Origin of the sequence: Candidimonas humi (assembly GCF_019166065.1) — a bacterium.
GTDB classification, from domain to species: domain Bacteria; phylum Pseudomonadota; class Gammaproteobacteria; order Burkholderiales; family Burkholderiaceae_B; genus Candidimonas; species Candidimonas humi.
In genome coordinates this window covers 112,208-167,445 of sequence record NZ_JAHTBN010000004.1, presented here as the reverse complement: position 1 = coordinate 167,445, position 55,238 = coordinate 112,208, and the positions used below count along the sequence as shown (strand labels likewise).

60 protein-coding genes and 2 tRNA genes (2 of these 62 running past the window's edge) are annotated in these 55,238 nt (G+C 65.2%); 42 read left to right on the top strand and 20 right to left on the bottom strand.

Features of this window, described 5'->3' with window-relative positions; translation table 11 throughout:
* Positions 1 to 792: the 5' portion of an S-(hydroxymethyl)glutathione dehydrogenase/class III alcohol dehydrogenase gene (locus KVP10_RS11345; RefSeq protein WP_217964708.1), read on the bottom strand. Its footprint begins 315 nt before the window's first position; only the first 792 of its 1,107 coding nucleotides appear in the window; its start codon is at positions 790 to 792; its stop codon lies off the left edge, out of view.
* A gap of 269 nt (positions 793 to 1,061) precedes the next feature.
* Between KVP10_RS11345 and KVP10_RS11340 the strand changes: the two genes are divergently transcribed.
* From KVP10_RS11340 to tatC, 24 genes are all read left to right on the top strand, one after another.
* On the top strand, positions 1,062 to 1,781 hold the full coding sequence (locus KVP10_RS11340; RefSeq protein WP_217964707.1) for a hypothetical protein: 720 nt from the start codon (positions 1,062 to 1,064) through the stop codon (positions 1,779 to 1,781).
* 253 nt (positions 1,782 to 2,034) lie between these two features.
* A complete protein-coding gene (locus KVP10_RS11335; protein WP_217964706.1) occupies positions 2,035 to 6,762 on the top strand; it encodes a glutamate synthase-related protein in 4,728 nt (1,575 codons plus the stop codon).
* Positions 6,763 to 6,774: 12 nt separating this feature from the next.
* Entirely contained in the window at positions 6,775 to 8,238 is a 1,464-nt protein-coding gene (locus KVP10_RS11330; protein WP_217964705.1) for a glutamate synthase subunit beta, read from the top strand.
* A 321-nt stretch (positions 8,239 to 8,559) separates the two neighbouring features.
* Positions 8,560 to 9,393, top strand: coding sequence for an ABC transporter ATP-binding protein (locus tag KVP10_RS11325; RefSeq protein ID WP_217964704.1), 834 nt, complete (start codon positions 8,560 to 8,562; stop codon positions 9,391 to 9,393).
* A gap of 82 nt (positions 9,394 to 9,475) precedes the next feature.
* Positions 9,476 to 10,264, top strand: coding sequence for a lipid asymmetry maintenance ABC transporter permease subunit MlaE (gene mlaE, locus KVP10_RS11320; protein ID WP_217964703.1), 789 nt, complete (start codon positions 9,476 to 9,478; stop codon positions 10,262 to 10,264).
* A gap of 169 nt (positions 10,265 to 10,433) precedes the next feature.
* Positions 10,434 to 10,955: an outer membrane lipid asymmetry maintenance protein MlaD gene (gene mlaD, locus KVP10_RS11315; protein ID WP_217964702.1), complete on the top strand. Its 522-nt coding sequence runs from the start codon at positions 10,434 to 10,436 to the stop codon at positions 10,953 to 10,955.
* Between the two features lie 49 nt (positions 10,956 to 11,004).
* A complete protein-coding gene (locus KVP10_RS11310; RefSeq protein WP_246600587.1) occupies positions 11,005 to 11,853 on the top strand; it encodes an MlaA family lipoprotein in 849 nt (282 codons plus the stop codon).
* Positions 11,854 to 11,940: 87 nt separating this feature from the next.
* Positions 11,941 to 12,534, top strand: coding sequence for an MlaC/ttg2D family ABC transporter substrate-binding protein (locus tag KVP10_RS11305; protein WP_246600616.1), 594 nt, complete (start codon positions 11,941 to 11,943; stop codon positions 12,532 to 12,534).
* Positions 12,535 to 12,678: 144 nt separating this feature from the next.
* Positions 12,679 to 13,476 carry an ABC transporter ATP-binding protein gene (locus KVP10_RS11300; protein WP_217964699.1) on the top strand — a complete coding sequence of 266 codons (798 nt, stop codon included), beginning with the start codon at positions 12,679 to 12,681 and terminating at the stop codon, positions 13,474 to 13,476.
* Positions 13,477 to 13,568: 92 nt separating this feature from the next.
* Entirely contained in the window at positions 13,569 to 14,327 is a 759-nt protein-coding gene (locus KVP10_RS11295; protein ID WP_246600614.1) for an ABC transporter permease, read from the top strand.
* A gap of 5 nt (positions 14,328 to 14,332) precedes the next feature.
* Positions 14,333 to 14,581, top strand: a complete 249-nt coding sequence (locus tag KVP10_RS11290) for a BolA family protein (RefSeq protein ID WP_217964697.1) — start codon at positions 14,333 to 14,335, stop codon at positions 14,579 to 14,581.
* Entirely contained in the window at positions 14,574 to 15,842 is a 1,269-nt protein-coding gene (gene murA, locus KVP10_RS11285) for a UDP-N-acetylglucosamine 1-carboxyvinyltransferase (RefSeq protein ID WP_217964696.1), read from the top strand. The genes KVP10_RS11290 and murA overlap by 8 nt, the downstream gene beginning before the upstream one ends.
* Positions 15,839 to 16,504, top strand: a complete 666-nt coding sequence (hisG, locus tag KVP10_RS11280) for an ATP phosphoribosyltransferase (protein WP_217964695.1) — start codon at positions 15,839 to 15,841, stop codon at positions 16,502 to 16,504. Before murA ends, hisG begins: the two co-directional genes overlap by 4 nt.
* Before the next feature lie 38 nt (positions 16,505 to 16,542).
* Complete coding sequence (hisD, locus tag KVP10_RS11275; protein ID WP_217964694.1) at positions 16,543 to 17,850, top strand: histidinol dehydrogenase; 1,308 nt, start codon at positions 16,543 to 16,545, stop codon at positions 17,848 to 17,850.
* 15 nt (positions 17,851 to 17,865) lie between these two features.
* On the top strand, positions 17,866 to 18,453 hold the full coding sequence (hisB, locus tag KVP10_RS11270; protein WP_217964693.1) for an imidazoleglycerol-phosphate dehydratase HisB: 588 nt from the start codon (positions 17,866 to 17,868) through the stop codon (positions 18,451 to 18,453).
* 132 nt (positions 18,454 to 18,585) lie between these two features.
* Entirely contained in the window at positions 18,586 to 19,236 is a 651-nt protein-coding gene (gene hisH, locus KVP10_RS11265) for an imidazole glycerol phosphate synthase subunit HisH (protein WP_217964692.1), read from the top strand.
* An 80-nt stretch (positions 19,237 to 19,316) separates the two neighbouring features.
* Positions 19,317 to 20,060 (top strand): 1-(5-phosphoribosyl)-5-[(5-phosphoribosylamino)methylideneamino]imidazole-4-carboxamide isomerase, encoded by a 744-nt coding sequence (gene hisA / locus KVP10_RS11260; RefSeq protein WP_217964691.1) that lies wholly within the window; start codon positions 19,317 to 19,319, stop codon positions 20,058 to 20,060.
* A gap of 53 nt (positions 20,061 to 20,113) precedes the next feature.
* Entirely contained in the window at positions 20,114 to 20,926 is an 813-nt protein-coding gene (hisF, locus tag KVP10_RS11255) for an imidazole glycerol phosphate synthase subunit HisF (RefSeq protein WP_343218722.1), read from the top strand.
* Positions 20,923 to 21,327, top strand: a complete 405-nt coding sequence (gene hisI, locus KVP10_RS11250; RefSeq protein ID WP_217964689.1) for a phosphoribosyl-AMP cyclohydrolase — start codon at positions 20,923 to 20,925, stop codon at positions 21,325 to 21,327. Before hisF ends, hisI begins: the two co-directional genes overlap by 4 nt.
* Positions 21,324 to 21,680 carry a phosphoribosyl-ATP diphosphatase gene (locus tag KVP10_RS11245; RefSeq protein WP_217964688.1) on the top strand — a complete coding sequence of 119 codons (357 nt, stop codon included), beginning with the start codon at positions 21,324 to 21,326 and terminating at the stop codon, positions 21,678 to 21,680. Before hisI ends, KVP10_RS11245 begins: the two co-directional genes overlap by 4 nt.
* Complete coding sequence (locus tag KVP10_RS21595; RefSeq protein ID WP_217964687.1) at positions 21,677 to 22,045, top strand: HIT domain-containing protein; 369 nt, start codon at positions 21,677 to 21,679, stop codon at positions 22,043 to 22,045. Before KVP10_RS11245 ends, KVP10_RS21595 begins: the two co-directional genes overlap by 4 nt.
* Before the next feature lie 15 nt (positions 22,046 to 22,060).
* Positions 22,061 to 22,294, top strand: a complete 234-nt coding sequence (tatA, locus tag KVP10_RS11235) for a Sec-independent protein translocase subunit TatA (protein ID WP_217964686.1) — start codon at positions 22,061 to 22,063, stop codon at positions 22,292 to 22,294.
* 55 nt (positions 22,295 to 22,349) lie between these two features.
* Positions 22,350 to 22,898, top strand: a complete 549-nt coding sequence (gene tatB / locus KVP10_RS11230) for a Sec-independent protein translocase protein TatB (RefSeq protein ID WP_217964685.1) — start codon at positions 22,350 to 22,352, stop codon at positions 22,896 to 22,898.
* Positions 22,895 to 23,713, top strand: coding sequence for a twin-arginine translocase subunit TatC (tatC, locus tag KVP10_RS11225; protein WP_217964684.1), 819 nt, complete (start codon positions 22,895 to 22,897; stop codon positions 23,711 to 23,713). Before tatB ends, tatC begins: the two co-directional genes overlap by 4 nt.
* Positions 23,714 to 24,112: 399 nt before the next feature.
* On the opposite strand, the gene KVP10_RS11220 is transcribed toward tatC, so the two are convergent.
* Positions 24,113 to 25,276, bottom strand: a complete 1,164-nt coding sequence (locus KVP10_RS11220) for a trypsin-like peptidase domain-containing protein (RefSeq protein WP_217964683.1) — start codon at positions 25,274 to 25,276, stop codon at positions 24,113 to 24,115.
* A gap of 16 nt (positions 25,277 to 25,292) precedes the next feature.
* On the opposite strand from KVP10_RS11220, the gene KVP10_RS11215 reads away from it, so the two are divergent.
* Complete coding sequence (locus tag KVP10_RS11215) at positions 25,293 to 26,069, top strand: Nif3-like dinuclear metal center hexameric protein (protein WP_217964682.1); 777 nt, start codon at positions 25,293 to 25,295, stop codon at positions 26,067 to 26,069.
* A 182-nt stretch (positions 26,070 to 26,251) separates the two neighbouring features.
* On the opposite strand, the gene mscL is transcribed toward KVP10_RS11215, so the two are convergent.
* Positions 26,252 to 26,710 (bottom strand): large conductance mechanosensitive channel protein MscL, encoded by a 459-nt coding sequence (gene mscL / locus KVP10_RS11210; protein WP_217964681.1) that lies wholly within the window; start codon positions 26,708 to 26,710, stop codon positions 26,252 to 26,254.
* A gap of 123 nt (positions 26,711 to 26,833) precedes the next feature.
* On the opposite strand from mscL, the gene petA reads away from it, so the two are divergent.
* From petA to KVP10_RS11180, 6 genes are all read left to right on the top strand, one after another.
* Entirely contained in the window at positions 26,834 to 27,478 is a 645-nt protein-coding gene (petA, locus tag KVP10_RS11205; RefSeq protein WP_217964680.1) for a ubiquinol-cytochrome c reductase iron-sulfur subunit, read from the top strand.
* A gap of 66 nt (positions 27,479 to 27,544) precedes the next feature.
* The gene (locus KVP10_RS11200; RefSeq protein ID WP_217964679.1) at positions 27,545 to 28,933 is read left to right on the top strand and encodes a cytochrome b; all 1,389 of its coding nucleotides are present in this window, start codon (positions 27,545 to 27,547) and stop codon (positions 28,931 to 28,933) included.
* Between the two features lie 23 nt (positions 28,934 to 28,956).
* Entirely contained in the window at positions 28,957 to 29,805 is an 849-nt protein-coding gene (locus KVP10_RS11195; RefSeq protein WP_217964678.1) for a cytochrome c1, read from the top strand.
* A 145-nt stretch (positions 29,806 to 29,950) separates the two neighbouring features.
* Entirely contained in the window at positions 29,951 to 30,559 is a 609-nt protein-coding gene (locus KVP10_RS11190; RefSeq protein WP_217964677.1) for a glutathione S-transferase N-terminal domain-containing protein, read from the top strand.
* Between the two features lie 8 nt (positions 30,560 to 30,567).
* Complete coding sequence (locus KVP10_RS11185; protein ID WP_217964676.1) at positions 30,568 to 31,014, top strand: ClpXP protease specificity-enhancing factor; 447 nt, start codon at positions 30,568 to 30,570, stop codon at positions 31,012 to 31,014.
* A gap of 166 nt (positions 31,015 to 31,180) precedes the next feature.
* Positions 31,181 to 31,256: transfer RNA gene (locus tag KVP10_RS11180), tRNA-Thr, on the top strand.
* A gap of 94 nt (positions 31,257 to 31,350) precedes the next feature.
* Here KVP10_RS11180 and KVP10_RS11175 read toward each other — a convergent pair.
* The 4 genes from KVP10_RS11175 to KVP10_RS11160 form a co-directional block, all read right to left on the bottom strand.
* On the bottom strand, positions 31,351 to 32,541 hold the full coding sequence (locus KVP10_RS11175) for an ISL3 family transposase (RefSeq protein WP_217964675.1): 1,191 nt from the start codon (positions 32,539 to 32,541) through the stop codon (positions 31,351 to 31,353).
* 182 nt (positions 32,542 to 32,723) lie between these two features.
* The gene (gene dnaQ / locus KVP10_RS11170) at positions 32,724 to 33,437 is read right to left on the bottom strand and encodes a DNA polymerase III subunit epsilon (RefSeq protein ID WP_217964674.1); all 714 of its coding nucleotides are present in this window, start codon (positions 33,435 to 33,437) and stop codon (positions 32,724 to 32,726) included.
* Between the two features lie 156 nt (positions 33,438 to 33,593).
* Complete coding sequence (gene rnhA / locus KVP10_RS11165) at positions 33,594 to 34,049, bottom strand: ribonuclease HI (protein ID WP_217964673.1); 456 nt, start codon at positions 34,047 to 34,049, stop codon at positions 33,594 to 33,596.
* 291 nt (positions 34,050 to 34,340) lie between these two features.
* Positions 34,341 to 35,090 carry a class I SAM-dependent methyltransferase gene (locus KVP10_RS11160; RefSeq protein WP_246600586.1) on the bottom strand — a complete coding sequence of 250 codons (750 nt, stop codon included), beginning with the start codon at positions 35,088 to 35,090 and terminating at the stop codon, positions 34,341 to 34,343.
* A gap of 20 nt (positions 35,091 to 35,110) precedes the next feature.
* Between KVP10_RS11160 and gloB the strand changes: the two genes are divergently transcribed.
* The 3 genes from gloB to fabI all read left to right on the top strand — a co-directional run bounded on the left by gloB (position 35,111) and on the right by fabI (position 38,288).
* Positions 35,111 to 35,926: a hydroxyacylglutathione hydrolase gene (gene gloB, locus KVP10_RS11155; protein WP_217964672.1), complete on the top strand. Its 816-nt coding sequence runs from the start codon at positions 35,111 to 35,113 to the stop codon at positions 35,924 to 35,926.
* Between the two features lie 7 nt (positions 35,927 to 35,933).
* Positions 35,934 to 37,319 carry a transglycosylase SLT domain-containing protein gene (locus tag KVP10_RS11150; RefSeq protein WP_217964671.1) on the top strand — a complete coding sequence of 462 codons (1,386 nt, stop codon included), beginning with the start codon at positions 35,934 to 35,936 and terminating at the stop codon, positions 37,317 to 37,319.
* Between the two features lie 186 nt (positions 37,320 to 37,505).
* The gene (gene fabI / locus KVP10_RS11145) at positions 37,506 to 38,288 is read left to right on the top strand and encodes an enoyl-ACP reductase FabI (protein WP_217964670.1); all 783 of its coding nucleotides are present in this window, start codon (positions 37,506 to 37,508) and stop codon (positions 38,286 to 38,288) included.
* Between the two features lie 80 nt (positions 38,289 to 38,368).
* On the opposite strand, the gene trhO is transcribed toward fabI, so the two are convergent.
* The gene (gene trhO / locus KVP10_RS11140) at positions 38,369 to 39,361 is read right to left on the bottom strand and encodes an oxygen-dependent tRNA uridine(34) hydroxylase TrhO (protein WP_217964669.1); all 993 of its coding nucleotides are present in this window, start codon (positions 39,359 to 39,361) and stop codon (positions 38,369 to 38,371) included.
* A 226-nt stretch (positions 39,362 to 39,587) separates the two neighbouring features.
* Positions 39,588 to 39,914, bottom strand: coding sequence for a pentapeptide MXKDX repeat protein (locus tag KVP10_RS11135; RefSeq protein WP_217964668.1), 327 nt, complete (start codon positions 39,912 to 39,914; stop codon positions 39,588 to 39,590).
* A 343-nt stretch (positions 39,915 to 40,257) separates the two neighbouring features.
* Between KVP10_RS11135 and KVP10_RS11130 the strand changes: the two genes are divergently transcribed.
* From KVP10_RS11130 to KVP10_RS11110, 5 genes are all read left to right on the top strand, one after another.
* Positions 40,258 to 41,001 (top strand): response regulator transcription factor, encoded by a 744-nt coding sequence (locus tag KVP10_RS11130; RefSeq protein WP_217964667.1) that lies wholly within the window; start codon positions 40,258 to 40,260, stop codon positions 40,999 to 41,001.
* Complete coding sequence (locus KVP10_RS11125; protein ID WP_217964666.1) at positions 40,998 to 42,467, top strand: sensor histidine kinase; 1,470 nt, start codon at positions 40,998 to 41,000, stop codon at positions 42,465 to 42,467. Before KVP10_RS11130 ends, KVP10_RS11125 begins: the two co-directional genes overlap by 4 nt.
* A 36-nt stretch (positions 42,468 to 42,503) precedes the next feature.
* Positions 42,504 to 43,214, top strand: a complete 711-nt coding sequence (gene queC, locus KVP10_RS11120) for a 7-cyano-7-deazaguanine synthase QueC (RefSeq protein ID WP_217964665.1) — start codon at positions 42,504 to 42,506, stop codon at positions 43,212 to 43,214.
* A gap of 53 nt (positions 43,215 to 43,267) precedes the next feature.
* Positions 43,268 to 43,771, top strand: coding sequence for a surface-adhesin E family protein (locus KVP10_RS11115; RefSeq protein WP_217964664.1), 504 nt, complete (start codon positions 43,268 to 43,270; stop codon positions 43,769 to 43,771).
* Positions 43,772 to 43,986: 215 nt separating this feature from the next.
* Positions 43,987 to 44,166: a hypothetical protein gene (locus tag KVP10_RS11110; protein ID WP_217964663.1), complete on the top strand. Its 180-nt coding sequence runs from the start codon at positions 43,987 to 43,989 to the stop codon at positions 44,164 to 44,166.
* A 25-nt stretch (positions 44,167 to 44,191) separates the two neighbouring features.
* Here KVP10_RS11110 and KVP10_RS11105 read toward each other — a convergent pair whose 3' ends face one another.
* The 4 genes from KVP10_RS11105 to KVP10_RS11090 form a co-directional block, all read right to left on the bottom strand.
* Entirely contained in the window at positions 44,192 to 45,190 is a 999-nt protein-coding gene (locus KVP10_RS11105) for a LacI family DNA-binding transcriptional regulator (RefSeq protein ID WP_217964662.1), read from the bottom strand.
* Between the two features lie 36 nt (positions 45,191 to 45,226).
* Positions 45,227 to 46,780, bottom strand: coding sequence for a choline-sulfatase (gene betC / locus KVP10_RS11100; RefSeq protein ID WP_217964661.1), 1,554 nt, complete (start codon positions 46,778 to 46,780; stop codon positions 45,227 to 45,229).
* 93 nt (positions 46,781 to 46,873) lie between these two features.
* A complete protein-coding gene (locus KVP10_RS11095) occupies positions 46,874 to 47,848 on the bottom strand; it encodes a Bug family tripartite tricarboxylate transporter substrate binding protein (protein ID WP_217964660.1) in 975 nt (324 codons plus the stop codon).
* A gap of 242 nt (positions 47,849 to 48,090) precedes the next feature.
* Positions 48,091 to 48,321, bottom strand: a complete 231-nt coding sequence (locus tag KVP10_RS11090) for a hypothetical protein (RefSeq protein ID WP_217964659.1) — start codon at positions 48,319 to 48,321, stop codon at positions 48,091 to 48,093.
* A gap of 246 nt (positions 48,322 to 48,567) precedes the next feature.
* Between KVP10_RS11090 and KVP10_RS11085 the strand changes: the two genes are divergently transcribed.
* The 3 genes from KVP10_RS11085 (at position 48,568) to KVP10_RS11075 (ending at position 50,853) form a co-directional block, all read left to right on the top strand.
* Positions 48,568 to 50,082: a helix-turn-helix transcriptional regulator gene (locus KVP10_RS11085; protein WP_217964658.1), complete on the top strand. Its 1,515-nt coding sequence runs from the start codon at positions 48,568 to 48,570 to the stop codon at positions 50,080 to 50,082.
* A 323-nt stretch (positions 50,083 to 50,405) separates the two neighbouring features.
* A complete protein-coding gene (locus KVP10_RS11080) occupies positions 50,406 to 50,591 on the top strand; it encodes a CsbD family protein (protein WP_217964657.1) in 186 nt (61 codons plus the stop codon).
* Between the two features lie 121 nt (positions 50,592 to 50,712).
* Positions 50,713 to 50,853 carry a hypothetical protein gene (locus KVP10_RS11075; RefSeq protein WP_217964656.1) on the top strand — a complete coding sequence of 47 codons (141 nt, stop codon included), beginning with the start codon at positions 50,713 to 50,715 and terminating at the stop codon, positions 50,851 to 50,853.
* A 55-nt stretch (positions 50,854 to 50,908) separates the two neighbouring features.
* Here the strand turns inward: KVP10_RS11075 and KVP10_RS11070 are convergent, their stop codons facing one another.
* From KVP10_RS11070 to glyA, 7 genes are all read right to left on the bottom strand, one after another.
* The gene (locus KVP10_RS11070; RefSeq protein WP_217964655.1) at positions 50,909 to 51,697 is read right to left on the bottom strand and encodes a lipoate--protein ligase family protein; all 789 of its coding nucleotides are present in this window, start codon (positions 51,695 to 51,697) and stop codon (positions 50,909 to 50,911) included.
* Positions 51,694 to 52,005: a lipoate-protein ligase small subunit gene (lplB, locus tag KVP10_RS11065; protein ID WP_246600584.1), complete on the bottom strand. Its 312-nt coding sequence runs from the start codon at positions 52,003 to 52,005 to the stop codon at positions 51,694 to 51,696. The genes KVP10_RS11070 and lplB overlap by 4 nt, the downstream gene beginning before the upstream one ends.
* A 233-nt stretch (positions 52,006 to 52,238) precedes the next feature.
* Positions 52,239 to 52,329 (bottom strand) — tRNA-Ser (locus tag KVP10_RS11060).
* 203 nt (positions 52,330 to 52,532) lie between these two features.
* Positions 52,533 to 53,159 (bottom strand): riboflavin synthase, encoded by a 627-nt coding sequence (locus KVP10_RS11055; RefSeq protein WP_217964654.1) that lies wholly within the window; start codon positions 53,157 to 53,159, stop codon positions 52,533 to 52,535.
* A gap of 260 nt (positions 53,160 to 53,419) precedes the next feature.
* Complete coding sequence (gene ribD, locus KVP10_RS11050) at positions 53,420 to 54,613, bottom strand: bifunctional diaminohydroxyphosphoribosylaminopyrimidine deaminase/5-amino-6-(5-phosphoribosylamino)uracil reductase RibD (protein ID WP_217964653.1); 1,194 nt, start codon at positions 54,611 to 54,613, stop codon at positions 53,420 to 53,422.
* Positions 54,610 to 55,071 (bottom strand): transcriptional regulator NrdR, encoded by a 462-nt coding sequence (gene nrdR / locus KVP10_RS11045; RefSeq protein WP_217964980.1) that lies wholly within the window; start codon positions 55,069 to 55,071, stop codon positions 54,610 to 54,612. Before nrdR ends, ribD begins: the two co-directional genes overlap by 4 nt.
* 76 nt (positions 55,072 to 55,147) lie before the next feature.
* Positions 55,148 to 55,238, bottom strand: the 3' end of a protein-coding gene (gene glyA / locus KVP10_RS11040) for a serine hydroxymethyltransferase (protein ID WP_217964652.1). It continues 1,154 nt past the right edge of the window; 91 of the gene's 1,245 nt are visible here — the last part of the coding sequence; the start codon falls outside the window, past its right edge — the gene reads right to left on this strand; it ends in the stop codon at positions 55,148 to 55,150.

Below are 55,238 nucleotides of genomic sequence, written 5' to 3'. Positions count from 1 at the left end.
GCCTATGCACTCGAAGGAATAATCGGCGCCGCCGTCGGTCAGGGCGATGATGTGGTCGACCACATTCTCGACATCATTGGGATTGACGAAGTCGGTCATGCCGAACTGGCGCGCCAGCGCCTCGCGCGCAGGGTTGAGATCCACGCCTATGATCTTGCCGGCGCCCACCATCTTGGCGCCCTGGATGACATTGAGCCCGATGCCGCCCAGGCCGAACACCACGACATTCGCGCCCGCTTCGACCTTGGCGGTGAACACCACCGCGCCCACGCCCGTGGTCACGCCGCAGCCTATGTAGCAGACCTTGTCGAAGGGCGCGTCCTCGCGGATGCGGGCCAGCGCGATTTCCGGCACCACGATATGGTTGGAGAAGGTCGAGGTGCCCATGTAGTGATGCACGGGCTTGCCGCCCACCGTGAAGCGCGAGGTGCCGTCCGGCATCAGGCCCTTGCCCTGCGTGGCGCGGATGGCCTGGCACAGGTTGGTCTTGCGCGACAGGCAGAACTTGCACTGGCGGCATTCGGGCGTGTACAGGGGAATGACGTGGTCGCCGGCCTTCACGGAAGTCACGCCCGGCCCGGTTTCCAGCACCACGCCGGCGCCCTCGTGGCCCAGTATGGACGGGAAGATGCCCTCGGGGTCGGCGCCCGACAGCGTGTAGTAGTCGGTATGGCAGATGCCGGTGGCCTTGACTTCCACCAGCACTTCGCCCGCTTTCGGGCCCTGCAATTCCACGTCTTCGATCGTCAGGGGAGCCCCCGACTTCCATGCTATGGCCGCTCTGGTTTTCATACGTACTCCTGCTTGCGGGTTCGGTGGTCCGCGGCCGCGGGGCGAACCGCGGCCGCTCGATCTGCCCCATAGTATATAGAAGGGCGAAAGCCCGGGGCCGCGCAACAGGCCCCGGCGGCGCGAGTAGAATTGGAGCTTTCCCGAACGCCGCGGGGCGCGCTCGCCCGGACCCTACGCAGCCGCCGGTGTCCTAGCCTGGCCAGCCCACAGACTGGCCAAACGAAGCGCCGGACGGCGCCCGAAGCCGGGCAGCCCCGCCCCCACCCATCATGGCCAGACTTCCGCGCCTTTATGCCCCGCAAATACCGCAGCTCGTGCAGGCGCGGTTTGCCCAGGCGCTGGGCAGCGTCCCGCAAGGCGAGAGCGCCACGACCCTGATGGACCGGCTCTGCACCTGGCTGGGCGACAGCGCGCGCGAGCACCGGGTAGAGGTGCACGGCTGGTCCCTGGTCCATGACCGCCTCACCCTGCTGGCCACGCCGCCGGGCCCGCAAGCCCTGCCCAAGCTGGTGCAGGCGCTGGGCCGCCGCTATGCCGCCCAGCAGCGCCAGGGCCGGGTGTTCGCCGAGCGCTACCGCAGCGCCCTGGTCGAGCCCGGACGCTGGGTGCTGCCGGCCCTGATATGGCTGGAATCGCTGCCGGCGCAGTTGTCCTATGTAGATCTGCCCGAAAACTGGCCCTGGTCCTCCGCCGCGGGCCATACCGGCGCGGTCGCCGCCGCGGCGGCCTGGATGGTCGACCATCCCGACTACTGGAAAGACGGCAATACCCCCTTCGACCGCCAGGCGCGCTACAAGGAACGGCTGCACTCCGGCCTGCCCGCCGGCCAGCGCCAGCAGATCGAACGCGCCCTGTTCGGCCAGTGGGCGCTAGGCGATGCCGCATTCCTGCAACAGCTCGAGACCCAGGCCTCGCGCCGCGCCCGCCCCGCCCCCAGGGGCCGGCCGCGCAAGCGCCCGGCGCCGCAAAGCGGCCCCGAAGAAGCCTGAAGCACCCGCCACACTCCCCCGCAGAGCTTCCTGCCGCGCCCCGTGCAACGCCGTCCAACTTCCCCAGCACGGCACGCCTGCGCCCAGGCCATTCCGTTTTGGTACGTCCCCTTTTAAAAACAATAAGAATATGGAAATTAATATATAGGGACGTACCAAGCAGAAATTTCTTGCCAAGCCTAGTCGCCAGGCGTATCTTACGAATCTTGCACTGCACAATCCTTCTGTACGCAGGTCCCTGCGGAGTACTCTCATGTCCAACGTTTCCGTTCCATCCAGCCCCCGTGAATCCGCCGCCGGCGCCAGCCGTGCCGGGTTGCCGCGCGCCCAGGGCCTGTACGACCCCAGCAACGAACACGACGCCTGTGGCGTGGGCTTCGTGGCCCACATCAAGGGGCGCAAAAGCCATTCCATCATCCAGCAGGGCCTGAAGATCCTGGAAAACCTCGACCACCGCGGCGCGGTGGGGGCCGACAAGCTCATGGGCGACGGCGCCGGTATCCTGATCCAGTTGCCCGACGCCTTGTACCGCGAAGAAATGGCCGCGCAAGGCGTGGAACTGCCGCCGCCCGACGAATACGGCGTGGCCATGGTGTTCCTGCCCAAGGAAATGGCATCGCGCCTGGCCTGTCAGCACGAACTCGAGCGCGCCGTGCGCGACGAGGGCCAAGTAGTGCTGGGCTGGCGCGACGTGCCCGTGGATACTGAAATGCCCATGTCGCCCACCGTGCGCGCCTGTGAGCCGGTGATCCGCCAGCTCTTCATCGGCCGCGGCGCGGACATCATGGTGCCCGACGCGCTCGAGCGCAAGCTGTACGTCATCCGCAAGACCGCCAGCCACGCCATCCAGCACATGCAGTTGGCGCACGGCCAGGAATACTTCGTGCCGTCGATCTCGGTGCGCACCGTGGTCTACAAGGGCCTGCTGCTGGCCGACCAGGTGGGCCGCTACTACCGCGACCTGGCCGACACGCGCGCGGTTTCCGCCCTGGCCATGGTGCACCAGCGCTTCTCGACCAACACGTTCCCGGCATGGCCGCTGGCCCACCCGTACCGCATGATCGCCCACAACGGCGAAATCAACACGGTCAAGGGTAACTTCAACTGGCTGCGCGCGCGCGAAGGCGTGATGCAGTCTGCCGTGCTGGGCGAAGACCTGCCCAAGCTCTACCCCATCGTCTACGAAGGCCAGTCGGACACCGCCACGTTCGACAACTGCCTCGAACTGCTGGTGATGTCGGGCTACTCGCTGGCCCATGCCATGATGATGATGATCCCCGAGGCCTGGGAACAGCACGCCGACATGGACGAACAGCGCCGCGCGTTCTACGAATACCATGCGGCCATGATGGAACCCTGGGACGGCCCGGCGGCCGTGGCCTTCACCGACGGGCGCCAGATCGGCGCCACGCTCGACCGCAACGGCCTGCGCCCGGCGCGCTACCTGATCACCGACGACGACATGGTCATCATGGCCTCGGAAGCCGGCACCCTGCCCGTGCCCGAGCACCGCATCGTCAAGAAGTGGCGCCTGCAGCCGGGCAAGATGTTCCTGATCGACCTGCAGCAAGGCCGCATCATCGACGACGCCGAGATCAAGTCGCAGCTCGCCAACGCCCGCCCCTACCAGCAATGGATCGCGCGCCTGCGCCTGAAGCTCGAATCGCTGCCCGCTCCGCGCAGCGAAGAGCCCGCCGCCGCGCCGGTGCCGCTGCTGGATCGCCAGCAGGCCTTCGGCTGGACGCAAGAAGACTTCAAGTTCATCCTCGAGCCCATGTCGCGCAACGGCGAGGAAGTCACCGGCTCGATGGGCAACGATGCCCCCCTGGCCGTGCTGTCGAACCGCTCCAAGCCTTTCTACAACTACTTCCGGCAGTTGTTCGCGCAGGTGACCAACCCGCCCATCGACCCGATACGCGAGCAACTGGTCATGTCGCTGGTGTCGTTCATCGGCCCCAAGCCCAACCTGCTCGACATCAACAACGTCAATCCGCCGCTGCGCCTCGAAGTCACGCAGCCGGTGCTGGACTTCGCCGCCATGGCGCAGATCCGCAGCATCGAACAGCTCAGCTCGCACAAGTTCCGCAGCTTCGAGCTGGACATCACCTACCCGGCGGCCTGGGGCCGCGAAGGCATCGAAGCCTGGATCGCCGGCCTGTGTTCCAGCGCCGCCGACGCCGTGCGCAGCGGCTACAACATCCTGGTGATTTCCGACCGCAAGGTCGACAGCGAACGCGTGGCCATCCCCGCGCTGCTGGCCACCTCGGCGGTACACCAGCACCTGATCCGCGCCGGGCTGCGCACCAAGGCCGGCCTGGTGGTCGAAACCGGCTCGGCGCGCGAAGTGCACCATTTCGCGCTGCTGGGCGGCTACGGGGCCGAAGCCATACACCCGTACCTGGCCCTGGAATCGCTGGCGGTCATGGAAAACCCGGCCCAGGCCACCAAGAACTACATCAAGGCCATCGGCAAGGGGCTGAACAAGGTCATGTCCAAGATGGGCATCTCGACCTATATGTCCTATACCGGCGCGCAGATCTTCGAAGCGGTCGGACTGCAGTCCTCGCTGGTCGACAAATACTTCACCGGCACCCCCAGCAACATCCAGGGCATAGGCATCTTCGAGGTCGCCGAAGAAGCGCTGCGCGTGCACAAGGCGGCGTTCAGCGACGACCCGGTGCTCAGCAACGCGCTCGATGCCGGCGGCGACTACGCCTTCCGCATCCGCGGCGAAGAACACATGTGGACGCCGGACTCCATCGCCAAGCTGCAGCACGCCACCAAGTCCAACAGCTACGGCACCTACAAGGAATACGCCCAGCTCATCAACGACCAGTCGCGCCGCCACATGACGCTGCGCGGCCTGTTCGAGTTCAAGGTCGACCCGGCGCGCGCGATTCCGCTCAGCGAAGTCGAGCCGGCCAAGGAAATCGTCAAGCGCTTCGCCACCGGCGCGATGTCGCTGGGCTCCATTTCCACCGAGGCGCACTCGGTGCTGGCCGTGGCCATGAACCGCATCGGCGGCAAGTCCAATACCGGCGAAGGCGGCGAGGACGAACTGCGCTACCGCGCCGAAATGCGCGCCGGCCAGAGCACGATCAAGCAGGGCGACACGCTGGCATCCGTGCTGGGCCAGGAACGCATCGCCGCCGAGGTGGATCTCGCCGCCGGCGACTCGCTGCGCTCGCGCATCAAGCAGGTGGCCTCGGGACGCTTCGGCGTGTCGGCCGAATACCTGTCCAGCGCCGACCAGATCCAGATCAAGATGGCCCAGGGCGCCAAGCCCGGCGAAGGCGGCCAGTTGCCCGGCCACAAGGTGTCGGACTACATCGCCAAGCTGCGCTATTCCGTGCCGGGCGTCGGCCTGATCTCGCCACCGCCGCACCACGACATCTATTCCATCGAAGACCTGGCGCAACTGATCCACGACCTGAAGAACGTCAATTCGGCAGCTTCGATCTCGGTCAAGCTGGTCTCCGAGGTGGGCGTGGGCACCGTGGCCACCGGCGTGGCCAAGGCCAAGGCCGACCACGTGGTGATCGCCGGCCACGACGGCGGCACCGGCGCTTCGCCGGTCTCGTCCATCAAGCATGCCGGCACGCCCTGGGAACTCGGCCTGGCCGAAACCCAGCAGACGCTGGTGCTCAACAACCTGCGCAGCCGCATCCGCGTGCAGGCCGACGGCCAGATGAAGACCGGCCGCGACGTGGCCATCGGCGCCCTGCTGGGAGCCGACGAATTCGGCTTCGCCACCGCGCCGCTGGTCGTGGAAGGCTGCATCATGATGCGCAAGTGCCACCTGAACACCTGCCCGGTGGGCGTGGCCACGCAAGATCCGGTGCTGCGCAAAAAATTCAAGGGCCGCCCCGAGCACGTGGTCAACTACTTCTTCTTCGTCGCCGAAGAACTGCGCGAAATCATGGCGCAACTCGGCATCCGCACGCTCGACGAAATGATCGGCCGGGTCGACCTGCTGGACATGCGCAAGGGCATCGAACACTGGAAGGCCCAGGGGCTGGACTTCACCAAGGTCTTCCACCGGGTCGAAACCGCGCTGCCGCGCCACCAGACCGAAGAGCAAGACCACGGCCTGGCGCATGCGCTGGATCACCAGCTGATCGAACGCAGCAAGGCCGCCATCGAACGCAGCGAGAAGGTGTCCTTCATCACGCCGGTGCGCAACCGCAACCGCACCATAGGCGCCATGCTCTCGGGGGCGGTGGCTCGCCGCCACGGCCATGAAGGCCTGCCCGACGACACCATCCACATCCAGTGCAACGGCACCGCCGGCCAGAGCTTCGGCGCCTTCCTGGCGCACGGCATCACGCTCGACCTGGTGGGCGAGGCCAACGACTACGTGGGCAAGGGGCTGTCGGGCGGCCGCATCATCGTGCGCTCGCCCAACGACTTCCGCGGCTTCGGCCCGGACCACATCATCGCCGGCAACACCGTGCTGTACGGCGCCCTGGCCGGCGAGGCCTATTTCAACGGCGTGGCCGGCGAACGCTTCGCGGTGCGCAATTCGGGGGCCGCTGCGGTCGTCGAAGGCACCGGCGACCATGGCTGCGAATACATGACCGGCGGCACCGTGGTGGTGCTGGGCTCGACCGGGCGCAACTTCGCCGCGGGCATGTCCGGCGGCGTGGCCTACGTCTGGGACCCGCAGAACACGTTCCGCCAGCGCTGCAACATGGCCATGGTCGAACTCGAACCCGTAGTCGCCCATGCCCAGCAGCTCGAGGCCAACAAGGTCGAGGCCTGGCACAGCGCCACTCGCGGCGGCGAGCGCGAAACCGACGAAACCATACTGCGCCGCCTCATCGAAGACCACTACCGCTACACCGGCAGCTTCCGCTCGCGCGACATCCTGGGCGACTGGGAAAAGGCGCGCGGCGCCTTCGTCAAGGTCATGCCCGTGGACTACCGCCGTGCGCTGGTCGAGATGTGGCGCGCCAGCAACCCGCAACAAATTGCCGCCTGAGGACAGAACAACATGGGCAAGATTACCGGCTTTATGGAATTCCGGCGCATCAAGGAAGCTACCGAGGCGCCGCAGAAGCGCCTCAAGAACTGGCGCGAATTCGTACACACTCTTACCGACGACGAGGCCAAGGTCCAGGGCGCGCGCTGCATGGACTGCGGCATCCCGTTCTGCAGCAACGGCTGTCCGGTCAACAACGTCATTCCCGACTGGAACGACCTGGTCTACAAGGGGCAATGGCGCCAGGCGCTGGACACCCTGCACTCGACCAACAACTTCCCGGAATTCACCGGGCGCATCTGCCCCGCGCCCTGCGAGGCGGCCTGTACGCTCAATATCAATGACGACGCGGTGGGCATCAAGTCCATCGAGCACTTCATCATCGACAAGGGCTGGGCCGAAGGCTGGGTAGTCCCGCAGCCGCCCAAGAAAAAGACCGGCAAGAAGGTCGCCGTGGTGGGCTCCGGCCCCGCGGGGCTGGCCTGCGCCCAGCAACTGGCGCGCGCCGGCCATTCCGTGACGCTGTTCGAGAAGAGCAACCGCATCGGCGGCCTGCTGCGCTACGGCATCCCCGACTTCAAGCTGGAAAAATCCCACATAGACCGGCGCCTGACCCAGATGGAAGCCGAAGGGGTGGAATTCTGCCCCTCGACCTACGTGGGCGATCCGGCCCACGCCGAGGATGGGCTGACGGTGCGCACGCCCGAATCCCTGCAAGCCGAATTCGACGCCATCGCGCTGACCGGCGGGGCCGAGAACCCGCGCGACCTGCCCGTGCCGGGACGCGAGCTCAAGGGCGTGCATTTCGCCATGGACTTCCTGCGCCAGCAAAACAAGGTGGACGCGGGCGACCAGGTGGCCCGCCAGACCCTGGCCAAGGGCAAGCACGTCATCGTGATCGGCGGCGGCGATACCGGCTCGGACTGCGTAGGCACCAGCAACCGCCAGGGCGCCGCGTCGGTCACCCAGTTCGAACTCATGCCCCGGCTGCCCGACCAGGAAAACAAGGACCTGACCTGGCCGTACTGGCCGGCCAAGCTGCGCACCTCGTCCTCGCACGAGGAAGGCTGCGAGCGCGACTGGTCGGTGACCACCAAGTCTTTCGAAGGCAAGGGCGGCAAGGTCGAAAAGCTGATTGCCGCGCGGCTCGAGTGGTACAAGGACGAGACCACCGGCCAGACCCGCATGCGCGAGGTCGAAGGCTCGCAGTTCGAACTGCCCGCCGACCTGGTGCTGCTGGCCATGGGCTTCGTGTCGCCGGTCAAGAACGTGCTGGACGCCTTCGGCATCGAGCTCGACGCCCGCGGCAATGCGCGCGCCAACACCCTGGACTACCGCAGCAGCGTCGACAAGGTCTTCGCCGCCGGCGACATGCGGCGCGGCCAGTCGCTGGTGGTGTGGGCCATCCGCGAAGGGCGCCAGTGCGCCAGGGCGATCGACGAATACCTGATGGGCTCGACCACCCTGCCCAGGTAAGCCCGCCCACGCTCCAACTCGCCGGCCGGCTGCCCCAGGGCAGCCGGTTTGCGTTTATGCAGGGCCCGGGCCCACGGCCGCCGCGCGGGCCGATTCGGGAAAATTGCGGCTCCGAAAAATCGGGCGCCTACATTTTGAAACGATCTCCGAACGCCGCCGGGTTACCATGAGAGTCGAATTTGCTGCCGCGGCAGCGACCCGCGATACAATGCCATACTTTCGACCCGCCGCGGCCCGTCCCGACGACGTTTCCACGGGCATTCAGACGGCTTCGGCTTCCGCAATGACACGCACCCCCATATACCTATACAGGCGCATTCTTTGACTGCAGGCAAGAACGACCCCTCCCAGGCCGTTCTGCGCTTCATCGGCGTGACCCTGGGCTACAAAGGTTTCACTGTGTTGCGCGACCTCGACATCGAGGTGCGGCGCGGCCAGGTCGTGGCTGTCATGGGCGGCTCCGGCTCGGGCAAGACCACCATGCTGCGCGCGGCCACGGGCCAGATCGCGCCGCTGGCCGGCCGTATCGAGGCCTTTGGCCAGGACGTGGCCGCCGCCTCGGGCGAAGCCCTGCGCGGGCTGCGCCAGCGCATGGGCGTGCTGTTCCAGCAGGGCGCCCTGTTCACCGACCTGAACGTCTTCGAGAACGTGGCCTTCCCCTTGCGCGAGCTCACCCGCGACCCGGAAGCCGAAATCCTGCGCAAAGTGCTGGACAAGCTGGACGCCGTGGGCCTGCGCGCCGCCGCGCATCTCAAGGTGTCGGAGATTTCCGGCGGCATGGCGCGGCGCGTCGCCCTGGCGCGCGCCATCGTGCTCGAGCCCGAACTGGTGCTGTTTGACGAGCCCTTCGCCGGGCTGGACCCGATTTCGCTGGGCATAGCGGCCCAGCTCATCCGCACCCTCACCGACAGGCTGAATTGCGCCTCGGTACTGATCACTCACGATGTCGCCGAGTCTTTCGCCATTGCGGACCAGGTCTATATGGTGGGCCAGGGGCGGCTGATCGCCAGCGGCACGCCGGACGGGCTGTCCTCGTCCGACGACAGCTATGTGCGCCAGTTCATAGACGGCGCCCCCGACGGCCCGATCGCCTTCAATTACCCCGAGACCGATGCGTTCCGGGCCTGGATGAGCGCACACGGAGGCCGCCCATGAAGAACATCGTCGCGCGCGAATCCCTGGGGCATGCGATGCCCGCAGCGGGCAAGCCGGCGCCCGGCTCCCGGAGGGCAGGCCGATGAATGCCATTACCCGTCCGATCGCCGGCCTGGGCGGCTGGGTGCGCACATGCATCCTGGGCCTGGGAGCCTATGCACGCCTGCTCGCCACCCTGCTCGCCCGCAGCGGCGCGGCCCTGCGGCGCCCGCGCCTGGTGTCCCAACAGATACACTTCATCGGCAATTATTCGCTGCTGATCATCGCCGTCTCGGGGCTGTTCGTAGGCTTCGTGCTGGGCCTGCAGGGTTATTACACACTGAACCGCTACGGCTCGGAAGAAGCCCTGGGGCTGCTGGTCGCCCTGTCGCTGACGCGCGAGCTGGGGCCGGTGGTCACCGCCCTGCTCTATGCGGGCCGCGCGGGTACTTCGCTTACCGCCGAAATCGGCCTCATGAAGGCGGGCGAGCAGCTCGCCGCCATGGAAGTCATGGCGGTAGACCCGATACGCCGCGTGCTGGTACCGCGTTTCTGGGGCGGCGTCATCGCCATGCCGATACTGGCAGCGGTATTTTCCATGGTGGGCATCCTGGGCGGCTGGTTCGTCGGGGTCGAACTGATCGGCATCGACGCGGGGGCCTTCTGGTCGCAGATGCAGAACGGCGTGGACGTCTTCAACGACATCGCCAACGGCGTGCTCAAGAGCGTGGTGTTCGGCGTGGCGGTGACCCTGATCGCGCTGTACCAGGGCTGGAACTCGGTGCCGACCCCGGACGGCGTGGCGCGCGCCACGACGCGCACCGTGGTCAGCGGCGCCCTGGTGGTGCTGGGGCTGGATTTCCTGATGACCGCGCTGATGTTCAGCAATTGACGCGGGCTCGGGCGGATCGCGGGCGGATCGTAGCGGCTCCGGGGCCGGCGGCCGCGGCGCCACGAACAACTGGCAGGATACTGAAGATGATTGATTTCAAATCGAAAATGTCCGACGGACGGCGCAACCTAGCCGCCGCTGGGCGCGGGAACGATCAAGGCTATTCATCATGAACGAGACGCGAGAGAAAACCGATTTCTGGGTAGGGTTGTTCGTACTGCTGGGCATTATTGCCCTGGTCTTCCTGGCGCTGCGCGCCGGCAACCTGAGCTCGTTTTCCTTCACCCCCACCTACCAGGTGCAGGCGCGCTTCGACAATATCGGCGGCCTGAAGGTGCGCGCGCCGGTCAAGAGCAGCGGCGTGGTGGTCGGCCGCGTGGCGGGCATCAGCTTCGACAACCAGCGCTTCCAGGCGGTGGCCACGCTCAGCATCGACAAGCCCTACCAGTTTCCCGACGATTCCTCGGCCTCGATCCTGACCTCCGGCCTGCTCGGAGAACAGTACGTGGGCCTGACCCCCGGGGGCGACGACAAGATGCTGGGGCAAGACAGCCAGATCAAGTACACGCAAAGCGCCGTCGTGCTCGAAGAACTGATCAGCAAATTCCTGTACAACTCGGCCGACAAGCAAGGCAGTGCCAGCGGCTCGTCACAAGGCGCCGCACCCGCTGCGCCAGCCGCAAAACCGTAAAATGGCCATAAGTCAGACTAATCGACAAATTCCAACAATGAAGCCTTATATGTTCCGCATACCGGCCCCACGCCTGGGGCGCCTGGTTCCCGCGCTGGCCTTGACGGCCCTGGCGGCGGGTTGCACCAGCGTGCCCCATCCCAATCCCCACGACCCCTGGGAAAGCTACAACCGCAGCATGTTCAAGTTCAACGACACGGTCGACCGTGCGCTGCTCAAGCCGGTTGCCTCGGGCTACGCCGCGCTGACCCCGCAGCCGGTGCAGACCTGCATCCACAACATGTTCAACAACGTGGCCGACGTCTGGTCGGCCTTCAACAGCTTCATCCAGGGCCGGGGCGCCGATTTCGTCAATACCCTGGGCCGGGTGATGTTCAATTCCACCATGGGCCTGGGCGGCTGTATCGACGTGGCCTCCATGAACGGCTCGCGGCGCATCCAGAACGATTTCGGCACCACCCTGGGCGTATGGGGCCTGAAGTCCGGCCCGTATGTCGTGCTGCCCCTGCTCGGACCCAGCACCGTGCGCGACACCGCCGGCTGGGCGGGCGACGTGGCCGGCTATTGGGGCATGTACAGCGCCACCGGCGTCGAAGACAATGTACCGCTGCGCAACACGCTGACCGCCATGAAGTTCATCGACATGCGCGCCAGCCTGCTCGATGCCGACAAGCTGGTCGACCGGGTGGCCCTGGACCGCTACAGCTTCATCCGCGACGCCTACCTGCAGCGGCGCAAGGCCATGGTGGACAGCCGCCGCAACAAGACCGGCACGGCCACCCTGCCGGATTATTCGGACGAACCCCTGCCGGACTATTCCGACGACGCGGCGCCATCCGCGCAACCGCCGGCCAAGCCCGCCGACACGGCGGGCCGACCCGGCACGCCTTCCAAGTAAGCCTGCCAGGCTACAGGAGCCCATATGTTTTTTGTGGAAACACAGTCTCTTCCCGGCGCCGCTCTGCGGCGCGTCATCGCCGCCGGCATGCTGCTCGGCCTGGGGCTGTTCGGCGCGGCCGCCAGGGCCGAACAGCCGGTCAACCCCAACAGCCCACCCAACGAGTTCGTGCAGACGGTAGGCAATAACGCACTGGAAGCGCTCAAGCAATCGGCCAAGGCGCGCCAGGGCGATCTCGCCGAAATCAACCAGCTCGTCGACAAATACCTGCTGCCCTACGTCGACCTGACCAAGACCACGCGCCTGGCGGCCGGACGCTACTGGCGCCAGGCCACGCCGCAACAGCAACAGCAACTGGTGCAGGCCTTCAAGGGCACCCTGATCCGCACCTACAGCGGCGCGCTGAGCAAGGTGACGTCCCAGACATCCCTGTCGATCGCGCCGTTCCGCGGCGATCCCAAGGCCGACGACGTGGTGGTCCACTCCCAGTTCTCGCGCGGCAACGCGCCGGCCGTGGGCGTCGACTACCGGCTCGAAAAAACGCCGCAAGGCTGGAAGATCTACGACCTGAACGTCGAAGGCATCTGGCTCATCCAGAACTATCGCAACCAGTTCTCCGAGCAGATCTCGCAAAACGGCATAGACGGGCTGATCCAGGCCCTGAACCAGCGCAACCGCTGAACCCCCGCCCGCAAGCCGGCATCCGGCCCGCTCGGCCCGCGGGTCGAGCGGGCGGGGCGCCGGGCGGCGCTTCGGGCCCGCCACGCCGCAGCCTTATATAATGACCAGCTTGGCCTCGCACCCCGGCCAGGCTTTCCGTCGCCTATGTCCGCCCTCACCCTAGACCGTATCTCCAAAACCTACCGCGCGCAGCGCCGCCCGGCCTGGAAAAGGCTGCTCTCCCCCGGCCAGCCGCCGGCGCAGGGCTTCCGGGCCTTGACCGACGTCAGCCTCAGTGTCGAGCACGGTGAATTCTTCGGCCTGCTGGGCCCCAACGGTGCGGGCAAGACCACGCTGATCTCCATCCTGGCGGGCCTGGCGCGCGCCTCGTCCGGCAAGGCCAGCATCTGCGGCTACGACGTGGTGGCCGACTACCGGCAAAGCCGGCGTTCGCTCGGCGTGGTGCCGCAGGAACTCGTCTACGACCCATTCTTCACGGTGCGCGAGACCCTGCGCATCCAGTCGGGCTATTTCGGGCTGCGCCACAACGACGACTGGATAGACGAGATCCTCTTCAACCTGGGCCTGTCGGACAAGGCCGACTCGAACATGCGCTCGCTGTCCGGCGGCATGAAGCGCCGCGTGCTGGTCGCTCAGGCCCTAGTGCACCGCCCGCCCGTCATCATCCTGGACGAGCCCACGGCGGGCGTGGACGTCGACCTGCGGCGCACCCTCTGGGAATTCATCTCGCGCCTGAACAAGGCCGGCCATACCGTGCTGCTGACCACGCACTACCTGGAAGAGGCCGAGGCATTGTGCGGCCGCGTGGCCATGCTCAAGCGCGGCCGCATCGTGGCCCTGGACACGACGCAGGCGCTGCTGGCCCGCTTCGGCGGCGTCGACCTCGAGGACGCCTTCGTGCGCATCATGCACGACGACACGCCGCTGGAGGTGCTGGCATGAACGCGTCCGTGTCACAGCAAGAAGACCGCGCGCCGGGCGTCTCCGCGGCGCCGCCCGCAAACGGCGTGCCCATCCTGCAGGCCCGCGCCGACATGGGCTCGGGCTTCCCGACCTTGCTGCGCAAGGAACTCATGCGCTTCTGGAAGGTGGGCTTCCAGACCATAGCCGCGCCGGTGCTCACCGCGCTGCTGTACCTGCTGGTCTTCGCCCATGTGCTGCAGAACCGCGTCCATGTCTACGGCACTGTGCCCTACACATCGTTCCTGATCCCGGGGCTGATGATGATGAGCATGCTGCAGAACTCGTTCGCCAATGCGTCCTCGTCGCTGATCCAGAGCCGCATCACCGGCAACCTGGTGTTCATATTGCTGCCGCCGATGTCGCACCGCGAGATCTTCGGCGCCTACCTGCTGGCCTCGGTCACGCGCGGCCTGAGCGTCGGCGCCTGTGTCTGGCTGGTGGCGCTGTTCTTCATTCCGCTGCCGGCGGCGCACGCCGCCTGGGTGCTGATCTTCGCGGTGCTGTCCTGCGGCATCCTGGCCAACCTGGGCATCATCGCCGGCCTGTGGTCCGAGAAATTCGACCATCTCGCGGCCTTCCAGAATTTCCTCATCATGCCCGCCACTTTCCTGTCGGGCGTGTTCTACTCGATACACAGCCTGCCGCCCTTCTGGCAGGCGGTATCGCGCTGGAATCCCATCTTCTACACCATCGACGGCTTTCGCTACGGCTTCTTCGCGATATCCGACGTCTCGCCCTGGCACAGCCTGGCGGTGGTGTGCGGCGTATTCATCGCCCTGAGCGTCTGCACCCTGCGGCTGCTGGCCTCGGGCTACAAACTACGGAACTAACAGCCATGCTGCCTACTCCCGAACAAGTAAGCGAATATATTTCCCAGGGGCTGAACTGCGAGCACCTCGAAGTGCGCGGCGACGGCTCCCACTTCGAGGCCGTGATCGTCAGCCCCGACTTCGAGGGCAAGCGCCTGATCGCGCGCCACCAGCTCGTCTATGCCGCGCTGGGCGAACGCATGAAGGCCGAGATCCACGCCCTGTCGATGCGCACCCTGACGCCCGGCGAATACCAGGGCGGCATCAATGGATAAGCTGTCGATCAGCGGCGGCAAGCGCCTGGAAGGCGAAATCACCGTCTCGGGCGCCAAGAACGCCGCCCTGCCCATACTGTGCGCCGGCCTGCTCACCGCCGACACGCTCGAGCTGGAAAACGTGCCGAGGCTCAACGACATCGACACCATGCTGCGCCTGCTGGGCCGCATGGGCGCACGCGCCGAACGCGGCCAGGCGCATGATGTCAGCGTCAACGCCGCCCAGGTCGACTGCCTGGAAGCGCCCTACGAGCTGGTCAAGACCATGCGCGCCTCCATCCTGGTGCTGGGCCCGCTGGTGGCCCGCTACGGCCAGGCGCGAGTCAGCCTGCCCGGCGGCTGCGCCATCGGCCAGCGCCCCGTCGACCAGCACATCAAGGGCCTGGCCGCGCTGGGCGCCGACATCCAGATCGAACACGGCTTCGTCATCGCCCGGGCCCAGCGCCTCAAGGGCGCGTCGATCCGCACCGACATGGTCACAGTCACCGGCACCGAGAACCTGATGATGGCCGCCACGCTGGCCGAGGGCACCACCATCCTGGAAAACGCCGCGCGCGAGCCCGAGGTCGTCGACCTGGCCGAGCTGCTCATCAAGATGGGCGCACGCATCAGCGGCCACGGCACCGACCGCATCGTCATCGAGGGCGTGGAAAAACTGCACGGCGCCAGCCACCGCGTCGTGGCCGACCGCATCGAGGCCGGCACCTTCCTGTGCGCGGTCGGCGCCACCGGCGGCGACATCATGCTGCGCCACGCCGCGCCCGAGACCATGGGCGCGCTGCTGGACAAGCTGCAAGAGGCCGGGCTGGACCTGGAATGCGGCCCCGACTGGATCCGCTGCGCCATGCACCGGCGCCCCAAGGCCGTGGGCGCGCGCACCCGCGAATACCCGGGCTTCCCGACCGACATGCAGGCCCAGCTCATGGCGCTGGACAGCATTGCCGACGGCACCGCGGTCATCGTCGAGAACATCTTCGAGAACCGCTACATGCACGTGCAGGAACTGGGCCGCATGGGCGCGCAGATCGACATCGACGGCCACACGGCCGTGGTCACCGGCATACCCGAGCTGTCCGGCGCCAAGGTGATGGCCACCGACCTGCGGGCCTCGGCCAGCCTGGTCATCGCCGGCCTGGCCGCGCGCGGCGACACCACCATAGAACGCATCTACCACCTCGACCGAGGCTACGAACGCATGGAAGAAAAACTGCGAGCCCTGGGCGCCGACATCCGCCGCATCAGCGGCAGGGAAAGTGCATGAGCGCGCCGTCCACTCCTCTCACCCTGGCGCTGTCCAAGGGGCGCATCTTCGACGAAACCATGCCGCTGCTGGCCGCGGCCGGCATCGAGGTCGCCGAAAACCCCGAATCCTCGCGCAAGCTGATCCTGCCCACCAGCGACCCCGGCCTGCGCCTGATCATCGTGCGCGCCTCCGACGTGCCCACCTACGTGCAGTACGGCGCCGCCGATTTCGGCATCGCCGGCAAGGACGTGCTGTTCGAGCATGCGGCCCAGCATCCGGGCGGCCTGTACCAGCCGGTAGACCTGAATATCGCCAAATGCCGCCTGTGCGTGGCGGTGCGCCAGGGCTTCGACTATGAGGCCGCGGTGCGCCAGGGTTCGCGCCTGCGCGTGGCCACCAAATACGTGCAGGCCGCGCGCGAGCACTTCGCCGCCAAGGGCGTCTATGTCGACCTGATCAAGCTGTACGGCTCGATGGAACTGGCGCCCCTGGTGGGGCTGGCCGACGCCATCGTCGACCTGGTGTCCACCGGCGGCACGCTCAAGGCCAACAACCTGGTGGCCGTGGAAGAAATCGTGCCGATATCCTCCCGCCTGATCGTCAACCAGGCCTCGCTGAAAACCCGCGCCGCCGAGCTGCAGCCGCTGATCGACGCCTTCGCGCGCGCCTCGGCGGCCTAGCCCCGGCGCCGCCCGGCTAATCCACACACCCAAGCACCATGCCCGTGATCACCCGCCTCAATACCATCGCCGACGATTTCCAGGCCCGCCTGCGCAAGCTGCTGGCCTTCGACGCCGCGGAAGACGAATCCATCGAACGCGCCAGCGCCGAGATATTGCGCGAGGTGCGCACGCGCGGCGATGCGGCCCTGCTGGACTACACGCGGCGCTTCGACAAGGTGCAGGCCGACTCGGTGGCCGCCCTGGAGATCCCGCGAGAGCAATGGCAGCAGGCCCTGGACGAACTGCCCGCGGCGCAGCGCGAGGCGCTGCAGGCCGCCGCCGCGCGCGTGCGCAGCTACCACGAGCGCCAACTGGGCCGCACCTGGACATATACCGACAAAGACGGCACGCTGCTGGGCCAGAAGGTGACGCCGCTGGACCGGGTCGGCCTGTACGTGCCGGGCGGCAAGGCCGCCTACCCTTCGTCGGTGCTGATGAACGCCATCCCCGCCAAGGTGGCCGGCGTGGCCGAAGTCGTCATGGTCACGCCCACCCCGGGCGGGACGCGCAACCCCATGGTGCTGGCCGCGGCCGCCATCGCCGGCGTGGATCGCGCCTGGGCCGTGGGCGGGGCGCAGGCCATAGGCGCGCTGGCCTACGGCACCGACAGCATCGCGCCGGTGGACAAGATCGTCGGCCCGGGCAACGCCTACGTGGCCAGCGCCAAGCGGCGCGTCTTCGGCACCGTGGGCATAGACATGATCGCGGGTCCCAGCGAAATCCTGGTCATCTGCGACGGCACCACCCCGGCAGACTGGATCGCGATGGACCTGTTCTCGCAAGCCGAGCACGACGAACTGGCGCAGGCCATCCTGCTGTGCCCCGACGCCGCCTATCTCGACCAGGTGCAGGCCGCCATCGAACGGCTGCTGCCCACCATGCCGCGCGCAGCCATCATCGGCGCCAGCCTGGGCGGGCGCGGCGCCCTGATCCAGGTGCGCGACCTCGAAGAGGCCTGCGCCATCGCCAACGAAATCGCGCCCGAGCACCTGGAAATTTCCACAGAACAGCCCGAGAAATGGGCCGAGCGGATCCGCCATGCCGGAGCCATATTCATGGGCCGCTATAGTTCCGAGGCGCTGGGCGACTACTGCGCCGGCCCCAACCACGTGCTGCCGACTTCGCGCACCGCGCGCTTCTCCTCGCCCCTGGGAGTGTATGATTTCCAGAAGCGCTCCAGCCTGATACAGGTCTCGCCCGCAGGCGCCCGCAAACTGGGCCGGCTGGCGGCCACCCTGGCCCTGGGCGAAGGGCTGCCGGCGCATGCCGCCAGCGCCCAGTACCGTACCGACTCCACAAACTGACGATCACGCCCGCCCATGCGCACCGCCGAAATCAGCCGCAACACCAATGAAACCCGCATCCGGGTCGCCATCGACCTGGACGGTACCGGCCGCCAATCGATAGACACCGGCGTGCCCTTTCTCGACCACATGCTCGACCAGATTGCGCGCCACGGCCTGTTCGATCTCGACATCAAGTGCCAGGGCGACACGCAAATCGATGACCACCACACGGTCGAAGACGTAGGCATCACGCTGGGCCAGGCCTTCGCGCAAGCCGTCGGCAACAAGGCCGGGCTGCGCCGCTACGGGCATTCCTACGTGCCGCTGGACGAGGCGCTGTCGCGCGTCGTGGTCGATTTCTCCGGCCGCCCAGGCCTGGAATTCCACGTGCCCTTCACGCGCTCGCACGTCGGCCGCTTCGACGTCGACCTGACGCGCGAATTCTTCCAGGGCTTCGTCAACCACGCGCTGGTGACGCTGCACATCGACAACCTGCGCGGGATCAACTCGCACCATCAGTGCGAAACGGTCTTCAAGGCCTTCGGCCGCGCCCTGCGCATGGCCACCGAGATCGACCCGCGCAGCGGCGGCAGCGTGCCGTCCACCAAGGGCGTGCTGTAATCTCCCGCGCGGCCCGCCGGCCCCCGCGCCGCCTCTGTTTGAACTATAGTCACACGCTCGTAGCCCTCTACCACTAGCTCAATGGCGGGAGCCGCCGTCGCCTCCGCCTCCAACGAACCGTCCGGACACAGTGTGAACACGATCGCCATCGTCGACTACGGCATGGGTAACTTCCACTCGGTTGCCCGCGCGCTGCGCGCCGCCGCTCCCGAAGCCGATATCAGGATCTGCCAGGAAGCGCAGGAAATCGATCGCGCCAGCCGCGTGGTCTTCCCCGGCCAGGGCGCCATGCCCGACTGCATGCGCACGCTGCGGGCCTCGGGGCTGATCGACGCGGTGCTGCGCGCCGCGCGCGAAAAACCCCTGCTGGGCGTATGCGTGGGCGAGCAGATGCTGTTCTCGCGCAGCGAAGAAGGCAACACGCCCTGCCTGGACATATTCCCGGGCCAGGTCAGGCGCTTCACCGGCCCGCAATTCGCCGACGGGCATGCCGCCGACGACGCGCCGCGCCTGAAGATCCCGCACATGGGCTGGAACCGCGTCAGGCAGACCCGGCGCCACCCCCTGTGGAACGGCATCGCGGACGACGCATATTTTTACTTCGTGCACAGTTACTACGCCGAACCCGCCGATCCGGCCCTGATTGTCGGGGAAACCCACTATGGATTAGGCTTTACCTGTGCGGTCGCAGCAGCTAACATTTTCGCAGTACAGTTCCATCCGGAAAAGAGCGCCAGCGACGGCCTGCAGCTGTATCGCAACTTCGTCAACTGGGCCCCCTGACGCCACGCCGCCGCCGGGGCAGCCTCCGGCTCACACCCTAATCGACTTACCCGTTCAGCCTTCACCGGCCATTACCGATCATGCTTCTCATCCCCGCCATTGACCTGAAAGACGGACGTTGCGTACGCCTGCGCCAGGGTGATCTCGACAATGCCACGGTATTTTCCGACGAGCCCGCCGCCATGGCGCAGCAGTGGCTGGACCAAGGAGCGCGGCGCCTGCACCTGGTCGACCTGAACGGCGCAGTGGCCGGCAAGCCGCGCAACGAAGCCGCCATCAAGGCCATCATCGATGCCGTCGGCGAAGACGTCTCGGTGCAGATCGGCGGCGGCATCCGCGACCTGGACACCATCGAGCGCTACCTCGACAACGGCATCTCCTACGCCATCATCGGCACCGCCGCCGTCAAAGACCCGGGCTTCCTGCGCGACGCCTGCAGCGCCTTTCCCGGCAACATCATCGTCGGGCTCGACGCGCGCGACGGCAAGGTGGCCACCGACGGCTGGAGCAAGCTCACGCGCCACGACGTGCTCGACCTGGCCCGCAAGTTCGAGGACTACGGCTGCGAGGCCATCATCTACACCGACATCGGGCGCGACGGCATGCTGTCGGGCGTCAACATCGAAGCCACGGTCAGGCTGGCCCGCAACGTCAAGATCCCCATCATCGCCTCGGGCGGTGTCACCGACCTGAAAGACATCGAGGCCTTGTGCGCGGTCGAAGAAGAAGGCGTCGAAGGCGCCATCCTCGGGCGCAGCCTGTACGAAGGCACGCTCGACTTCCAGGCCGCGCAAGACCTCGCGGACCAGCTCGGTGCGGCATGACCGCAAGCCTCGCGCAAGCAACGGACACCGCGCGGCCACAGGAAGATAAGCCCGTGAACACCAAACCGGATGCGGCCGCGGCCGCCGACGCGCTCACGCGGCGCATCATCCCCTGCCTGGACGTCACCGCCGGCCGGGTCGTCAAGGGCGTGAATTTCGTCGACCTGATCGACGCCGGCGACCCCATCGAAATCGCCCGCCGCTACGACGAGCAGGGCGCCGACGAGCTCACCTTCCTGGACATCACCGCCACCAGCGACGGCCGCGACCTGATCCTGCCCATCATCGAGGCCGTGGCCTCGCAGGTGTTCATCCCGCTGACCGTGGGCGGCGGCGTGCGCCAGGTCGGCGACATCCAGCGCCTGCTGAACGCCGGCGCCGACAAGATATCCATCAACAGCGCGGCCGTGGCCAACCCCGAACTGGTACGCGACGCGGCCGCCTACCACGGCTCGCAATGCATCGTGGTGGCCATAGACGCGCGGCGCGGCGCGGCCGACGGCACGGCCCCCCGCTGGGAGGTCTACACCCACGGCGGGCGCAAGGCCACCGGCCTGGACGCCGTGCAGTGGGCCCGCAAGATGGCTGAATACGGCGCCGGCGAAATCCTGCTGACCAGCATGGACCGCGACGGCACGCGCTCCGGCTTCGACCTGGAACTCACCCGGGCCGTCTCCGACGCCGTGGCGGTGCCCGTCATCGCCTCGGGCGGCGTGGGCGGCCTGCAGGACCTCGCCGACGGCGTGACCCTGGGCCGCGCCAGTGCCGTGCTGGCCGCCAGCATCTTCCACTACGGCCAGCACACCGTCCGCGAGGCCAAGGAATTCATGGCCCGCCTGGGTATTAAGGTACGATTGCCCTCATGAAACCCGATTCCGACTGGCTCTCCGACGTGAAATTCGGCCCCGACGGGCTGCTGCCGGCCATCGCACAAGACGCCGCCAGCGGCGCCGTGCTCATGGTGGCCTGGATGAACGCCGAGGCCCTGGCCGAGACCGCGGCCAGCGGCCGCGCCGTGTACTGGTCGCGCTCGCGCGGGCGCCTGTGGCGCAAGGGCGAAGAATCCGGCAACGTGCAGGCCGTCCGCGAAATCCGCCTCGACTGCGACGGCGACGTAATCCTGCTGAAAGTGGAACAACAAGGCGGCATCGCTTGTCATACAGGCAGGGCGAGCTGCTTTTTCCGCCGCCTGGACGGCGCCCCCGAAACGCCTGCCTGGACCACCGTCGACCCCGTCCTGAAAGACCCGGAACTGATCTACAAATGAGCCCCACCGCCGAATACGCCGACATCCTGGCGCGCCTTGCCGACACGCTCGAATCGCGCCTGCCCTCGCACGGCGGCGATCCGCGCTCGTCCTACTCGGCCGGCCTGCTGGCGCGCGGGCCCGACGCCTTCCTGAAGAAAATCGGCGAAGAAGCCACCGAACTGGTCATGGCGGCCAAGGACGGCGTGCCCGAGCGTATCGTCAGCGAAGCCGCCGACCTGTGGTTCCACACCCTGGTGGCGCTGACGCACTACAACTTGCGCCCCGAAGACGTGCTGCGCGAACTGGCGCGCCGCGAAGGCGTGTCCGGCCTGGCCGAAAAAGCCGCCCGGGGCGGCGGGGGCACGCCATGAACACCATGCGCCCGACCCGCAAGATGCCCGGGGCCGGTATTGCGTCCCGCGCCGCCCCCGAAAGCCGCGGCGCGCACGCGTTCCACCGCATCGGCACCGCCGCGCCGACGCACTTGCTACTTATTGCGAAACGCCATATTGTTTCAATACGAGGCCCGCAAGACGCGGACGCGCCGCGGTTGGGTAGAATGATGGCCCTGGCGTCCCGCGCAGCCCGCAAACACGGCCGCGGGCCGGATTGCCAGGGCGGTTTCCAACTGGTTTCCCAAGCGGGAACGAACGGAGGACAGGAAACCGCGCAATTGCATTTTCACACTATCGGGGGCGCCTGCCCCCGGAATAAAAAGGCGGCACCCGCCGTCTAAACGGAGAGCTCCATTATGGGTAGTTTCAGCATTTGGCACTGGTTGATCGTCCTGGTCATCGTCGCGCTGGTGTTCGGCACCAAGAAGCTGCGCAACGTCGGCGAAGACCTTGGCAGTGCCGTGAAAGGATTCAAGAAAGGCATGCGCGACGCCAACGAAGAGGCCGACGCCAAGCCCGAAGCCGTCACGCAGCGCGTCACCAACGGCGAGACGATCGACGTCCAGGCCAAGGAAAAAACCGACGCCTGACCACCACACGGTCTCGCGCCATTTCCTTTTTTCATTCCTGTAACCGGCCTTATCCATGTTCGACGTCAGCTTTAGCGAACTCATGCTTATCGGCATCGTGGCGCTCGTCGTCATCGGTCCGCAGCGCCTGCCCACCGTGGCCCGCACCATCGGCCACCTGGTCGGGCGCGCGCAGCGTTACGTCAACGACGTCAAGAGCGACATCCAGCGCGAAATGGACCTCGACGAGCTGCGCAACCTGAAGGGCCAGATGGAAGACGCGGCCCGCACCGTGCAGGCCTCGCTGGAAGAAACCTCTCAAGAACTGCAGCAAGCCAAGGATTCCCTGGCCGACGCCGCGCATTCCATGCAGGCCGAGCTGCAGGCGCCCCTGAAAAACGCCGAAGAAAAAGTCGCGCAAGCTGCCGCCAACGTCAGCGAAGCCGCCGCCGCGGCCGGCAAGCCGGTAGAAATCGCGGATGCCGCCGGGGCCGCCCCGGCGCTCGTCGACGATACGCAAAAATCCCTGCCCGGCTTCGCCGAGGCTAGCGCGCTGGCCGAGGCCGAACCGGCTGCACCTCCCACCAAATCCACGACCTCAACACCCAGCGGGACGCCAACGTGAAGCAGGACGCCAACGCGCAGCAGGAAGACGCCCCCCTCGAAGAAGATTCCTTCATCTCCCACCTGATCGAACTACGCACGCGCCTGATACGCGCGGCCATATCGGTATTGGTGATCTTCGTCATCCTGTTCATCTATCCCGGCGCCTCGAAGATCTACGATATTCTCGCCGCGCCGATGCTGGCCACTCTGCCCCAGGGCACGCGCATGATCGCCACCGGCGTGATCACGCCCTTCATGGTGCCCATTAAAGTAACGCTGCTGGCCGCGTTCCTGATCGCCCTGCCCATCGTGCTGTACCAGGCCTGGGCCTTCGTCGCGCCCGGGCTGTACAAGCACGAAAAACGCCTGGCCCTGCCGCTGATCATTTCCAGCACCTTCCTGTTCCTGCTGGGCATGGCGTTCTGCTACTTCGTGGTGTTTCGCACCGTCTTCCACTTCATCGCCCACTTCGCGCCCCATTCCATCACGCCGGCCCCTGACATCGAGGCCTACCTGAACTTCGTCATGACCATGTTCGTGGCCTTCGGCGTGACCTTCGAAGTCCCCATCGCCGTGATCCTGCTGGTCAAGACCGGCATCGTCACCGTCGAGAAACTGCGCTCCGTGCGCGGCTACGTGATCGTCGGCGCCTTCATCACCGCCGCCGTGGTCACTCCGCCCGACGCGCTCAGCCAGTTCATGCTGGCCTTCCCCCTGTGCCTGCTGTTCGAGATCGGCGTCTTCGCCGCCAGCCTGATCAAGAAACAAGACGCCAAGCGCGAAGCCGCGGAAGCCAAAGAATCCGCCGAAGTCGACGAATACCACGCCGAATAAGGGCTGACGCCGCCATTACCGGTAAAACGCGGCCGTCGCACGCCCCGACGCCCGCGCCGGCTGCCATGGCCGTAAGGGCCTTGCACCCCGTTCCCCTAGTACGCTTCTCCAACACGCCCCACTTCCCCCAAAACACGCCGCCGTCCAGCGCCGCGGGCGGCTGGGGCTGAGCAGGCTCGTCCGAGCCCGCCGCCACCGCAGGGCGTTTTGGGGGAGGCAAGGGAGGCTCTGTTTGAGCAACAAGGGTGCGGCCAGTCCGGGGGACTGGCCGCGTTGCGAGTTTGCCGACCGCACCCAAAACGCCCGGAGGTCAAGGGCAACCCCGGCGTAGCCGGGGTCGGGCGAGCGAGCCTGCTCAGCCCCAGCCGCCCGCGGCGCGGGTTAAGAAACCTAAAAACCTCAAGGCCGCGAGATGCGCGGCCGTATCCCCACCTTGGCCGACATCTCCATCGTCCGCCCCCCGCGCCGTATCGTCAGCGTAATCTCATGCCCTGGAGGCAGCCGCGCGATCTGGTTGAGGAAGCCGATCGTGTCGTACACCTCCTGGCCATCGATCTTCAGGATAATGTCCCCCACCCGGATTCCCGCCCGCCCGGCCGGCCCATTGCGCAGCACCGTCGCAACAATCACCCCATCATCGCGGCTCAGGCCGAAGGCATGGGCCAGATCCGGCGTAATGTCCTGCGGCTCGATGCCCAGCCAACCGCGCGTCACCGACCCCGTGGCAATGATCTGCTCCATGATCTTGTGCGCAGCCTGCGACGGGATCGCAAAACCTATGCCCAGCGAACCCCCGTTCTCGGAATAAATCGCCGTATTGATCCCGACCAGATGCCCCTGCGTATCAATCAGCGCCCCGCCCGAATTGCCCGGATTGATCGCCGCATCGGTCTGGATGAAATTCTCGTAGATATTGATGCCCAGCCGATTGCGCCCCAGCGCCGAGACAATCCCCATCGTCGTCGTCTGCCCCACGCCGAACGGATTGCCGATCGCCAGCACCACATCGCCCACCTTGACCTGGCGGTCGCCATTGAACATGATCGGCGTCAAATGCGGCAGATCCACCTTCAGCACCGCAAGATCACTGTCCGGATCCGCGCCCACCAGCTTCGCCTTGGTCTGCCGGCCGTCGCTCAGCGCCACCTCGATCGCCTCGGCCGACTCGATCACATGGTAGTTGGTCAAAATATAGCCATCGGCGCGCACGATCACGCCCGAACCCAGATTGGTCGTCTGCTTGCGCCGGCTGAAGCCGGGCAGCTCGCGGAACAAGCGGTTCAACTGCGGGTCGTTCGGCAGCGGCACCACCGGCACCCGCACCTGCTTGCTGGTGTACACATTCACCACCGAAGGCGTGGCCAGCGCCACCGCCGCCGCGTAAGACACATAAGGCAGCTCGGCGGCCGCGCCGCCCGCGGCGGGAGCCGCCGTCGAGGCGACCGGCTGCGATGCAGGCCCGCGCGCCGAATGCAGCCAATCGGGGCGCAAAGTCGCCACGATGAATAAAATACCGAGGCAGACCGTTACTGTCTGGGCGAATAGCAACCACAATCGACGCATAAGGCAACAGACGAAAATGAATCAGGTTTCCACGCGAGAACTGGCCCGCTGGCTGGACGCCACCCTACAGCCCCAGCGCTTCCGGGACTATTGCCCCAACGGCCTGCAGGTCGAAGGCACCGACACAATTACGCACATTATCACCGGAGTCACGGCCTCCCACGAGCTGATCGAAGCGGCCGTCGCAAAAAAGGCCGACGCCATATTGGTGCATCACGGCTGGTTCTGGAAAAACGAAGACCCTTGCATACGCGGCCCCAAACGCGCCCGCCTCGCCCTGGCCTTGAGCCACGGACTGAACCTGTACGCCTATCACTTGCCCCTGGACGCCCACCCCACACTGGGAAATAACGCCCAGTTGGCGCGCGTGCTGGGCTTCGAACCGCTGCGCGGCGATGCCGGCCAAGCCCTTACCTGCGGCCCCGACGACCTGGTCTGGCTGGGCACGCCGGGAGTCCCAGCCACCCTACAAGATCTCGGCACGCATATTTGCAATGCCTTACATCGCCAACCCTTGGTTGTTGGGAATCCACAACAGAAACTGGAACGCATCGCCTGGTGCACCGGCGCGGCGCAAGGCATGATCGAAGCCGCCACTGCAGCGGGGGCCCAGGCCTACGTCACCGGCGAGGCCTCGGAACAGACCTACCACTGGGCACGCGAAACCGGCACCGGCTTCATCGCCGCCGGCCACCACGCCACCGAACGCTACGGCATACAGGCCCTGGGCCAGGCCGTCGCCCGCGAATTCGGCATCGAAGTGGAATTCGTCGACATCGACAACCCTATCTGAATGGCGGCGCCGGACGGCGCGCACAGATTCGGGCATCGGCATTCGCCATCACAGCCCGGGATCCTGGCATGACAGCGCATGCACAGCGGCCGCGGCCGCGGCCGCGGCGGTGGCGCCGTGGCCGAACCCGCAGCGCAATCACCACCGCAGACAAAAACCGGCGCGGCAAGCCGCGCCCGGCATCACGACTGCTGCTTCTTGAGCAGATCGCGGATTTCCTGCAGCAGCACCACATCGGCCGCGGGAGCGGCGGGTGCGGCCTCTTCCTGCTTGACCAGCTTCTCGCGCGCAGAGTTCGCCGCCTTTACCAGGCAGAACACCACAAAAGCCAGCAGGATGAAATTGATCAGGATGGTGAGGAAATTGCCCCAGGCCAGTACCACCGCCCCGGCCTTGGTCAGGTCGGCATAAGTATGCGGGCCGTTATAGTTGGCGGGCTGCGAAAGTACCCAGAACAGGTTGGTAAAATCCACCTTCCCGCCCAGAAGGAAGCTGATGATGGGCATGATCACGTCTTTCACCAGCGAATCGATGATCTTTCCGAAGGCCGCGCCGATGATCACACCGACGGCCAGATCGATCATGTTCCCTTTCACTGCAAACTGGCGGAATTCAGCAAGAAAACCCGTGGCTTTGCTCATTGTTTCACCCTCTTTCGATTTCGCCCACATCGGGCTGACGCTATAATACGCGGTTGCTAGGCTTTTACATTGAAAAAAACAGTGAATGGTAATGCCCCTGGAGGGCATCAATAAGGATACAAGATGAGTCAGGATAAGACACAGCTCGATGACGCGGGCGCGGTAGATCCCAATCTTCCGCCCGACCCTTCGCGCCGTTTCTGGGTCGCCTCCGCCTGTGCGGTGGGCGGCGTCGCGGGCGTTGCCACTGCGGTGCCTTTCGTCACGTCCTTTGCGCCTTCCGAAAGGGCGAAGGCGGCCGGAGCCCCGGTGGAAGTCGACCTCACCTCCCTCGCTCCGGGCGAAATCCGCACCGTCGCCTGGCGTGGCAAGCCGGTCTGGATCATGCACCGCACCCCCGAGCAAATCAAAGACCTGCCGAAAAACGATCCCCTCCTCGCCGACCCCCATTCCGACCGCCCTGGCTTCACCCCCCCCTTCGCCAAAAACGAATACCGTTCGCGCAAACCCGAATACCTGGTTCTCGTCGCCATCTGTACCCACCTGGGCTGCGTCCCCACGCCGCACTTCGAAGTGGGCGCGCAACCGGGCCTGCCTGCCTCCTGGGAAGGCGGATTCCTTTGCCCCTGCCACGGTTCCACCTACGACCTGTCCGGCCGCGTGTTCAAGAACGTTCCCGCGCCCGACAACCTCGAGGTACCGCCTTACGCGTTCTCGGCCGACGGCACCAAGCTGACCATCGGCATCGATGAAACCAACAAGGCCTGAGCGCTTCCCCGCGAAGCCGCACAGCAACTAGGCATAGAATCCAAAAGATAATCAAGGAGCCGTTTCATGGCTGGCGAAAAAACCGTCGAGACCACTGGGCTTTTGGGCTGGATAGACAGGCGTTTCCCGCTGACATCCACCTACAAGGCGCACCTGTCCGAATACTACGCACCCAAGAACTTCAATTTCTGGTATTTCTTCGGCTCACTGGCGCTGCTGGTGCTGGTGATCCAGATCGTGACCGGCATCTTCCTGGTCATGAACTACAAGCCCGACGCCAAGCTGGCCTTCCTGTCGGTCGAGTACATCATGCGCGAAGTGCCGTGGGGCTGGCTGATCCGCTACATGCACTCCACCGGCGCCTCGATGTTCTTCGTGGTGGTCTACCTGCACATGCTGCGCGGGCTGTTCTACGGCTCGTACCGCAAGCCGCGCGAACTCGTGTGGGTCTTCGGCGTGGCCATCTTCCTGTGCCTGATGGGCGAAGCCTTCTTCGGCTACCTGCTTCCCTGGGGCCAGATGTCCTACTGGGGCGCCCAGGTGATCGTCAACCTGTTCTCGGCCATCCCCTACATCGGGCCTGAACTGTCGATCTGGATCCGCGGCGACTACGTCGTGTCCGACGCCACCCTGAACCGCTTCTTCGCCTTCCACGTCATCGCCATCCCGCTGGTGCTGCTGGGCCTGGTCGTGGCGCACATCGTGGCGCTGCACGAAGTCGGCTCGAACAACCCCGACGGCGTCGAAATCAAGCAAGGCCCCAAGGACAGCAACGGCCATCCGCTGGACGGCATTCCGTTCCACCCCTACTACACCGTCCACGACATCATGGGCGTGGCGGGCTTCCTGCTGGTGTTCGCGGCCATCATCTTCTTCGGCCCCGAAATGGGCGGCTACTTCCTGGAAAGCAACAACTTCATCCCGGCCGATTCGCTGAAGACGCCGCCGCACATCGCCCCGGTCTGGTACTTCACGCCGTTCTACTCGATGCTGCGCGCCACCACCAGCGACTTCACCTGGGTGCTGTCGGCGGGCGCCATCATCGCCGCCATCGCGCTCTTCATCAAGGGCGGCCTGCGCGGCTTCTGGCGCATCCTGGTGCCGGTCATCCTGATCGTCATCGCCATACTCATGAAGACCCTCGACGCCAAGTTCTGGGGCGTGGTCGACATGGGCGGCTCGGTCGTGATCCTGTTCTTCCTGCCCTGGCTCGACCGCTCGCCGGTCAAGTCGATACGCTACCGCCCCACCTGGCATAAATTCCTGTATGCGCTTTTCATCCTGACATTCCTGGTCCTGGGTTTCATCGGCACCAAGCCGCCCAACCCGACGTACAACATCATCAGCCAGATCGGAACCGTGATCTACCTGGGCTTCTTCCTGCTGATGCCCGTCTGGAGCCGCCTCGGCACGTTCAAGCCGGTTCCCGAACGCGTCGTGTTTCACGCCCACTAGGCCCTATACTGTACGGAACGATCATGATTAAAAAGCTGCTTGGCGCCATCGCCATATCTCTTGCCTTCACGTCCGTATGTTCGGCCGAGGGCGGATATCCGCTGGACACCGCGCCCAATCGCATCAACGACTTGGCTTCGCTGCAACACGGCGCCAAGCTGTTCGTCAACTACTGCCTGAGCTGCCACAGCGCCAACGCCATGCGCTACAACCGCCTGGCCGACCTCGGGCTGACCGACGACGAAATCAAGAAGAACCTGCTGTTCACCAGCACCAAGGTCGGCGACCTGATGCACGTGGCCATGACGCCCGCGGACGGCAAGAAATGGTTCGGCTCGGCGCCCCCTGACCTGTCGGTAATGGCTCGCGCCAAGTCCGAGAACTTCGGGCCTTCCGGCGTGGACTACATCTACACCTACCTGCGCACCTTCTATCGCGACACCACCAAGCACACCGGCTGGGACAACCTGGTGTTCCCGAACGTCGCCATGCCCAACGTGCTGTGGCAACTGCAAGGCCAGCGCACGCTGACCCGCACCGCCATCGCCCCCAAAGAAGGCAAGGACGGCAAGGAAGAATGGGTGCAGACCACCACCACGTTCGATCCGCAAGGCTATTCCACGGTCAAGACCGAAGCCCTGCAGAACTATAACGGCCCGGAAATCAGCAAAGACATATTCACCCCGGTCGACCCCGCCCAGTCCGCGGCCTACGACAACGACGTAGCCGACCTGAGCAACTTCCTCGGCTGGATGGCCGAGCCGGCCCAGTTGTTCCGCAAGCGCCTGGGCGTCTGGGTGATGCTGTTCCTGGCCCTGTTCCTGCTGGTGGCCTGGAGGCTGAACGCGGCCTACTGGAAGAAAGTCAAGTAGCCGCTGCAACACCCCGGCAGCCGGCTGATCGCTTAAGCTGCCGGTCAAGAAAATAGGCGTATAAGTAATGAATACGCCTATTTCCCTTTTGTAGGCCGCCCATATCCGCGCGCCTTTGTTTCCTTTTTACGACGGAACCCACGATATGATGGTGCTCTATTCAGGAACGACCTGCCCCTTCTCCCAACGCTGCCGCTTCGTGCTGTTCGAAAAAGGCATGGATTTCGAGATCCGGGACATCGACCTCTACAACAAGCCCGAAGATATCGCGGTCATGAACCCCTACGGCCAGGTACCCATCCTGGTCGAGCGCGACCTGGTGCTATACGAATCCAGCATCATCAACGAATACATCGACGAGCGCTTCCCGCACCCGCAGCTCATGCCGGCCGATCCCGTCATGCGCGCGCGCACCCGGCTGTTTCTCTACAACTTCGAGAAAGAGCTGTTCGTGCATGTTTCCGTGCTGGAAAACCGCGGCGAAACCGACAACAAGGCGCTGGACGACGCCCGCCACAGCATCCGCGATCGCCTGGCGCAACTCGCCCCCATGCTGATCAAGAACAAATACATGCTGGGCGAAGAATTCTCCATGCTGGACGTGGCCGTGGCGCCGCTGCTGTGGCGCCTGGACCACTACGGCATCGAGCTGCCCAAGAACGCCGCCCCCATCCAGAAATACGCCGAACGCATTTTCTCGCGCCCGGCCTACATCGAGGCGCTCACGCCTTCCGAAAAGGTGATGCGCCGCTGAACGTCCCCATGTCCGAGACTTCCACCAAGCCCTACCTGATCCGCGCGCTGCACGAATGGTGCACCGACAACGGCTACACGCCTCACATCGTCGTGACCGTGGATGCCAACACCATCGTGCCCCGCGCGCACATCCATGACGGCCAGATCACGCTGAACATCGGCACGCTGGCCACCAACCGCTTGAGCATGGGCAATGAATTCATCGAATTCCAGGCCCGCTTCAGCGGGGTGACCGAACAGATATTCGTTCCCGTTTCGGCAGTGTCCGCCATCTACGCCCGCGAAACCGGCGCCGGCATGGGCTTCGAGGTCGAACCCTCGCAGCCCCACGCCGCGGCCGAGCCTGGCGATAGCGGCAAGCCCCAGCCCGCCGCCACTCCCGCTGCCGAGGGCAAGCCCGACGGCGGCCCCGACGACGACCCCAAGCGCCCGCGCCTGACCATCGTCAAATAGCGCGTCTCCCGCCGCCTGGCGCCGGCGCCCTGCCCGGCACCGCCGCACCAGAAGGCGACACCAACGTACTGCGGTAACCACCTCTGTCCGGCCATTTCTGCCCGGCCGCCGAAACCCTCGCCGCCGCTGCGGCACCGCCCCAAAAACCCTGTAGAATTAGGCCTTCGCCGGTTTAGCTCAGTTGGTAGAGCAGCGCACTTGTAATGCGAAGGTCAAGGGTTCGACTCCTTTAATCGGCACCAATCGAATCAAGCACTTACGCCAGCCTTTCGGGGCTGGCGTTTTTGTCTTCTGAAATTCGGGCTCTACCCCATAAACGGGGGATCAGGGCATTCATTACACTCGGTTAATCACCCCGTTCCAACCGCACTGGGCCAAGACCCGCATGCGGTAATTCTCAAAATTCCTGAAGCCATACGCCCGGCGCGAGAGCATTTCCATCTTCGTGTGGAAGCCTTCGGTGATCCCATTGGACTTGGTGAAGCGCCACATGCGCACGATGGGCTCGAGCCACGATAGTAGCGTAGCGGCCAGCGCCTTGGCCGGGCTTTGTTCAAATTGACGGATCAGGGCCAGGAACTGGGGCAGCATCTGCTTGGCCCGCTTGGCCTTCAGGCTCTTCATGACCAGAAACCCGTTCAGTTGCTGTTTGGCAAAGTACAGCGCCCGCAGCACGGGCGATTGGGCCAGGTACTGGTGCAATCGTTCCTTTTGCACGGAGGACAGATGCCAGTGATGGCGACGCATCAGGCTCAACAAGCCCCGGTTCTTGCGCCCCTCGGGATCGTGCTGCTGCCAGAGCCTCAGAAAATGCTGGTTCACCAGTCGGACGACATGAAAGCGATCCGCCACAATCATGGCGTTGGGAAAGTACTGCTGGGCAATGCGTCGATAGGTCTCGGACAAGTCCATCACAATCACGCGCACGTGCTCGCGGCCCGGTAAACGCTTCAAATAGCCGTGTAGGCTTGCCGCAGAGCGGCCCAGCACCACATCGAACACCTTGTGGTGCCTCAAATCGACCAGCGTGGTGGCATAGCCCTTCTTATGGCTAAAGAAATGCTCATCGATGCCCAGCACCTGAGGACAACTTCGGCCCGACAGCTCTGAGACCCGTTGCCGGATAAAGGACTGGTACCAGCGCTCGACCGTGGCGCTGCCGATGCGGTGCGTGTGCGACAGTTGACGCTGGCTGACGCCCCCGTCGTGGGCCTCGAAAACCTCCAGGCGATACGCCTCGGTGGCACGGCGCCGTGGGCGGATGCCCGCAAAGCGATGGCGGAAATAGCGATTGCAATCGGTGCAGTGATACTTGGGCACGGCCAAGTGCAGCACCATCAGCTGGTTGCCTTGGCGGGTGTGCTTGAGCGTACGCTGGTGCGTCGCCTTAATTCGTACCGCCTCTCGCTGGCAATGTATGCATGCCAGGCGCTTGGCCGGCCGGGCCCAGACATGGATCTCTCGGCCACGCTGCACGCGTTCTATGAATACATCTCGGATTCCTAAGATAGAATCTACTGGGGACATCGGTATTCGCTCCATTAAGCTCGTTCTTCGCAAAAACAAGTTTAATGAATACCGCTTGTCCCCCGTTCATGAGGAAGAGCCATATCAGACCCGCATGGTTATTGGCCTTGCGGGTTTTTTAGTGTCTCCCGCGAGGCCTTTTCCCGGCCCGGCACGTCCTGCTTGTCGGCGAGTGCCTCCCGTCAGGCCGCGGTATCGGCACGCCAGACGCAGGGTTTGCCGGCGGCCTTGTCCAAGGAGTCGAGGTAGGCCTCGTGCTCGGCCAGTTCTTCGGCGCTGGCGCCGATCACGGGAAGGTTCGAGGCGTCGAATTTCTCGATACGCGCACCCTGCACGCCGGGAGTGCTGCCGGTCGGCTCGAAATCCATCAGCAGCGCATCCTGGCCGCGGGTCATGGCCAGCCAGACCTCGGCCAGCAGTTCCGAGTCGAGCAAAGCGCCGTGCAAGGTACGGTGGGCATTGGAAATGCCGTAGCGCTCGCACAGGGCGTCCAGGGAGTTGCGCTTGCCCGGATGCAGTTCGCGCGCGTAGAGCAGCGAATCGGTAATGCTGTCGCACATATCGTCGAACGAAGGCCCCTTCAGCCTCGCGAATTCGGCGTTGAGGAATTTGCGGTCGAAGGGCGCGTTGTGGATGATGATTTCGGCGCCCTTGACGTACTCGGCGATCTGGCCGGCGACCTCCGCGAAGCGCGGATGGCCCGACAAAAATTCGGTGGTCAGGCCGTGGATCTGCAGCGCCTCGGGGTCGCTGTCGCGATCGGGATTGATGTACAGGTGCAGATGGTTGCCCGTAAGGCTGCGGTTGATCATCTCCACGCAGGCGATTTCGATCACCCTGTGGCCCTGCGCGGGCTCCAGGCCGGTGGTTTCTGTATCCAGGACTATCTGGCGCATGGGGTGAATCCTCAGCAAATATTCCAAATGCGGCGTCCGGCGGGGATGCCTGGTGGCGTGGCGCCACGGGAACCCCAGGACTATGCAGGCACGGAGGCCGCAAGCGTACGAGGCCGCGGCAGCACATCTACGGCGGACGGCAACGATTTGGTAATTTTACCGTCGCTGTGCGCCGACCTGCGCCACGCCCTGGTTGGCCAACTGGTCGGCGCGCTCGTTGCCCGGGTCGCCGGCGTGGCCGCGCACCCAGCGCCAGCTCAGCTCGTGCTCTCGCACCAGGGCATCCAGTTCCTGCCACAGGTCAGCGTTCTTCACCGGCTTCTTGTCGGCGGTGAGCCAGCCGCGCCGCTTCCAGCCGGGCAGCCATTCGGTCATGCCCTTCTGCACGTATTGCGAATCGGTGTGCACCACGACGGTGCAACGACGTTTCAAGGCCTTGAGCGCCTGGATCACCGCCAGCAGTTCCATGCGGTTGTTGGTGGTCTGGGGCTCGCCCCCGAACAAGGTCTTCTCGTGCGCGCCCTGGCGCAGCAGCGCGCCCCAGCCGCCGGGCCCCGGATTGCCCTTGCAGGCGCCATCGGTCCAGATATCTACTTGTGCTTCATTTGTCATTATTCGTCATTGTGTGCATTGCGCATATTGCAGCGGCCGCCGGCCGCCCGCATCGCCAGATCGGGCGCATTCAGGGCTGGGACTATACCGCAAGGCCGCCGGCCCGGCGAACGGCACGGCCCTGCTCCGCCAAAAACGCAATGATCCCGAGATCACGGACAAAAGAGGAAGGGGCAAGACGAGGATACAAATATGCGCGACGACGCGCCTTCGCAAATGTAAATGTATGGAAAATGCGCGGCTATATATGTATGGAAGATACGCGGCGCGCGCGGAACGCGCCCGCACCGCTCAGCAATCCGAATGGCGGCTGGTCACCACGGCCCCGCGGCGCACGCGCTTTTTCTTCTGCTTCCAGGCCGGGCCCACCAGCCGCACGGCCGCCACCCGCTTGACCGCAGAAACGACATACGCCGCGCCGCATACCGGCCACCAGCGGTCGCCGGCCGCCTCCATGAACGACCAGCGCCTGAGCCACTTGTCGGTCTGGCAAGGCGGGGCGTAACAGCCGAAACGGCCGCGATCGACCTCGAAGGCCAGCAATTTGAACCAGTCTTTCAGGCGCGGCAGCGACACCTGCAGGTGGGTGGCGACGGGCATCAGGGGCTCCAGCCCCGGCACGCGTTCGCGCGCCCCCCACAGGCTCCATGGATTGAAGCCGGATATCACGACGCGGCCTTCAGGCATCAGCACTCTTTCGGCCTCGCGCAGGATCTGGTGCGGGTTGCTGGAACATTCCAGCACGTGCGGCAGCACCAGCAGGTCGAGGCTCTGGGTCTCGAAGGGCAGGTTTTCGGGATCGGCCACCAGGGCCATGGGGCGTGCCGCCAAGGCAGCGTCCTGCAGCACGTGGGTATAGGTCTTGTAGGGCACGCGGTTCGACTGCAGCGTGTCCCATTCGGGCAGGCCGACCTGTACCGCATGGTAGCCGAACACGTTGGCGACCATGCCATCGACCTGGCGCTGCTCCCAGGCCTGCACGTACAAGCCCGCCGGAGATTTCAGCCACTCGGCCAGTTCTACAATAATGGACTGATCCAAAGACCCGCGTCTCCCTGACTATGGCACATACGATACCCGACCCCGCCTCGGACCGGATACAACTGGTTCCCGTACCTGCACTATCCGACAACTATATATGGATGGCCTACAGCGACAGCCACGCCATCGTGGTCGACCCCGGCGAGGCCGCCCCGGTGCAAGGGCTGCTCGACCGCTACGGCCTGGCGCTGGACGCCATACTACTGACCCACCACCATGGCGACCATGTGGGCGGTGCCCGGGAATTGCAGGCTCGCAGCGGCGCCACGGTCTATGGCCCGGCCCGGGAACAACTGCCGGTCTGCGACCACAGATTGGAACAAGGTGACGCTATTTTCCTGGAAAACCTGGATTTACGCCTGGAAGTACTGGATATTCCCGGCCACACTGCGGGCCACATCGCCTATTTTGGGCGCATGAACCAGGGTAAACCCTTGGTTTTCTGCGGCGATACGCTATTTTCCGGGGGTTGCGGGCGATTATTTGAAGGCACGCCCGCCCAAATGTACGATTCTGTGAGTAAACTTAGGGCTTTACCGCTGGATACACTTGTTTGTTGTGCTCACGAGTACACTCTAGCAAATTTGCGCTGGGCACTTCAAGTCGAACCCGGTAATGACGCTCTGCAAGAATGGTGGAAAGCAGCACAAGGCCTGCGTGCGCAAGGCCTGCCCACCCTGCCCACGACCATAGGCGCCGAGCGGGATTTCAACCCTTTTTTACGCACTCAACAGGAAAGCGTGGCCAAGGCCGCCCGGATCCAGTCCGGAGAGCGGCTGGATTCAGCTGTAACGGTTTTCGCGGCCCTGCGTGCATGGAAGGATCACTTTAAATGAATCGCCGATGAAATTCCTGCGACTATTCATTCTGCTTGTCACGGCCGCGCTTGCCGGCTGTGCCGCCAACAATACCCACCAGTACGCCTGGCAAAAGCACAATTACTCCGCCGCCGAGACATCGCGCACCGTCGACCTCACCCACCCTCCCAAGGACATCTGGGATCGCATCCGCCGCGGCTTCGCCATTCCCAACCTGAACAACGACCTGACCCAGTACTGGACGGACTACTATGCCTCGCACCCCGAGGCCATAGAGCGCATGAGCGAGCGCGCCAGCAAGTACTTGTACTACGTCGTCCAGGAAATCAACCGCCGCGGCCTGCCCACCGAACTGGCGCTGCTGCCCTTCGTGGAAAGCGCCTACAACCCCACCGCCTACTCGCGCGCCCACGCCTCGGGGCTGTGGCAGTTCATTCCCAGCACCGGCCTGCACTACAACCTGCAGCAAACCTGGTGGCGCGACGAGCGCCGCGACCCGATAGCCTCGACCAACGCCGCGTTGGACTACCTCAGTTACCTGTACCAGTTGCAGGGCGACTGGTACCTGGCCCTGGCCTCGTACAACTGGGGGGAAGGCTCGGTACAGAAGGCCATGAGCAAGAACGCCAGCAACGGCGACTTCGTCGACTACAGCTCCATAAGCATGCCCGACGAGACACGCAACTACGTGCCCAAGCTGCAGGCCATCAAGAACATCATCGCCAACCCCCAGAAATACGGCATCGTGCTGCCTGAAATCAGCAACACGCCCTATTTCACCACCGTGCAGAAGTCGCGCGACATGGACATAGCCGTGGCCGCCAAGCTGGCCGAAATGTCGGTCGACGACTTCAAGGCGCTCAATGCCTCGTTCAATCGGCCCATCATCCTGGGCGAGCATCACCCCACGCTGCTGCTGCCGGTGAACCGGGTGGACATCTTCAACGCCAACCTGGAAGCCTACAAGGGACGCCTGAGCTCCTGGCAAACCTACAAGGCCCATCGCGGCGAATCGTACGTGGCGATCGCCAAGCGGCACGGCATGAGCGTAAGCCAATTGCGGGCGGTCAACGGCATAAGCGGCTCGCGCACCAGGGTGGCCCAGGTGCTGCTGGTATCCAAGCCCGGCAACGATGCCGGCGGCGGCAGCATACAGTTGGCGTCCCTCGAAGTGCCTGAAGAAAAAGAGGCCTCGGTGCGCGTGACGCACGGCAGGCACAACGACATCGTCATCCGGCGCCACAGGGTCAACGTCCGCACCCATACCGTGCGGCACGGAGACACCCTGTATTCGCTGGCCAGGCGCTACAAGACCACCGTGCAGGAATTGCGCAGGCTCAACAACCTGAAGAAAGGTACGCTGGCGATCGGCAAGCAACTGCGAGTGCCGGGCACGGGCGTGCGGGGTTGATGTCGCGACAGGCACGGGCCTGAAGCCCGGGCCCGTGACGCGCAAGGCCGGCGCCCGGCCGTCGCAGGGCCCCTCGACGCAGTATCATCTGCCGCAAGGCCGCCTGGCGCAGATCCGCTTGGCGCCGGGTCGCCTGGCGACCGGACCGCTACGGCCACACCACTACACAACACAGAGGATCACACCATGGGTTTCCTGAACGGCAAGCGCATCCTGGTCACGGGCGTGCTTTCCAACCGCTCGATCGCCTACGGCATCGCGCGCGCCTGCCATCAACAAGGCGCGCAATTGGCCTTCACCTACGTGGGCGACCGCTTCAAGGACCGCGTCGGCGAATTCGCCGCCGAATTCGGCAGCGACATCGTGCTGCCTTGCGACGTAGCCGACGACGCCCAGATCGATGCGGCCATGAGCGCGCTGCAATCCCGCTGGGACGGACTGGACGGGCTGGTGCACTCCATAGGCTTCGCGCCCCGCGAAGCCATCGCCGGCGATTTTCTCGACGGCCTGTCGCGCGAAGCCTTCCGCGTCGCCCACGACATCTCGGCCTATAGCTTTCCGGCGCTGGCCAAGGCCGCGCTGCCGCTGCTCAAGGGCCGCAGCAGCTCGGTGCTGACGCTGACCTACCTGGGTGCCGAAAAAGTCGTTCCCAACTACAACACCATGGGCCTGGCCAAGGCCTCGCTGGAAGCCAGCGTACGCTACCTGGCCAGCGCGCTCGGCCCGCTGGGCATACGCGCCAACGCGATTTCCGCCGGCCCCATCAAGACCCTGGCGGCCAGCGGCATCAAGGATTTCTCGTCGATCCTGAAATTCGTCGAGGCGAACGCCCCGCTGCGCCGCAACGTCACCATCGAAGACGTCGGCAATGTCGCCGCCTTCCTGCTGTCGGACCTGGCGGCGGGCGTCACGGGCGAAATCACCCACGTGGACGCGGGCTTCTCCACCGTCACGCCGGGCATGGAATAAGGCGCGCAGCGCGCTCCTGGCGGGCGAGCCGCTGATACAGGGCCTTTGCGGCGCCACTGAGGCGCCGCCGCGAATGCGAGTCAGCTCGGTTCCGCCTCAGGCATATCCGCCACTGTCGCACCCGCCGCCGTCGCATCCGCCGCAGGAGCGAGCCGCACGCCGACATGCCTGCGGCCGCGGCCACGCGCCAGATCGACCTGCCTCTGGCGCTCGGCAAAGCGCTGCTTGCGTGCATCGTCGTGGCGGCCGTGGCAGTGCGGGCAGCTTACGCCCTCGACATAGAATTCCGACAATTTGTCCTGTTCGCTGACGGGTTGGCGGCAGGCGCGGCATAAGCCGTAGCTGCCGCGCTCCAGGCCATGGACGACCGACACGCGCTCGTCGAAGACGAAGCATTCGCCCTGCCAGCGGCTGTCCTCGGCGGCGACGTTTTCCAGGTACTTGAGTATGCCGCCTTCCAGGTGGTAGACCTCGTCGAAGCCCTGTGTGCGCAGATAGGCGGTGGATTTCTCGCAGCGTATGCCGCCGGTGCAGAACATGGCCACCCGGGATTTGCCGCTGAGCACGCCGCCGGGCTGCGATTGGGTGCGTACCCAATCGGGAAATTCGGAAAAGCTGGAGGTGTGCGGATTCACGGCGCCGGCAAACGAACCTATCGACACCTCGTAGTCGTTGCGGACATCCACGACCACGACTTGCGGATCGTCGACGAGCCGGTTCCAGTCCGCCGGCCCGACATAAGTGCCCGCCATGGACTGCGGCTGGATATCCGGCACGCCCATGGTGACGATCTCGCGCTTGAGCTTGACCTTCATGCGGTAGAACGGCATCTCGCCGGCCCACGATTCCTTGTGCGACAGATCGGCCATGCGCGGATCGGCGCGCAAGTGCGCGAGCACGGCATGGACGCCCGCCTGCGGCCCCGCTATGGTGCCGTTGATGCCTTCTGCGGCCAGCAGCAAAGTGCCTTTGACCCCATGGGCCTCGCAATAGTCCAGCAGGGGGCCCCGCAACGCGGCGTGGTCTTCGAGCCGGACGAATTTATAGAGTGCGGCGACCAGGAATTTCGACATGAGGGGAGAGGCTAGTGTGGAAAAATGACAGCCCCGGAATCTCTCGACGAACCGGGGCTGCGTCATTTTAACGCGGCCGACGTCCGAGCCCGCCTAACCTGCCTGCCTAACCTGCCTGCCTAACCTGCCTGCCTAACCTGCCTGCCTAACCACCCGGCCCGACGCCGGGCCGAAACACCACGCGCGGCAAGCGCACCCACCCGGTCATTCCGCTTGCTGCCAGCCCCTATTTCTTCATGCCGTTCTTGTCCATGCCGTCCATGGCGTTCTTGCCCATGGAATCCTTCGACATCTTGCCCTTGCCCATGGACTGCTTGTGCATGGATCCCTTCCCCATGCCGTTCTTGGACATGGAGTCTTTAGACATCGAACCCTTGGACATCGAACCCTTGGACATGGAATCTTTGGACATGCTTCCCCCGGACATGTCATGACTCATCATGCCCGATTTCGACATGGAGTCTTTATGCATGCTGTCGGCCGCGGCAGCGGCCGTCATGGAGCCCACGGCCAGAATGGCTGCCGCCAGGCATGGAATGGTGATTTTCCTCATGATGCTTCTCTCCGTAAGAACGTGCCGCTGAATGAGCGGCTTCGCATTTCGAGTCCGATTGCCGCCGAATCCGCTATAGGCCGGACCTTCCCGGTAGCCTCGCTGCATCGAGCGAGAGGCAAACGAAAATCCGGGCAAGGGCGACATAAGCATTATTCCTCGCCACAGTTCCCGAAATCCTCACGTAAAGTTAAATTAATTGTGATAATTGACGGCGCCGGATTTGCGCATAATGACAGCGGACGGCCCGCCGGACACACCCAGCGCAGCGAGCCGGCGCCGATGCAAGCGCCCGCTTGCCCTACGGCGCAGTAATCTTTTAGCGCGAACAAGCCCGAATCCCATGGACGCCAGGAAACACATACTCGTGGTGGAAGACGACCGCCACATCGCCGAGCTGCTCTGCCTGCACCTGGGCGACGAAGGCTATGAGGTCGCGCACGCGGCCGACGGCGTCGAAGGCCTGCGGCTGCTGGAAAACGGCGCCTGGGACGCCCTGGTCCTGGACCTGATGCTGCCCGGCATGGACGGCCTGGAACTGTGCAAGCGCGCCCGCTCCATGGCCCGCTATACGCCCATCATCATCACCAGCGCGCGCTCCAGCGAAGTGCATCGCATACTGGGACTGGAGCTGGGCGCCGACGACTATCTCGCCAAGCCGTTTTCCATGCTGGAACTGGTGGCCCGCGTCAAGGCGCTGCTGCGGCGCAGCGACGCCATGGCACGCGACTTGCGCGCCGACGCCGGCATGCTGGACCTGGACGGCCTGCGCATCGATCCGCTGGCGCGTGTCGCCAGCCTGGATGGCCACGCCATAGACCTGACGCCGCGCGAGTTCGACCTGCTGTATTTTTTCGCACGCCACCCGGACCAGGTGTATTCGCGGCTCGACCTGCTGAACCAGGTCTGGGGCTATATGCATGACGGCTACGAGCATACCGTCAACACGCACATACACCGGCTGCGCAACAAGATCGAGGCCGACCCGGCCGACCCGCGGCGCATCCTCACGGTATGGGGACGGGGCTACAAATTTTCGGCGGCGCCGGCCGCCGGCGGCGCCACGGCTCAGGGGGCAGCGCCTTGAACCGCCTGACGCTGACCCAGCGCCTGTCGGCGGTGTTCGCCGTGCTGCTGCTGGCCTGCTTCGGCGCATCAGCGTGGCTGCAGGTCGCCGGCAGCACCCGGCACGAACAAGAGATCGTGCAGCGCGTGTCCCTGGACCTGGCGCGCCAGATCGCCGGCAACAGCCAATTGATGGACAGTGCAGGCTTGCGGCCGCAGGCGGTGCGCCGGCTGTTCTCGCAATTGATGGCGGTCAACCCCAGCGTCGAGGTCTATCTGCTCGACCCGCAGGGCCGCATCATGGGCAACGACGCTCCCCCGGGCCACCTGAAGCGCGACAGCGTGGATGTCGCGCCCATCCGCCAACTGCTGGCGGGCGCGCCGCTGCCGGTGCTGGGCGACGATCCGCGCAGCCTGCACGGCCGCAAGGTGTTCAGCGCCGCCCCGCTGTATATCGACGGCCGCGACCATGGCTATATCTACGTGGTGCTGATGGGCGAGAATCGCGACGCCCTGGCCGCCGACCTGAATGCCAGTTCCACCCTGCATACCGTCATCTGGTCGATCGCACTGGTGGCGCTGCTGGGCCTGATTGCCGGGCTGGTCGCTTTCCAGCTCATTACCCGGCCCTTGCGCAAGCTGACCGCAGCGGTGCGCGATTTCGACAGCGGCGACTCCGCCGCGGTGCTGCCACCGGCGCCGCCCCTGAACGGCGGCGAGCGCGACGAGATCCTGGTGCTGCGCCAGGCGTTCGGCCAGATGGCGCAGCGCATCAGCGACCAATGGGCGGAACTCAGCCGGCAGGACCAGGATCGCCGCGAAATGGTGGCGAATATTTCGCACGACCTGCGCACGCCGCTGACTTCTTTGCATGGCTATCTCGAAACCCTGCTGCTGAAGGCCGACACGCTCGATGCCGCCGAACGCCGCCGCTATCTCGAGATTGCGCTGGGCCAGAGCCGCAAGGTGGGCCGCCTGGCCCAGGAACTGTTCGAACTGGCGCGCCTGGAATCCGGCCTGGTGCAGGCCGAGAAAGAAGATTTCTCGCTGGCCGACCTGGTGCAGGACGTGTTCCAGAAATTCGAGCTGGCCGCCGAGGCGCGCCAGTTGCGCCTGCGCGCCGACATGCCGCGTCCCCTGCCTGCAGTCTCCGCCGACCTGGGCATGATCGAGCGCGTGCTGACCAATCTGCTGGACAATGCGATCCGCCACAGCCCGCCCCGCGGCACTGTGTGCGTGGCCCTGCATAAGCAAGGGGCAAGCGTAGGCGTGCGGATCAGCGACGAAGGCCCCGGCGTCCCCGCGGAATTGCGCGAGACGCTGTTCAAGAGGCCTTCGGCCTTCAGCCGCGGCGACCACGAAGGCGGCGGCCTCGGCCTGCTGATCGTGCGCCGCATTTTGCAACTGCACGGCAGCGACATCCGCCTGGAGCAAGGCGCCGGCGCAGGGGCCACGTTCAGCTTCGAGCTGCCCGCGGCAGGCTCCTGATCCATACATACACACGCGACACACCCCACGATCATCATGCACGACAAAGCACTCGTACTCTTTTCCGGAGGCCAGGACTCCACCACCTGCCTGGCCTGGGCCCTGCAGCGCTATGCGCAGGTCGAGACCATAGGCTTCGACTACGGCCAGCGCCATGCCGTCGAACTCGAGTGCCGCAAGACGGTGCTCGAGGCCCTGCGCGCCGGCCGCCCCGACTGGGCCGAGCGCCTGGGCGAGGATCACATGCTGGACCTGGGCGTGCTCGGGCGGCTCAGCGACACCGCACTGACCCGTGACGCCAGCATCGCGTTCGAGCGCAACGGCCTGCCCAACACCTTCGTACCTGGGCGCAACCTGCTGTTCTTCACCTTTGCCGCGGCCCTGGCCTACCGCCGCGGGCTGTCGGTGCTGGTCGGCGGCATGTGCGAAACCGATTATTCGGGCTATCCGGACTGCCGCGACAACACCTTGAAATCGCTGCAGGTCTCGCTCAGCCTGGGCATGGATATGCCGCTGGTCGTGGAAACCCCGCTGATGTGGCTGGACAAGGCCGCGACCTGGCGGCTGGCGGAGCAAATCGGCGGCCGGCTCCTGGTGGAATTGATCAAGGAAAGCACCCACACCTGCTACCTGGGCGAACGCCGCCAGCGCCATCCCTGGGGCTATGGCTGCGGCGCCTGCCCCGCCTGCGAACTGCGGGCCAAAGGCTACGCAAACTATATGAGCGCACAAGCAGCCACAGACTGATACGGGTTTGAGGCTAGAATGAGCCTCCACCGTATCTTGCCTGCAGGGCCTTCGTGACCAGATTGCTGCCGATTGCCGGACTGTGCTTCGCCGCGAGCGCGCTGTGCGCGACCTCGTGGGCGCCGCTGGCCGTGCCCGGGGCCACACGCTACTTGGCCGACGCCGGCTCGCTGCACGCCGAGCATGGCGCCGCCACCGTCATGGATATCTCGGTATTGACGGAATTCCCGCAAGCGCTGGACGCGGCCTTCGACCCGCAACTGCACTATCGATCCACCATCACCGACTACCGCATCGATTGCGCCAACCGGTATGCATGGGTGCTGGGTGTCGGCTATTACGGCTCCGACGCGGGCCAAGGCCGCCCCTTGAAACACTACGCCTTCGGCAAGCCGCAACGCCAGGACATTGTTTCCTGGGGCAGCCTCGACAGCATCGCAAAATATGCCTGCAAGAACGTCGGCGCCGCCCCCGAACCGCCCAGGCTCGAGGACATGAGGCCCACCATCATCCACGATACGCGCCGCAGCCGCTACGCCACCGCACCGCAACAATAAAACGGCCAGGCCGAGGCCTGCCGAGCAATACGTGTGCATACGTTACAGCCGCTAGGCAATTATCACAGCCGCGTACGTGCTCGCATCAAATGATTTCAGGCGTGGACAGGGGCAAAAGCGAGAGCGGACAATAAGGCCAGGGGAAGATGCGGCCTCCGGGTCCATGGCACCCAAACACAATCAGCAAATCACTAACTGCCTATAAGGGAAAACTCATGATCAGGATCTTCATACTTGCGCTTTCGGCCCTGGCCTTGTCCGGCTGTATCGTCGACGGACACAGGGGCCGCGGCGGCTACGACCACGGCCATGACAACGACCGCGGCCACTATAGCTGCCCCCCGGGAGGTTGCGGCCACAATCCCGGCGACAATAACGGCAACTGGCACCGCTAAGCGCCAAGGGCGGGCAAGCTATCAGCTAGCCCGCGGCGCGGGCGCAGGATTCGCCTTCGTGGAATTCGTGCGTAAGGGTCAGGCTGGCCGCGGGATCCAGCGTACGGCCCTTGCCCAGCGCCTGCACGATGAGCTGCACGCCGCGGCGCCCTATTTCCCGATTCGGCTGGGCGATGGTGCTCAGCACCGGCGTGAGATCGCGGCCCAGCTCTATGCCGTCAAAACCCACCACCGTCAGGTCTCGCGGCACTTCCAGCCCGGCCACATGGGCGGCCCGCAGGCAACGTATCGCCAGCAGGTCGTTGGAACACACCAGGGCGCTGGGCCGCTGCGCCGCGCCCAGGAACTGCGCCAGGCGCGACACCACCGCGTCCATGAACGGCACTTCCACCAGGTCGTAGGCATCGAGCCCGCATTCCTGCATGCCGTTGACATATCCCCGATAACGCTGCTGGGAACGGTCCGAGGCGGCTAGCTGGCCGCTGACCATGGCAATGCGCCTGTGCCCCATGTCCGCCAGCCTGTGTATGAGCTGCGCCATGGCCCCCTCGCAATCCACCGATACGCAGGGATGGTCGGGATGCCGGTTGTACAGCAGCACATATGGCAGGCTGCGCGCCTGCAGCTTGGCGAGTTCCTGCGAGGTCTGGGGATTTGAGACCACCAGTATCATGCCGTCCACGCTGTAGGCCAGCAGCCGGTTGACCGCAGCCTCTTCGCCGGACAGTTGATAGTCCGTGGTCATGGGAACGATGGAATAGCCGCTGGCCGCGGCCATCTGTGCAATGCCGTCCAGGCACTCGGCAAACACCGGATTGAGCAGCGTCGGCAGCACCACCCCCAGCACCTTGCTGAACTGGCGGCGCAGCGTCTGCGCGCTGGAATTGGGCACATATCCCAGTTGCGAGGCAGCCTGGATCACGCGCCGGCGGGTTTCGGGCGCAACCTGTTCGGGCGCATTGAACGCACGGGAAACCGTGGCGATCGAGACTCCCACTTGCTCGGCAACGTCTCTGATGCTCATGGATGGCAGCCGCCCGCAGGGATTCGAGGAGCCCTATTATTGCGCATCCGGCGCCACGAACGGAAACCGCGCCCTGGCCTTGGCCCCGGCCGCGCCGCTGGCGCGCACGAAACGCCGGGTATCGTCGCGCGTGGCCTGGTAGCTCCAGTCGGGATAGCGGCCCGAGGCCTGGGCGGCCTGCTTCAGGAAAAGGCGGCGGCGCTGGCTGTCCAGGATGCGGCCGTGCAGGGCCTGCGGATCCCAGTTTTCGAGCACTGCCGCGCGCAGTTGCGCCTCGAGGGCCGCGAATTCCGGGTTCCCGGCCAGATTGCGCAGCTCGCGCGGATCGGCTCGCAGGTCGTAGAGCTGCCCGGGATGCCCATGCGTGTAGATATATTTGTGGTCGCCCGCGCGCAGCATGCGCACCGGGGCGATGACGCCCATATCGGTGTATTCCGAGATCACGGCGCGCGACGGCTCGGGTTGCGCGCCCCGCATCAGCGGCACGAACGAGGCGCCGTCGATCGGATCGGCCCACTCGGGCCGTGCGCAGGCCAGTTCCATGACGGTAGGCATCAGGTCCAGCAGCGAGACCGGCGCGGCGACGCGGCTCACCGGCCGCTCGCCGCCCGCCGCGCTGACAATCAGCGGCACGCGCACCGAAGGCTCGAAAAAGCTCTGCTTGTACCACATGCCGCGCTCGCCCAGCATCTCGCCGTGGTCCGACGTGAAGATCACCACGGTATCGCGCCGCAAGTCGCAGGCATCCAGGGTATCGAGCAGCCTGCCGACCTTGTCGTCGACATACGAAATCATCGCGTAATAGGCATGGCGCGCGTTGCGCAATTGCGCCTCGTCGATGGGCTGCAGATCGGCGCCGTGCGACACATGCAGCCACTGGCTCTGGACATCGCGCTGCGCCGGGTCGATCGGCGCCACGGCGGGCATGTCGATCTCGTCGTGCTCGTAGAGATCCCAGTGCCGGCGGTCGGCGGTGAAAGGCGGATGCGGGTGGCTGAAGGACACCGTCAGGAAGAAGGGCTTGCGCTGCGGCTCGCGCGCCAGGTCGTAGAGCTTTTGCTGCGCCCAGAACTCGACTTCGTCGTCATAGTCCATCTGCAGGCTGCGCACGCAATGCCCCGCCTGCACCACATTGCGCATGCTGATGCCCGAAGGCTTGTCGGCCGGACCCGCCAGCCAGTTCGGCGTCCATGAAAAATCCGACGGATAGATATCGGTGACGAGGCGCTCTTCGTAGCCGTGCAACTGGTCGGGGCCGATGAAATGCATCTTGCCCGACAGTATCGTCTGGTAGCCCGCCGCGCACAGATAGTGCGCCAGGGTGGGGATGGAAGCCGGGAATTCGCTGGCATTGTCGAAGGCGTCGATAGCGGTGGGCAGGCGGCCGCTCAGCATGGAAAAGCGCGAAGGCGCGCAAATGGGCGAATTGCAATAGGCCTGTTCAAATACCACGCCCGTGCTCGCCAGGCGCGACAAGTGAGGCGCCTTGACCACGCCGCCGCCATATACCGGCAGGGGTGCAGCCGCCATCTGGTCGGCCATGATCAGCACGATGTTCGGCGCCTGTGCGCCCGCCTTAGCTGTTTGCATGTTTCTTCACCCTGGCTTTCATGTAGGGGCTCGCCGGCCCGGCCTGTGCCGCGGGACGAGCCCCTGCAAGCATCGCTTGCCGCGGCCCCCGCGTCAATCGACGTGCGCGCCCGAATCCTTGATGATCTTGGCCCAGCGCACCTGCCCCTTCTGGATCATGGCAGTAAATTCGCCCGGAGTGCTCGTGACCACGTCGGCCCCCTGCTTGCCGAAAAAGGCCTTGACCTCGGGCTTGGCCAGCGCCGCCAGCACCGCCTGGCGCAACCGCTGCACGACTTCCGGCGGCGTATGGGCGGGCGCCATCAGGCCGTACCAGGACTCCACCACGAAACCCGGCAGCCCGGCCTCGGCCATGGTGGGCAATTGCGGCTGCGTGCCCGAGCGCTGCGCGCCCGTGACGGCCAGCGCCCGCAACTGGCCCGACTGCACGTGCGGCAGCGCCAGCGGCATATTGACGAAGGCGAACGTGACCTGGTTGGAAATCAGGTCGGTGACGGCCTGGGTAGCCTTCTTGTAAGGCACGTGCAGCACATTGATATGCGCCATCTGCTTGAGCAGTTCGCCCGACAGATGGTTGGATGTGCCGTTGCCGAAAGAAGCGAAGGACAGCTTGCCCGGCTGGGCCTTGGCCAGCGCGATGAGCTCTTTCAGCGACTTGACCGGCACGTGCTCGTTGACCACCAGCACATTGGGCACGGAGGCCACCAGCGTGACGGGGCTGAAGCTCTTCACGGCATCGTAGGGCAAATGACTGTACAGGCCCGGATTGATTTCCTGGGTGCCGGTAGTTGCCATGGCCAGGGTATAGCCGTCCGGCGCCGCCTTGGCCACGTAGTCCATGCCCAGGTTGCCCCCCGCGCCGGGCCGGTCTTCGACGATCACGGGCTGATGCAGGCTGTCGGAAAGATTCTGCGCCAGCACCCGCGTCAGGATGTCGACCCCGCCCCCGGCGGCAAACGGCACGACGATATGTATGGGCTTGTCGGGATACGCGGCTTGGGCCGTGGACAGCGACAGCGCCATGGCCAGGCCCATGCCCATGCCCAGCGTACGCAGGAAAGTGCTCATGTCTCGCTCCTAGATGATTGTGTTTTTATCAATGTAAACGTTTTTATTTATGATGTAAACGTTTTATTTGATACTTGCAGCACAAACATCCAGGAAGCCGGCAGCGGCGGCCGGCACCGCGGTCGAAGAGGCTCGCCTACATCGGCCGGAGCACTCCGCCCCAACCGGCGGGCATTTTTAGCGGCGCGAGAGCGCGGGCCCGGGCCGCGCTTCCAGACCCTGCACCTCGGCTGTGATTACGCTCATTCTGATTTGCGGCGATCCGGCATGCCGGGGAAGAATTTCTTGCGGCGGCCGCCGACCTCGTCGGGGCCGGCCGGCCCGCGCACAGGCCGGTCGTCGTCGACGGGGTCGTCGCTGGACCAATGATCCGGGCCGCCGGGGCGTTCCTCGGCGCGCCCGGAACCGGCGTCGGCCTCCCGATCCCGCGGCCCGTAACGATGGCGTATGCCGTAATTGTGTATCGAAACCATACCAGCCTCCTCTTGCGAGAAATGCCGCCATGCACATGCATGGCTCGTACAGCTTACGAAGCCCGCCGCAGCGCATCCAGATCGGTCCACATCATTCTGTATAGTGTTTTTGCAAGGGGACAGAGCTTGTCTCCTGCGGCTTGCTAATGTGCACGCCGTGACTTGCCTGGCCCCTGCCGCCCGCCGTATGCCGCAAAGCGACGCCGGGCACGCTTGCGGCACCCATCTCTCGCGCGAGACATTCGTATGGACGATCCCATCCCCGTACCCAAGACCGACAGGCACCACTTGCAGCAAATCATCGCCGGACTGAGTGAAGGCGTGCTGCTGCTCGACCCGGACGGCTCGATCGCCTGGGCCAACGAGACGGCTCTCGAAATGCACGGCGCCCAAGAGCTCGCCGACCTGGGCACGAACGCCGCAGCCTATCGCAAGCGATACATCCTGCGCTACCGCAATCGCCATCCGCTGCGCCCGCGCCAATATCCCATGGCCCGCGTGCTCGCGCAGGAAGAATTCACCGATGTCGTGGTCGAAGTCGAGTCGCGCGCCGATCCGGATTTTCGTCGCGTCCACCAGGTGCGCAGCCTGATATTGCGCAATGCGGCCGAGGAACCCGAATCGCTGGTGCTGGTCATGAAGGACAGCACCGAACGCTACGACGCCGAAGAGCGCTTCGAAAAAGCATTCAGCGCCAACCCCGCTCCGGCATTGATCTGCCGCCTGTCCGACCTGCGCTACGTCAAGGTGAACCAGGGCTTCCTGGAAATGACGGGTTATGCCCGCGACGACATCCTGGGCCGTTCGACCTACGAGCTCGACGTGCTGGAAAACGCCGCCAACAGGGAGCAGGCCATCGCGGCCTTGAATGCAGGCGCCACTATCGGCCAGACCGAGGCCACTATCAGACTGCCCGGCGGCGCCAGCAAGTTCGTCGTGGTGGCAGGCCAGCCCATGGACATGGGCGAAGAAGCCTGCATGCTGTTCACCTTCATCGACCTCGAGCCGCGCAAGAAAATCGAAGACAGCCTGCGCCAGACCGAAGAACGCTTCTCGAAGGCATTCCGGCTCGCTCCCGTGCCCATGGCGCTGGGTTCCCTGGACGAGTTCGAGTTCATGGAAGTCAATGACGCCTTCGCCCAGGCAACGGGCTACGCGGCCCAGGACATCGTGGGACGCCCCAGCGTGGACTTGCCGATCTGGGCCGATCCGCAGGCGCATCACCGCATGCAGGCGCTACTTGAGCAGACAGGCAGCATCCGCAGCCACGAAATCCAGCTACGCGCCAAAGATGGCGCCGTGCTCGATTGCCTGGCCTCGGCCGAGGCCATGAACATCAACGACAGGCCTTGCGTGCTGAGCGTCTTCCAGGACATCACCGAGCGCAAGCGTTCCGAAGGCGAACTGATTTCGGCTATAGAGGCCGTCATGCAAGATACCTCATGGTTCAGCCGCAGCATCATAGAGAAACTGGCGCAGATCCGCCGCCCGCCGGCCAAGGCGGTCAACACTGCCGAAATCGAGGAACTGACCGCGCGCGAGCGCGAAGTGCTGGGCCTCATGTGCGAAGGCATGGACGACCAGGAAATCGCCGATTTCCTGCACCTGTCGCGCAATACCGTGCGCAATCACGTGGCCATGCTCTACAACAAGCTCGACGTGCATAGGCGCGGCGCCGCCATCGTCTGGGCCCGCGAGCGCGGCATCACGGGGCATGGCTGGGACCTGGGGCCCGCACACACGAAAAAGAACGGCGCGTAGGCCACCGCTGCGAATGGCCCGAGGCGCACCCCACACCACAGCGGCGCATACACGAACGCAGGCGCCGGCGACGTATACGGATGTGGCCGCGAAGCCAGCCGGCTACACGCACGGCCACGTGCAGGCGCACATCGCGTAACACACGCAATGAAAAGAAACGACAAAAAATACTAGTGCGCCTAGTGCGGCGCAGCCTTCCGCATCCGGGCGCTCGTCCGTACAGTTGACTCATCCCCGGACACGGGCAAGGATTGCGAAGCTCTCCGCTACGTCCAAGGCCCCCAACCGGCGGACCCAGCGTGTCAATTCACCAGGAGTGCATCATGGACAGCGACCGCATCAAAGGCACGGCCAAGGAAGTAAAAGGCTCCATCAAGGAAACCGTCGGCAAGGCCACCGGCAATCACGAAACCGAAGCGCGCGGCAAAGCCGAAAAGACCGTCGGCAAGGTCCAGCGCAAAGTCGGGGAAGCCAAGGACGAAGTGCGCGACGCGCTCGACAAGCGCTAGCGCACCGTGTCCTGTGCGGGCGCCTGCGCCCGCACCCCCCATTCTTCCTGTCATCCAGGAGCAGAACACAGAAGCCGAGAATCACCTGCCGCCTCGCGGCCCAAATATAAAAAGGTGAGCCATGACCAGCGATTCCATTCCCTTCATCCTGTATGCGACCGGCGCAATGCTCATGGCATTGGTGCTGGTCATCGCCTGGAGCGACCGCGATACCGACCGGCCCCTGCGGCCTGCCCTCGGCAAGCGCAGTCCGGCCCCGTAGCCCCAAAAAGGCGCCGGCCATGCCGCCGCCGCGCGACGCAAGCAAGTCGCCTGCGTCAAGGCACCTTGGCCCGCCAGGCCTCGGTGCCGAATTTTTCCTCGATCAGGCGCCCGGCCGCCGCCAGCTCGGCCGGCGATACGGCGCTGGGCCTCAAGCCATTACGGCGGCGGAATGTGTCCACCATGCGATCGATAATGGTTTCGCGCGGCAGGCCAGTCTGGCTATGCAGCGGATCGACCCGCTTGGCCGCCGACTGGATGCCCTTGTCGGACAGTTTTTCACGGCCGATGCGCAAGACCTGCAGCATCTTGGCGGCATCGATGTCATAGGCCATGGTCACATGATGCAGCACGGCCCCGCCCCGCCGCGCCTGCGCGGCGCCGCCGATCTTGCCGCCTTCCGAAGTGATGTCGTTCAGGGGCTGATACCAGGCCTTGATGCCCAGTTCGCCGAGCGCCTCCAGCACGAACGCATCCATGTAAGCGTAGGCGTCGCGAAAGCTCATGCCGGCCACCAGCGACTCGGGCGCATAGATCGAATAGGTGATGGTATTGCCGGGCTCGATGAACATCGCGCCCCCGCCGCTGATGCGGCGCACGACCTGGATGCCGTATCGCCCGGCGGCCTCGGCGTCGACCTCGTTCTTCAGCGATTGGAAGATCCCGATCACTACCGCGGGCGCCGCCCATTCCCATATGCGCAAGGTCGGCGCGCGCCGGCCCGCCGCCACCTCTTCGAGCAATACCTGGTCCAGCGCCATATGCTGCAAAGGCATCTGCGGCGCATCATGGATCAGTTGCCAATCGTGGTCGGCCCAATCGCTGCGTTTCGGATCATTGCTCATGCCAGCGCCCTTTGCACGACCACGGCAACGCCCTCGATCGTGATGCCGTACATCATGACATCGGGCCCCAGCGCCGCCTGCACCGCGGCCTGCAGCGCCGCCGCGCTCGCGTCGCAGGCCAAACCTATCAAGGCCGCGTTAATGGCGTCCAGCGCCTCGGGAGGCTCGAGGAAAAAATCGCCCGACAATTGCACGTCCCGCAGCCGGCCCTGTTCGACACGCAGGTCGACCACGACCAGCTTGCCGCCGGGAATCTTGTATTCGCCGTGCCGCAAGGCCGCGCCATCCATTTCATGCTGTCCGATCATCGTCTTTGTTCCCTTCGATGCGCCCGCAAGGCCAGTACGGCGGCCGTCATTGCGCATTATGGGCATTATGAGCTTTATCGGCGCTTACCGACGGCATACCCATGCCGGGCTCGATATGGCAGCCTCGAGCCGCAGCCGGACCGGCCGCAGCAAAGACAAAGCCCGCCGCAATCCCGTGCTTGCACGGTCTGGGGCGGGCCTGGCTCGTTGTCGTTCGACGACAATGGAATGCATGGCGGACAAGGGGGGATTCGAACCCCCGATACGCTATTCACGTATACACGCTTTCCAGGCGTGCGCCTTCAACCACTCGGCCACCTGTCCTTGCCTGCGCATTTTCTCGGAAAACGCGCGAAGTCCGCTATTCTAACAGAATCCGTCCCCTGTCCGCCGGCCGCTGCCCTGCCCGGACCGATACCCGATAGGCCGCCCTGGAACGCCGCAATGCTCTGCTGCGGTCCCGGGCATTACTGCCAGCAACAACCCGCGACCCGCCTCTTCCGATAGCTGGCCCGGAAAGCGCACACTCAGGCCGGAATGGCCGTCGTCGCCATCATCCGCTCTACATAGCGCGCGATCATGTCGATTTCCAGGTTGACGGCGCTGCCGGTCTTCAAATGCTTGAGAGTGGTGACCTGCACTGTGTGCGGGATCAGGTTGATGCGGATTTCGCAGCCCCGGGCGTGATCGTGGACCTGGTTCACGGTCAGGCTCACGCCGTTGATGGTGATCGAGCCCTTGTAGGCCAGGTACTTGGCGAGTTCGGCGGGCACGTCGATGCGCAGGTCCCAGGATTCGCCCACGGGGCTGAAATGCGTGACGACACCCAGGCCGTCGACATGGCCGGACACCAGGTGGCCGCCCAGGGCGTCGCCCAATTTCAGGGCATGTTCCAGATTGACTTCGCCGGGCGCGTCCAGGCCCACGGTGCGGTTCAGGCTTTCACGCGATACATCGACCTCGAAGCCGTCTTCGCGCAGGTCGACCACGGTCATGCAGGCGCCCTGGATGGCGATCGAATCCCCCAGCCGCGTATGATCCAGGGGCAGTTCGGGGGAGCGGATGCGCAGGCGCACGCCGGCGTCCGCCCTGCCCGCGCGCAGCGGTTCGACCTTTTCGATAAGGCCGGTGGCGGCCACGATACCTGTAAACATGTTCGTCATCCTATGCGGCCGGAAACGCCGCGCGCCGCCAAGGCCAGGGTTCGAGCCCTGTGCCTCGGCGAGAAATTCATGGCCTGTGAAAACCCGCGATCCAGCGCAAAATATAGCATTGCTACAGTAACGCCGCGGCCCTCGTAGAGCATTGCTGCAGCAAGGCCGCAGCCCGCGCGGGCCACGGCCTTGCGCCGTTTCCGGGATCCTGCGCGCGACCGAGCATGGGGACATGAAGGCGCCGGGCGGCGCCTCCAAGCCTAAGCGCCGGCATCGCCGGGAGCCCGTACGCAACGCAGCAGTTCGCGCCAATTCTGCGCCACGCGCGCGCGGATGCGCAGGTCGGGCGCCAGGGGCACAGTTTCGAAAAATTCGAAGCGGCGGGCCTGGTCCAGGCTTTGCAGGGCGGGCAGGCGCGCCATGGGCTGGGCGTCGCCCAGCAGCAGCGGCGCCATGTACAGCAATAGTTCATCGACGCAGCCCGATTGCAGCAGCGCGCCGCTGAGCTTGGAGCCGGGCTCGGCATGGACCTCGTTGATGTCGTGTTCACCCATCCAGCGCAACATGGCCGCCAGGTCGACGCGCAGGCTGCCGTTGGGCGCGTCGGGCCGGCTGGGAGCCGAGGGCATCGGGATGACGCGGGCGTTGCGGGCTTCCAGCCGCCGGGCCTTGGCCGCATCTTCAGTGCAAGTGAATATCCAGACGGGTCCGCCGTCGAGGATGCGGGCGTCCTCGGAGGTCTCCAGGCGCGTGTCGACGATGGCGCGTATGGGCTGGCGCGGGGTCTGCACGTGGCGCACGTTCATCTGCGGATTGTCGAGGCGCACGGTGCCCGAGCCGGTCAAGACCACGCAACTGCGGGCCCGCCAGTGATGGCCGTCGGCGCGCGCCGCGGGGCCGGTAATCCATTGCGAGGCGCCATTGTGCAGGGCGCTGCGGCCGTCCATGGACGCGGCCAGCTTGAGCCACAGCCAGGGCGTGCGGCGCGTCATGCGCGCGACGAAACCAGGATTCAGGGCCAGGGCCTCTTCGGCGCACACCGAAGCGGTGACCGGGATGCCGGCCGCCCGCAGGCGGGCCAGCCCCTGGCCACCGACCAGCGGGTTGGGGTCGGACATGGCCACCACCACCCGAGCCGGACGCGCGGCGATCAGTGCATCGACGCAGGGCGGCGTGCGCCCGTGGTGGCTGCAGGGCTCGAGCGTGACGTAAATGGTGGCGCCGGCGGCAGCGTGCCCCCGCGCCTGCATGTCGCGCAGCGCCATGATCTCGGCGTGCGGGCCGCCCACGGCCTGGGTGGCGCCCTCGCCCAGCACTTGCCCATCGCGCACGATGACGCAGCCGACACGGGGATTGGGCGCCGTCAGGTACAACACGCCTTCGGCCAGGGCCAGAGCCCGGCGCATCCAGTGCGCGTCGTCGCTTGCGGCAGTGTTGTCGGGCCCGGCGCTCATGGCTTGCCCGGCACCTTCATTTCGTCGATGGCCTTGACGAATTCGCCTATGTCTTCGAAGCTTTTGTAGACTGAGGCGAAACGCACGTAGGCGACCTGGTCCAGTTTCTTGAGTTCGGCCATGACCAGTTCGCCGATATGCCTGGAGCTGATCTCGCGCCGGCCGCTGGTCAGGATGCTTTCTTCGATGCGGGCGACGGCGGCGTCGACGGCATCGGTGCTGATGGGACGCTTGCGCAGCGCCAGGCGCAGGCTGTCGCGCAGCTTCTCGCCATCGAACTCGCTGCGCGTGCCGTTGCGCTTGACGACGGCCGGCATCACCAGCTCGGCGCGTTCATAGGTCGTAAAGCGCCGGTCACAGGCGCTGCAGCGCCGGCGCCGGCGTATGGTGTCGCCTTCTTCCGAGACTCGCGAGTCGATGACCTGCGTATCGGGGCTACCGCAGAACGGGCATTTCATGGTGCAACCAGGCCCGGGCATGCCGGGCCTGTCCTGTATTCAATGGTATATCGCGAAAGATATACCATTCAGGGCATCAGCGATAGACGGGCAGACGCGAAGTCAGCTCGTGCACGCGGGCACGCACCGCGGCGATCGACGCCTCGTCGTGAGGCTTGTCCAGCACA

Bases quoted from the DNA above. Each gene is read 5' to 3' on its own strand.
- KVP10_RS11340 (WP_217964707.1), top strand. From the start codon at position 1,062: ATGGCCAGACTTCCGCGCCTTTATGCCCCGCAAATACCGCAGCTCGTG.
- KVP10_RS11335 (WP_217964706.1), top strand. From the start codon at position 2,035: ATGTCCAACGTTTCCGTTCCATCCAGCCCCCGTGAATCCGCCGCCGGC.
- KVP10_RS11330 (WP_217964705.1), top strand. From the start codon at position 6,775: ATGGGCAAGATTACCGGCTTTATGGAATTCCGGCGCATCAAGGAAGCT.
- mlaE (WP_217964703.1), top strand. From the start codon at position 9,476: ATGAATGCCATTACCCGTCCGATCGCCGGCCTGGGCGGCTGGGTGCGC.
- mlaD (WP_217964702.1), top strand. From the start codon at position 10,434: ATGAACGAGACGCGAGAGAAAACCGATTTCTGGGTAGGGTTGTTCGTA.
- KVP10_RS11310 (WP_246600587.1), top strand. From the start codon at position 11,005: ATGTTCCGCATACCGGCCCCACGCCTGGGGCGCCTGGTTCCCGCGCTG.
- KVP10_RS11305 (WP_246600616.1), top strand. From the start codon at position 11,941: ATGCTGCTCGGCCTGGGGCTGTTCGGCGCGGCCGCCAGGGCCGAACAG.
- KVP10_RS11300 (WP_217964699.1), top strand. From the start codon at position 12,679: ATGTCCGCCCTCACCCTAGACCGTATCTCCAAAACCTACCGCGCGCAG.
- KVP10_RS11295 (WP_246600614.1), top strand. From the start codon at position 13,569: ATGGGCTCGGGCTTCCCGACCTTGCTGCGCAAGGAACTCATGCGCTTC.
- KVP10_RS11290 (WP_217964697.1), top strand. From the start codon at position 14,333: ATGCTGCCTACTCCCGAACAAGTAAGCGAATATATTTCCCAGGGGCTG.
- murA (WP_217964696.1), top strand. From the start codon at position 14,574: ATGGATAAGCTGTCGATCAGCGGCGGCAAGCGCCTGGAAGGCGAAATC.
- hisG (WP_217964695.1), top strand. From the start codon at position 15,839: ATGAGCGCGCCGTCCACTCCTCTCACCCTGGCGCTGTCCAAGGGGCGC.
- hisD (WP_217964694.1), top strand. From the start codon at position 16,543: ATGCCCGTGATCACCCGCCTCAATACCATCGCCGACGATTTCCAGGCC.
- hisB (WP_217964693.1), top strand. From the start codon at position 17,866: ATGCGCACCGCCGAAATCAGCCGCAACACCAATGAAACCCGCATCCGG.
- hisA (WP_217964691.1), top strand. From the start codon at position 19,317: ATGCTTCTCATCCCCGCCATTGACCTGAAAGACGGACGTTGCGTACGC.
- hisI (WP_217964689.1), top strand. From the start codon at position 20,923: ATGAAACCCGATTCCGACTGGCTCTCCGACGTGAAATTCGGCCCCGAC.
- KVP10_RS11245 (WP_217964688.1), top strand. From the start codon at position 21,324: ATGAGCCCCACCGCCGAATACGCCGACATCCTGGCGCGCCTTGCCGAC.
- KVP10_RS21595 (WP_217964687.1), top strand. From the start codon at position 21,677: ATGAACACCATGCGCCCGACCCGCAAGATGCCCGGGGCCGGTATTGCG.
- tatA (WP_217964686.1), top strand. From the start codon at position 22,061: ATGGGTAGTTTCAGCATTTGGCACTGGTTGATCGTCCTGGTCATCGTC.
- tatB (WP_217964685.1), top strand. From the start codon at position 22,350: ATGTTCGACGTCAGCTTTAGCGAACTCATGCTTATCGGCATCGTGGCG.
- KVP10_RS11220 (WP_217964683.1), bottom strand. From the start codon at position 25,276: ATGCGTCGATTGTGGTTGCTATTCGCCCAGACAGTAACGGTCTGCCTC.
- KVP10_RS11215 (WP_217964682.1), top strand. From the start codon at position 25,293: ATGAATCAGGTTTCCACGCGAGAACTGGCCCGCTGGCTGGACGCCACC.
- mscL (WP_217964681.1), bottom strand. From the start codon at position 26,710: ATGAGCAAAGCCACGGGTTTTCTTGCTGAATTCCGCCAGTTTGCAGTG.
- petA (WP_217964680.1), top strand. From the start codon at position 26,834: ATGAGTCAGGATAAGACACAGCTCGATGACGCGGGCGCGGTAGATCCC.
- KVP10_RS11200 (WP_217964679.1), top strand. From the start codon at position 27,545: ATGGCTGGCGAAAAAACCGTCGAGACCACTGGGCTTTTGGGCTGGATA.
- KVP10_RS11195 (WP_217964678.1), top strand. From the start codon at position 28,957: ATGATTAAAAAGCTGCTTGGCGCCATCGCCATATCTCTTGCCTTCACG.
- KVP10_RS11190 (WP_217964677.1), top strand. From the start codon at position 29,951: ATGATGGTGCTCTATTCAGGAACGACCTGCCCCTTCTCCCAACGCTGC.
- KVP10_RS11185 (WP_217964676.1), top strand. From the start codon at position 30,568: ATGTCCGAGACTTCCACCAAGCCCTACCTGATCCGCGCGCTGCACGAA.
- KVP10_RS11175 (WP_217964675.1), bottom strand. From the start codon at position 32,541: ATGTCCCCAGTAGATTCTATCTTAGGAATCCGAGATGTATTCATAGAA.
- dnaQ (WP_217964674.1), bottom strand. From the start codon at position 33,437: ATGCGCCAGATAGTCCTGGATACAGAAACCACCGGCCTGGAGCCCGCG.
- rnhA (WP_217964673.1), bottom strand. From the start codon at position 34,049: ATGACAAATGAAGCACAAGTAGATATCTGGACCGATGGCGCCTGCAAG.
- gloB (WP_217964672.1), top strand. From the start codon at position 35,111: ATGGCACATACGATACCCGACCCCGCCTCGGACCGGATACAACTGGTT.
- KVP10_RS11150 (WP_217964671.1), top strand. From the start codon at position 35,934: ATGAAATTCCTGCGACTATTCATTCTGCTTGTCACGGCCGCGCTTGCC.
- fabI (WP_217964670.1), top strand. From the start codon at position 37,506: ATGGGTTTCCTGAACGGCAAGCGCATCCTGGTCACGGGCGTGCTTTCC.
- trhO (WP_217964669.1), bottom strand. From the start codon at position 39,361: ATGTCGAAATTCCTGGTCGCCGCACTCTATAAATTCGTCCGGCTCGAA.
- KVP10_RS11135 (WP_217964668.1), bottom strand. From the start codon at position 39,914: ATGAGGAAAATCACCATTCCATGCCTGGCGGCAGCCATTCTGGCCGTG.
- KVP10_RS11130 (WP_217964667.1), top strand. From the start codon at position 40,258: ATGGACGCCAGGAAACACATACTCGTGGTGGAAGACGACCGCCACATC.
- queC (WP_217964665.1), top strand. From the start codon at position 42,504: ATGCACGACAAAGCACTCGTACTCTTTTCCGGAGGCCAGGACTCCACC.
- KVP10_RS11110 (WP_217964663.1), top strand. From the start codon at position 43,987: ATGATCAGGATCTTCATACTTGCGCTTTCGGCCCTGGCCTTGTCCGGC.
- KVP10_RS11105 (WP_217964662.1), bottom strand. From the start codon at position 45,190: ATGAGCATCAGAGACGTTGCCGAGCAAGTGGGAGTCTCGATCGCCACG.
- betC (WP_217964661.1), bottom strand. From the start codon at position 46,780: ATGCAAACAGCTAAGGCGGGCGCACAGGCGCCGAACATCGTGCTGATC.
- KVP10_RS11095 (WP_217964660.1), bottom strand. From the start codon at position 47,848: ATGAGCACTTTCCTGCGTACGCTGGGCATGGGCATGGGCCTGGCCATG.
- KVP10_RS11090 (WP_217964659.1), bottom strand. From the start codon at position 48,321: ATGGTTTCGATACACAATTACGGCATACGCCATCGTTACGGGCCGCGG.
- KVP10_RS11085 (WP_217964658.1), top strand. From the start codon at position 48,568: ATGGACGATCCCATCCCCGTACCCAAGACCGACAGGCACCACTTGCAG.
- KVP10_RS11080 (WP_217964657.1), top strand. From the start codon at position 50,406: ATGGACAGCGACCGCATCAAAGGCACGGCCAAGGAAGTAAAAGGCTCC.
- KVP10_RS11075 (WP_217964656.1), top strand. From the start codon at position 50,713: ATGACCAGCGATTCCATTCCCTTCATCCTGTATGCGACCGGCGCAATG.
- KVP10_RS11070 (WP_217964655.1), bottom strand. From the start codon at position 51,697: ATGAGCAATGATCCGAAACGCAGCGATTGGGCCGACCACGATTGGCAA.
- lplB (WP_246600584.1), bottom strand. From the start codon at position 52,005: ATGATCGGACAGCATGAAATGGATGGCGCGGCCTTGCGGCACGGCGAA.
- KVP10_RS11055 (WP_217964654.1), bottom strand. From the start codon at position 53,159: ATGTTTACAGGTATCGTGGCCGCCACCGGCCTTATCGAAAAGGTCGAA.
- ribD (WP_217964653.1), bottom strand. From the start codon at position 54,613: ATGAGCGCCGGGCCCGACAACACTGCCGCAAGCGACGACGCGCACTGG.
- nrdR (WP_217964980.1), bottom strand. From the start codon at position 55,071: ATGAAATGCCCGTTCTGCGGTAGCCCCGATACGCAGGTCATCGACTCG.